The organism is Streptococcus sp. M334 (genome assembly GCF_000187745.1).
GTDB lineage: Bacteria > Bacillota > Bacilli > Lactobacillales > Streptococcaceae > Streptococcus.
This window is the reverse complement of record NZ_GL732490.1, coordinates 1-57,671: the sequence shown is the minus strand read 5'-3', so window position 1 is coordinate 57,671 and position 57,671 is coordinate 1. Positions and strand designations below refer to the sequence as shown.

General features: G+C 40.3%; 53 protein-coding genes (1 of these 53 running past the window's edge). 5 read left to right on the top strand and 48 right to left on the bottom strand.

What is annotated here, in order from left to right; genetic code table 11:
* Both HMPREF0851_RS12580 and HMPREF0851_RS12575 read right to left on the bottom strand, forming a co-directional pair.
* Positions 1 to 61: the beginning of an SIR2 family protein gene (locus HMPREF0851_RS12580; protein ID WP_000229486.1), read on the bottom strand. Its footprint begins 929 nt before the window's first position; 61 of the gene's 990 nt are visible here — the first part of the coding sequence; the start codon lies at positions 59 to 61; its stop codon lies beyond the left edge, outside the window.
* Positions 62 to 94: 33 nt separating this feature from the next.
* Positions 95 to 3,109, bottom strand: coding sequence for a type I restriction endonuclease subunit R (locus tag HMPREF0851_RS12575; protein ID WP_000616893.1), 3,015 nt, complete (start codon positions 3,107 to 3,109; stop codon positions 95 to 97).
* A gap of 147 nt (positions 3,110 to 3,256) precedes the next feature.
* Between HMPREF0851_RS12575 and HMPREF0851_RS12570 the strand changes: the two genes are divergently transcribed.
* Positions 3,257 to 3,874, top strand: coding sequence for a TVP38/TMEM64 family protein (locus HMPREF0851_RS12570; protein WP_000076166.1), 618 nt, complete (start codon positions 3,257 to 3,259; stop codon positions 3,872 to 3,874).
* 42 nt (positions 3,875 to 3,916) lie between these two features.
* Here HMPREF0851_RS12570 and scrK read toward each other — a convergent pair whose 3' ends face one another.
* Together scrK and HMPREF0851_RS12560 are read right to left on the bottom strand one after the other, a co-directional pair.
* A complete protein-coding gene (gene scrK / locus HMPREF0851_RS12565; protein WP_000164325.1) occupies positions 3,917 to 4,804 on the bottom strand; it encodes a fructokinase ScrK in 888 nt (295 codons plus the stop codon).
* 149 nt (positions 4,805 to 4,953) lie between these two features.
* Positions 4,954 to 6,840: a sucrose-specific PTS transporter subunit IIBC gene (locus HMPREF0851_RS12560; protein WP_001064572.1), complete on the bottom strand. Its 1,887-nt coding sequence runs from the start codon at positions 6,838 to 6,840 to the stop codon at positions 4,954 to 4,956.
* A gap of 379 nt (positions 6,841 to 7,219) precedes the next feature.
* Here HMPREF0851_RS12560 and HMPREF0851_RS12555 point away from each other — a divergent pair, with 379 nt between their 5' ends.
* Together HMPREF0851_RS12555 and HMPREF0851_RS12550 are read left to right on the top strand one after the other, a co-directional pair.
* Positions 7,220 to 8,674 (top strand): sucrose-6-phosphate hydrolase, encoded by a 1,455-nt coding sequence (locus HMPREF0851_RS12555; RefSeq protein WP_000455326.1) that lies wholly within the window; start codon positions 7,220 to 7,222, stop codon positions 8,672 to 8,674.
* Complete coding sequence (locus HMPREF0851_RS12550) at positions 8,655 to 9,620, top strand: LacI family DNA-binding transcriptional regulator (RefSeq protein ID WP_000225998.1); 966 nt, start codon at positions 8,655 to 8,657, stop codon at positions 9,618 to 9,620. The genes HMPREF0851_RS12555 and HMPREF0851_RS12550 overlap by 20 nt, the downstream gene beginning before the upstream one ends.
* 141 nt (positions 9,621 to 9,761) lie before the next feature.
* On the opposite strand, the gene HMPREF0851_RS12545 is transcribed toward HMPREF0851_RS12550, so the two are convergent.
* The 25 genes from HMPREF0851_RS12545 to HMPREF0851_RS12425 all read right to left on the bottom strand — a co-directional run bounded on the left by HMPREF0851_RS12545 (position 9,762) and on the right by HMPREF0851_RS12425 (position 32,332).
* Complete coding sequence (locus tag HMPREF0851_RS12545; protein WP_000704399.1) at positions 9,762 to 11,036, bottom strand: hydroxymethylglutaryl-CoA reductase, degradative; 1,275 nt, start codon at positions 11,034 to 11,036, stop codon at positions 9,762 to 9,764.
* Positions 11,036 to 12,208, bottom strand: coding sequence for a hydroxymethylglutaryl-CoA synthase (locus HMPREF0851_RS12540; protein WP_025169895.1), 1,173 nt, complete (start codon positions 12,206 to 12,208; stop codon positions 11,036 to 11,038). Before HMPREF0851_RS12540 ends, HMPREF0851_RS12545 begins: the two co-directional genes overlap by 1 nt.
* A gap of 112 nt (positions 12,209 to 12,320) precedes the next feature.
* Positions 12,321 to 12,770, bottom strand: coding sequence for a threonine/serine exporter family protein (locus HMPREF0851_RS12535; RefSeq protein ID WP_000176931.1), 450 nt, complete (start codon positions 12,768 to 12,770; stop codon positions 12,321 to 12,323).
* Position 12,771: 1 nt separating this feature from the next.
* Positions 12,772 to 13,530 carry a threonine/serine exporter family protein gene (locus tag HMPREF0851_RS12530; RefSeq protein WP_000392946.1) on the bottom strand — a complete coding sequence of 253 codons (759 nt, stop codon included), beginning with the start codon at positions 13,528 to 13,530 and terminating at the stop codon, positions 12,772 to 12,774.
* 88 nt (positions 13,531 to 13,618) lie between these two features.
* On the bottom strand, positions 13,619 to 15,517 hold the full coding sequence (pknB, locus tag HMPREF0851_RS12525; protein WP_000614512.1) for a Stk1 family PASTA domain-containing Ser/Thr kinase: 1,899 nt from the start codon (positions 15,515 to 15,517) through the stop codon (positions 13,619 to 13,621).
* Positions 15,514 to 16,254 carry a Stp1/IreP family PP2C-type Ser/Thr phosphatase gene (locus HMPREF0851_RS12520; protein ID WP_000406240.1) on the bottom strand — a complete coding sequence of 247 codons (741 nt, stop codon included), beginning with the start codon at positions 16,252 to 16,254 and terminating at the stop codon, positions 15,514 to 15,516. The genes pknB and HMPREF0851_RS12520 overlap by 4 nt, the downstream gene beginning before the upstream one ends.
* A 14-nt stretch (positions 16,255 to 16,268) precedes the next feature.
* Positions 16,269 to 17,582, bottom strand: coding sequence for a 16S rRNA (cytosine(967)-C(5))-methyltransferase RsmB (gene rsmB, locus HMPREF0851_RS12515; protein ID WP_009014388.1), 1,314 nt, complete (start codon positions 17,580 to 17,582; stop codon positions 16,269 to 16,271).
* Positions 17,575 to 18,510: a methionyl-tRNA formyltransferase gene (gene fmt / locus HMPREF0851_RS12510; RefSeq protein WP_000163679.1), complete on the bottom strand. Its 936-nt coding sequence runs from the start codon at positions 18,508 to 18,510 to the stop codon at positions 17,575 to 17,577. The genes rsmB and fmt overlap by 8 nt, the downstream gene beginning before the upstream one ends.
* Before the next feature lie 12 nt (positions 18,511 to 18,522).
* Positions 18,523 to 20,919, bottom strand: a complete 2,397-nt coding sequence (locus HMPREF0851_RS12505; protein WP_000951910.1) for a primosomal protein N' — start codon at positions 20,917 to 20,919, stop codon at positions 18,523 to 18,525.
* 65 nt (positions 20,920 to 20,984) lie between these two features.
* Positions 20,985 to 21,299 (bottom strand): DNA-directed RNA polymerase subunit omega, encoded by a 315-nt coding sequence (rpoZ, locus tag HMPREF0851_RS12500; protein ID WP_000979235.1) that lies wholly within the window; start codon positions 21,297 to 21,299, stop codon positions 20,985 to 20,987.
* A gap of 24 nt (positions 21,300 to 21,323) precedes the next feature.
* Positions 21,324 to 21,950, bottom strand: coding sequence for a guanylate kinase (gene gmk / locus HMPREF0851_RS12495; RefSeq protein WP_000775041.1), 627 nt, complete (start codon positions 21,948 to 21,950; stop codon positions 21,324 to 21,326).
* A gap of 129 nt (positions 21,951 to 22,079) precedes the next feature.
* Complete coding sequence (locus HMPREF0851_RS12490; protein WP_000404946.1) at positions 22,080 to 23,693, bottom strand: ribonuclease Y; 1,614 nt, start codon at positions 23,691 to 23,693, stop codon at positions 22,080 to 22,082.
* Between the two features lie 198 nt (positions 23,694 to 23,891).
* Complete coding sequence (locus tag HMPREF0851_RS12485) at positions 23,892 to 24,146, bottom strand: Txe/YoeB family addiction module toxin (RefSeq protein WP_000924734.1); 255 nt, start codon at positions 24,144 to 24,146, stop codon at positions 23,892 to 23,894.
* Between the two features lie 3 nt (positions 24,147 to 24,149).
* Positions 24,150 to 24,404, bottom strand: a complete 255-nt coding sequence (locus HMPREF0851_RS12480) for a type II toxin-antitoxin system Phd/YefM family antitoxin (RefSeq protein WP_000388572.1) — start codon at positions 24,402 to 24,404, stop codon at positions 24,150 to 24,152.
* 131 nt (positions 24,405 to 24,535) lie between these two features.
* Positions 24,536 to 25,633: a nucleotidyltransferase gene (locus HMPREF0851_RS12475; RefSeq protein ID WP_000156371.1), complete on the bottom strand. Its 1,098-nt coding sequence runs from the start codon at positions 25,631 to 25,633 to the stop codon at positions 24,536 to 24,538.
* Positions 25,634 to 25,642: 9 nt separating this feature from the next.
* Positions 25,643 to 26,383 carry a class I SAM-dependent DNA methyltransferase gene (locus HMPREF0851_RS12470; RefSeq protein WP_000257053.1) on the bottom strand — a complete coding sequence of 247 codons (741 nt, stop codon included), beginning with the start codon at positions 26,381 to 26,383 and terminating at the stop codon, positions 25,643 to 25,645.
* 108 nt (positions 26,384 to 26,491) lie between these two features.
* Positions 26,492 to 26,845: a ribosome silencing factor gene (gene rsfS / locus HMPREF0851_RS12465; RefSeq protein ID WP_001002996.1), complete on the bottom strand. Its 354-nt coding sequence runs from the start codon at positions 26,843 to 26,845 to the stop codon at positions 26,492 to 26,494.
* Positions 26,846 to 26,856: 11 nt separating this feature from the next.
* Entirely contained in the window at positions 26,857 to 27,357 is a 501-nt protein-coding gene (locus HMPREF0851_RS12460) for a cysteine hydrolase family protein (RefSeq protein ID WP_000844701.1), read from the bottom strand.
* Complete coding sequence (gene yqeK, locus HMPREF0851_RS12455; RefSeq protein WP_000331241.1) at positions 27,358 to 27,951, bottom strand: bis(5'-nucleosyl)-tetraphosphatase (symmetrical) YqeK; 594 nt, start codon at positions 27,949 to 27,951, stop codon at positions 27,358 to 27,360. It lies immediately after the preceding gene.
* Positions 27,951 to 28,580, bottom strand: coding sequence for a nicotinate-nucleotide adenylyltransferase (locus HMPREF0851_RS12450; RefSeq protein WP_000963702.1), 630 nt, complete (start codon positions 28,578 to 28,580; stop codon positions 27,951 to 27,953). Before HMPREF0851_RS12450 ends, yqeK begins: the two co-directional genes overlap by 1 nt.
* Before the next feature lie 49 nt (positions 28,581 to 28,629).
* Positions 28,630 to 28,941: a ribosome assembly RNA-binding protein YhbY gene (yhbY, locus tag HMPREF0851_RS12445; protein WP_000060162.1), complete on the bottom strand. Its 312-nt coding sequence runs from the start codon at positions 28,939 to 28,941 to the stop codon at positions 28,630 to 28,632.
* 213 nt (positions 28,942 to 29,154) lie between these two features.
* Positions 29,155 to 30,261 carry a ribosome biogenesis GTPase YqeH gene (gene yqeH / locus HMPREF0851_RS12440; protein ID WP_000391184.1) on the bottom strand — a complete coding sequence of 369 codons (1,107 nt, stop codon included), beginning with the start codon at positions 30,259 to 30,261 and terminating at the stop codon, positions 29,155 to 29,157.
* A gap of 2 nt (positions 30,262 to 30,263) precedes the next feature.
* On the bottom strand, positions 30,264 to 30,791 hold the full coding sequence (locus tag HMPREF0851_RS12435; protein ID WP_000963740.1) for a YqeG family HAD IIIA-type phosphatase: 528 nt from the start codon (positions 30,789 to 30,791) through the stop codon (positions 30,264 to 30,266).
* A 14-nt stretch (positions 30,792 to 30,805) separates the two neighbouring features.
* Positions 30,806 to 31,714: a magnesium transporter CorA family protein gene (locus tag HMPREF0851_RS12430; RefSeq protein ID WP_000478238.1), complete on the bottom strand. Its 909-nt coding sequence runs from the start codon at positions 31,712 to 31,714 to the stop codon at positions 30,806 to 30,808.
* 51 nt (positions 31,715 to 31,765) lie between these two features.
* Positions 31,766 to 32,332, bottom strand: a complete 567-nt coding sequence (locus tag HMPREF0851_RS12425; RefSeq protein ID WP_001154855.1) for a mechanosensitive ion channel family protein — start codon at positions 32,330 to 32,332, stop codon at positions 31,766 to 31,768.
* A gap of 151 nt (positions 32,333 to 32,483) precedes the next feature.
* Here HMPREF0851_RS12425 and sstT point away from each other — a divergent pair, with 151 nt between their 5' ends.
* Together sstT and HMPREF0851_RS12415 are read left to right on the top strand one after the other, a co-directional pair.
* Positions 32,484 to 33,689 (top strand): serine/threonine transporter SstT, encoded by a 1,206-nt coding sequence (gene sstT, locus HMPREF0851_RS12420; RefSeq protein WP_000733359.1) that lies wholly within the window; start codon positions 32,484 to 32,486, stop codon positions 33,687 to 33,689.
* A gap of 66 nt (positions 33,690 to 33,755) precedes the next feature.
* A complete protein-coding gene (locus HMPREF0851_RS12415) occupies positions 33,756 to 34,709 on the top strand; it encodes an aromatic acid exporter family protein (RefSeq protein ID WP_000028159.1) in 954 nt (317 codons plus the stop codon).
* A 49-nt stretch (positions 34,710 to 34,758) separates the two neighbouring features.
* Here HMPREF0851_RS12415 and asp5 read toward each other — a convergent pair whose 3' ends face one another.
* The 19 genes from asp5 to HMPREF0851_RS15895 all read right to left on the bottom strand — a co-directional run.
* Complete coding sequence (gene asp5, locus HMPREF0851_RS12410) at positions 34,759 to 34,983, bottom strand: accessory Sec system protein Asp5 (protein WP_000569970.1); 225 nt, start codon at positions 34,981 to 34,983, stop codon at positions 34,759 to 34,761.
* Between the two features lie 4 nt (positions 34,984 to 34,987).
* Positions 34,988 to 35,167, bottom strand: coding sequence for an accessory Sec system protein Asp4 (gene asp4 / locus HMPREF0851_RS12405; protein WP_001278708.1), 180 nt, complete (start codon positions 35,165 to 35,167; stop codon positions 34,988 to 34,990).
* Position 35,168: 1 nt separating this feature from the next.
* The gene (gene gtfB / locus HMPREF0851_RS12400; protein ID WP_000571762.1) at positions 35,169 to 36,506 is read right to left on the bottom strand and encodes an accessory Sec system glycosylation chaperone GtfB; all 1,338 of its coding nucleotides are present in this window, start codon (positions 36,504 to 36,506) and stop codon (positions 35,169 to 35,171) included.
* A complete protein-coding gene (gene gtfA / locus HMPREF0851_RS12395) occupies positions 36,499 to 38,010 on the bottom strand; it encodes an accessory Sec system glycosyltransferase GtfA (protein ID WP_000158474.1) in 1,512 nt (503 codons plus the stop codon). The genes gtfB and gtfA overlap by 8 nt, the downstream gene beginning before the upstream one ends.
* A gap of 12 nt (positions 38,011 to 38,022) precedes the next feature.
* Positions 38,023 to 40,395 (bottom strand): accessory Sec system translocase SecA2, encoded by a 2,373-nt coding sequence (gene secA2 / locus HMPREF0851_RS12390; protein ID WP_000472362.1) that lies wholly within the window; start codon positions 40,393 to 40,395, stop codon positions 38,023 to 38,025.
* Positions 40,388 to 40,828 carry an accessory Sec system protein Asp3 gene (asp3, locus tag HMPREF0851_RS12385; RefSeq protein ID WP_000584516.1) on the bottom strand — a complete coding sequence of 147 codons (441 nt, stop codon included), beginning with the start codon at positions 40,826 to 40,828 and terminating at the stop codon, positions 40,388 to 40,390. Before asp3 ends, secA2 begins: the two co-directional genes overlap by 8 nt.
* Positions 40,825 to 42,360 carry an accessory Sec system protein Asp2 gene (asp2, locus tag HMPREF0851_RS12380; protein WP_000031245.1) on the bottom strand — a complete coding sequence of 512 codons (1,536 nt, stop codon included), beginning with the start codon at positions 42,358 to 42,360 and terminating at the stop codon, positions 40,825 to 40,827. Before asp2 ends, asp3 begins: the two co-directional genes overlap by 4 nt.
* On the bottom strand, positions 42,344 to 43,924 hold the full coding sequence (gene asp1, locus HMPREF0851_RS12375) for an accessory Sec system protein Asp1 (RefSeq protein WP_000291168.1): 1,581 nt from the start codon (positions 43,922 to 43,924) through the stop codon (positions 42,344 to 42,346). The genes asp2 and asp1 overlap by 17 nt, the downstream gene beginning before the upstream one ends.
* A 9-nt stretch (positions 43,925 to 43,933) precedes the next feature.
* Entirely contained in the window at positions 43,934 to 45,151 is a 1,218-nt protein-coding gene (gene secY2, locus HMPREF0851_RS12370; RefSeq protein WP_009014387.1) for an accessory Sec system protein translocase subunit SecY2, read from the bottom strand.
* Between the two features lie 64 nt (positions 45,152 to 45,215).
* Positions 45,216 to 46,106, bottom strand: a complete 891-nt coding sequence (locus HMPREF0851_RS12365) for a glycosyltransferase family 2 protein (RefSeq protein WP_000343871.1) — start codon at positions 46,104 to 46,106, stop codon at positions 45,216 to 45,218.
* Positions 46,107 to 46,111: 5 nt separating this feature from the next.
* Positions 46,112 to 47,305: a glycosyltransferase family 8 protein gene (locus HMPREF0851_RS12360; protein WP_001232124.1), complete on the bottom strand. Its 1,194-nt coding sequence runs from the start codon at positions 47,303 to 47,305 to the stop codon at positions 46,112 to 46,114.
* An 8-nt stretch (positions 47,306 to 47,313) separates the two neighbouring features.
* Positions 47,314 to 48,534, bottom strand: coding sequence for a glycosyltransferase (locus tag HMPREF0851_RS12355; RefSeq protein ID WP_009014385.1), 1,221 nt, complete (start codon positions 48,532 to 48,534; stop codon positions 47,314 to 47,316).
* A gap of 98 nt (positions 48,535 to 48,632) precedes the next feature.
* A complete protein-coding gene (locus HMPREF0851_RS12350; protein ID WP_001044146.1) occupies positions 48,633 to 51,077 on the bottom strand; it encodes an SP_1767 family glycosyltransferase in 2,445 nt (814 codons plus the stop codon).
* 9 nt (positions 51,078 to 51,086) lie between these two features.
* Complete coding sequence (locus HMPREF0851_RS12345; RefSeq protein ID WP_000766252.1) at positions 51,087 to 52,097, bottom strand: sugar transferase; 1,011 nt, start codon at positions 52,095 to 52,097, stop codon at positions 51,087 to 51,089.
* A 27-nt stretch (positions 52,098 to 52,124) separates the two neighbouring features.
* Positions 52,125 to 52,997 carry a glycosyltransferase family 2 protein gene (locus HMPREF0851_RS12340; protein WP_000343869.1) on the bottom strand — a complete coding sequence of 291 codons (873 nt, stop codon included), beginning with the start codon at positions 52,995 to 52,997 and terminating at the stop codon, positions 52,125 to 52,127.
* A gap of 10 nt (positions 52,998 to 53,007) precedes the next feature.
* A complete protein-coding gene (locus HMPREF0851_RS12335; protein ID WP_000379909.1) occupies positions 53,008 to 54,216 on the bottom strand; it encodes a glycosyltransferase in 1,209 nt (402 codons plus the stop codon).
* Between the two features lie 9 nt (positions 54,217 to 54,225).
* The gene (locus HMPREF0851_RS12330) at positions 54,226 to 55,104 is read right to left on the bottom strand and encodes an acyltransferase (RefSeq protein ID WP_000726555.1); all 879 of its coding nucleotides are present in this window, start codon (positions 55,102 to 55,104) and stop codon (positions 54,226 to 54,228) included.
* Complete coding sequence (locus HMPREF0851_RS12325) at positions 55,101 to 57,185, bottom strand: glycosyltransferase (protein WP_000136659.1); 2,085 nt, start codon at positions 57,183 to 57,185, stop codon at positions 55,101 to 55,103. The genes HMPREF0851_RS12330 and HMPREF0851_RS12325 overlap by 4 nt, the downstream gene beginning before the upstream one ends.
* Positions 57,186 to 57,340: 155 nt before the next feature.
* Positions 57,341 to 57,671: LPXTG cell wall anchor domain-containing protein (locus HMPREF0851_RS15895; protein WP_156790869.1), on the bottom strand; the 331-nt coding region annotated here is incomplete at its 5' end.

Sequence of the window (57,671 nt, the reverse complement as noted above, 5' to 3'; positions counted from 1 at the left end):
AATTAAGCCTCTTAGTCATTGCAAAATAACGTAACTGTTTTATATCAAATTTTTCAACCATATTTGTTCCTCGAATAAAAATAAAATACTTCCTCTACATCCCAACCCTCAATGGCTCGATGACTTCCTCCACTAGTTGGGTATAGGCTTCCTTGATTTGTTTTTTATAGAGGAGAGGATTGAGGGCATCCGCTACCTCTAGCTTATAGTCCTGATAACGCTGGCTCTTAGTCAGCTGACTTTCTCCTAGTTGTTTTTTAGCTCCCTTGCGGTAGTGTTCGACATAGTAACGGAGTTCATCCTCACCGACATACCAGCGTTTGCTAAAGACTTGGATGTGTTGTTGGATGACAGCCTCAATCATCTGATCCAAGATATTTGCGATAGACTGACCACGATAGCTTTCTGGATGTTCTTGGACTTCTCTCCAAAGTTCAGTGATAATCTGGGCAAGATTTGGATTTGTCTTCTCCAGACTTTGGATATAGGTATCCACTGCTTCCCTGTCCTGTACGCTGAGACTCTTTTCCTGACTCTGCTCTTGCTCAATCAGGCTTTGGATCAAGGTCAAGATATAGGCATAGTTGATCTCGTCCACTTGGATAGACTCCAGTTCATAGTGAATATCAAGTGGTTCACCATCGTCACCGCCAGTCCCTTCTCCGCCAGTCCCTTCTTCGTCACGACCTTTTAGTTCAGCAAGGATATTTTTATAGAGACCGAGATAGGCTTCGAGCAATTCATCATCTAAGCCAGCCTCTTGGTAAATCTCAGCTTCATCATACTCCTTGTAAACTCGAATAGAAGCTAGATACTTATCAAAGACTTGGTAGGCCTTGGCGATTTTTCTCAACTGAGGAATCAACATTTGTTCCAGCGGGAAGCCTTCTAGTGGTTCATTAGCAATAAGATTTTTGAAATCACTGCAACTCCGTAAAAAGTTCCTCTTTTCCTCTTCCCAGCTTGGGGCTAGGACCTCGTTTTCACCACCATTTGAGTAGAGCCTGAGGGCATTATCCACTGCTTCCTTAAAGGCTAGAGGCTTTTGGAAGGTGATGATATGCCCATAGGTCTTACTGGAGTCAAAGATCCGATTTGTTCGGCTAAAAGCCTGAATCAAGTCCTGCGGTTGCATGGGTTTACGGTCGATAAAGAGAGTCGACAAACAAGGAGCATCAAATCCTGTTAAGAGACGATTGACCACGATGACTAAGTCCAACTGCTCCTTGCGATAGAGGTATTTATCCTGCTTTCGAGCTAGGCGGTTATTGACATCCGTATTAAAACCACGAAGATCCGCCATGGTAAAGTGGGTATCAAACTCTTGGTTATAGTCCTCTAAGACCTGCTTCATGTGGGCTTGGTTGTCTCTTGAGTCTTCTTCATTTTCTGTGACCGAGTAGGTGATCGTCGCCTTTGGAAAATCAGGAAGAACCTGCTTTACCCTTTCCGATACCTTGACCCTCGTCTCCCCAGCTTTGACCCGTTTGAGCAAGTCATAGTAGGCTTGGGCTTGAGGGATTGACTTGACGGTTAGGATGGCATTGTAGGTCTTACCCACTCCTTTTTGGAAGCCTAGCTGTTGACGGGATTTATTGATAATGGCATCCAAGACTTCCAGCATATGCTCCTCATCCTCATACACGGTATCTGGTATGTCATTTTCAGATTTATCCGTGATGAGGGTATTGCGATAATCCACCTTAAAACCTAAGACAGCTCCGTCATGGATGGCTTCCTTGACTGTATACTCATGGAGACGGTCACCGTACTGTTGTTGGGTGGTCTGAGCTAGGTCGCCGACCTGCTGGCGTTTATTTTCCTTAAAGATAGGTGTGCCTGTAAAACCGTACCATAGAGACTGTGGGAAAAAGGCCTTAATATCTTTTTGTGTTTGAGGTGTTACAGCACGGTGGCATTCATCCACCACAAAGGCCACTCGGAGTCCCTTGATTTTGTCCGCATCTCGTTGGTAAAGTCCTTGGTCAAACTTACGCATCATGGTGATGATTTTCTGGATGGTCGTTACCACCACACGCTTATCGTTACTTCCTAGTCGTTTGACCAAATCATGGGTATTATCCGTCTCATCAATATCAATGACATCATTGGTCGCATAGGAGAGGAAGGATGAAGTGGTCTGTTGATCCAAGTCCCTGCGGTCAACGACAAAAATTGTCTTTTGGATGGAAGGAATCTGAAGGAGATTCCTCGCCACCTTATAAGAAGTCAAGGTCTTTCCTGAACCTGTCGTATGCCAAACATAGCCAGACTCCTGACGACGAGAAGCTTCCTGAACAGCCTCAATAGCATGGATCTGATAGGGGCGCAGAAGGATAAGAGCCTTCTTGCTATCATCAAGGACAGAATACTGCATGACCATCTGGTGGGCACGAGGGATGGAAAGGACTTCGTGAGCAAAGCTGGTCAAGCTCGTTATGGGTTGATTATCCTTATCCACCCACTTGGTTAGAAATTGCTTGTTGAGTTTATTTTCCCTAGCTGCAGCGATATAGCGTGTATCTACTTTATTGGTCACAACAAACATCTGTAAGCTAGAGTAGATGCCACGGAACTTGCCTTCCCTATCATACTTCTTAATTTGATGAAAGGCATCTAGAAAAGCAACTCTGGGACTTTTAAGCTCGATCTGAATCATTGGAAGGCCATTGATCAAGAGGGTCACATCTAGCCTGCGGTCTTTATCCTGAGGATTTATCTTATCTCTCTCGACTTGGTTGACAACCTCATAACTAGACTTACCAGCTGCGATATTGTCTCGCCAAATGACAGATAAACGGATAGTCCCCAAACTAGCATCTTCTCTCTGAACCTCAACCTTGGCAATGCCATTTTCGCCGACCAACCACTTGGCCGCATCATAGTAGCTAACAAAGTTCAGTTGATTCTTTATCTGGCGTTTTTCCTGTTCTGTCAGGGGATGATCTGCCAATAGAGCAACATTGTTCTGGGCTAGCTTTTCAAAGAAGTTTTCCCATAATTGCTCTTCAGTTTTAAGGTCATCTCTGTAAGTCCATTGACTTTCCCCAGTCACCAGTTGGTTGATCAGTTGTTTTTCTATCTCCAGTTCTGGTTTTACCTGTATCATACTCTCTCCTTTGCTACTTGTCTGCTCCCTTTATTATAGCATGTTTAGGCTCAAAATCCATCACTCTTCTCATAGCAAAAAGACTCATTCCCCCTTTCTCCTCCAAAATATGGTATAGTAGAGTTATACTATCTATGAGGAGTTTACATGTCACAGGATAAACAAATGAAAGCTGTTTCTCCCCTTCTGCAGCAAGTTATCAACATCTCATCGATTGTCGGTGGGGTTGGAAGTTTGATTTTCTGTATTTGGGCTTATCAGGCTGGGATTTTACAGTCTAAGGAAACCCTCTCTGCCTTTATCCAACAGGCAGGCATCTGGGGGCCACCTCTCTTTATCTTTTTACAGATTTTACAGACGGTTGTCCCTATCATTCCTGGGGCCTTGACGTCGGTTGCTGGGGTCTTTATTTACGGGCACATCATCGGGACTATCTATAACTATATCGGCATCGTGATTGGCTGTGCCATTATCTTTTATCTGGTGCGCCTCTATGGAGCTGCTTTTGTCCAGTCTGTCGTCAGCAAACGTACCTATGACAAGTATATCGGCTGGTTGGATAAGGGCAATCGTTTTGACCATTTCTTTATTTTTATGATGATTTGGCCCATTAGTCCAGCTGACTTTCTCTGTATGCTGGCTGCCCTGACCAAGATGACCTTCAAGCGCTATATGATTATCATCGTTCTGACCAAGCCCTTTACCCTCGTGGTTTATACCTACGGTTTAACCTATATTATCGACTTCTTCTGGCAAATGCTTTGACACATAAAAAATCCGTTTGGTTTCCCAAGCGGATTTTGTGCTTTATTTTGAAACTTCTTTTGCAAGGACAAAGTTTCCAAGAGTAGCAGAACCATTTCCTGCGACTGCTGGAGTGACGATATAGTCACGCACATCTGGTACTGGTAGGTAACCATTGAGAAGAGCTGTAAATTTCTCACGGACACGGTCCAGCATGTGTTGTTGAGCCATGACCCCTCCACCAAAGACAATCACGTCTGGGCGGAAAGTCACTGTCGCATTAACCGCAGCTTGAGCGATATAGTAGGCTTGGACATCCCAAACAGGGTTGTTGAGTTCAATATTTTCCCCACGAACACCTGTACGAGCTTCCAAACTTGGACCAGCTGCATAGCCTTCCAGACATCCCTTATGGAAAGGACAAACACCCTTAAACTCTTTTTCAATATCCATTGGGTGTCTAGCAACATAATAATGACCCATCTCAGGGTGACCCACACCACCGATAAACTCACCACGTTGGATGACACCTGCACCGATACCTGTACCTATTGTGTAGTAAACTAAGTTTTCGATACGACCACCAGCATTGTTACGGGCAACCACTTCACCATAAGCAGAGCTGTTTACGTCTGTAGTGAAGTACATTGGCACGTTGAGGGAGCGACGAAGGGCACCAAGCAAATCCACATTTGCCCAGTGAGGTTTTGGAGTCGTTGTGATAAAGCCATAAGTTTTTGAGTTTTTATCAATATCAATCGGACCAAATGAACCGACTGCAAGACCAGCAAGATTATCGAATTTTGAGAAGAACTCGATGGTTTTATCAATTGTTTCGATTGAAGTTGTTGTTGGAAATTGTGTTTTTTCCACAACGTTAAAGTTTTCATCACCGACAGCACAGACAAACTTTGTACCGCCCGCTTCCAAGCTTCCATATAATTTTGTCATGATAAACCTCTTGTTTTTATTTTCTTTATTATAGCATATTTCGAAAATCTAAATTTCTCTATTTTTTAGATTTTCCTCTGTAAATCTTACCATTCAAGCAAAAACGAACAAACATGTCATTTGTTCGTTTTCACATTAGAGAGGATTGATTAGATTTTCACTTCAATAACAGCATCACCCTTAGCAACTGAACCTGTTGCGACTGGAGCTACTGAAGCGTAGTCAGCTGTGTTTGTAACGATAACCATTGTTGTATCATCAAGACCAGCTGCAGCGATTTTGTTTGAATCAAATGTTCCAAGAACATCTCCTGCTTTCACCTTGTCACCTTGAGTAACTTTTGCTTCAAAACCGTCACCGTTCATTGTTACAGTGTCGATACCAACGTGGATCAAAACTTCAGCACCATCAGTTGTTTTCAAACCAAAAGCGTGTCCTGTTGGAAAGGCAATTGAAACTTCAGCATCAGCAGGTGCATAGACCACGCCTTGGCTAGGTTTCACAGCGATACCTTGTCCCATAGCTCCACTTGAGAAGACTGGGTCATTGACATCAGCAAGAGCTACAACATCACCGACGATAGGAGTTACAAGTGTTTCATTTTGAAGAGCTGCTGGAATGTTACCAGTTGTTTCTTCTTGGACCAAACGTTCTGTCGCTACTTCAGTAGCAACTTCTTTTTCATCCTCATAACCAAACATATAAGTAAGAGCGAAACCAAGGGCAAATGATACGGCTACCATGAGAAGGTATTGGGCAAGTTGTCCGTTACCGATGTAAAGCATTGTACCAGGGATAATTGTGATACCATTACCAGTACCAGCAAGTCCAAGGATAGAAGCCAATCCACCACCGATTGCACCAGCAATCAATGAAAGGAAGAATGGTTTACGGAAGCGCAAGTTCACCCCGAAGATAGCAGGCTCTGTAATACCGAGGAAGGCAGAAAGAGCCGCTGGGAAAGCAAGTGTTTTCAGTTTTGGATTTTTAGTTTTAACACCAACCGCAACAGTGGCAGCACCTTGAGCTGTCATAGCAGCTGTGATGATCGCGTTGAATGGGTTAGCATGATCAGCAGCAAGCAATTGCACTTCAAGCAAGTTGAAGATGTGGTGCACACCTGACACGACGATCAACTGGTGAACCCCACCAATCAAGAAACCACCAAGACCAAATGGCATGCTTAAGATCGCTTTTGTAGCGATAAGGATGTAGTTTTCAACGACGTGGAAAACTGGTCCGATGACAAAGAGTCCAAGGATAGACATAACCAAAAGTGTCACGAATGGCGTTACCAAGAGGTCGATGACATCTGGAACAACCTTGCGGACAGCTTTTTCAAATTTAGCTCCGACAACCCCGATGATGAAGGCTGGAAGAACTGAACCTTGCAAACCAACAACAGGAATGAAACCAAAGAAGTTCATCGCTGTTACTTCACCACCTTGAGCAACTGCCCAAGCGTTTGGAAGTGAGCCAGAAACAAGCATCATACCAAGAACAATACCAACGGCAGGATTTCCACCGAATACACGGAAGGTTGACCACACAACCAAACCTGGCAAGATGATGAAGGCTGTATCGGTCAAGATTTGTGTGTAAGTTGCAAAGTCACCTGGAAGTGGCATTTCAAGAGCGTTGAAAAGACCACGCACACCCATGAAGAGACCTGTCGCTACGATAACTGGGATGATTGGAACGAAAACGTCACCGAAAGTACGGATAGCACGTTGGAACCAGTTGCCTTGTTTAGCAGCTTCTGCCTTCATGTCATCTTTAGATGATGTTGGCAAACCAAGTGCAACAACTTCATCGTACATTTTATTTACTGTACCAGTACCAAAGATGATTTGGTATTGACCTGAGTTAAAGAAAGCACCTTGAACTTTTTCCAAGTTCTCAATCACTTCTTTATTGATTTTTCCTTCATCTTTGACCATGACACGAAGACGAGTCGCACAGTGGGCAACACTGTTGACATTTTCACGTCCGCCCAAGGCATCGATGACTTTTTTTGCAATTTCCTGATTGTTCATTTGCAAAAATCTCCTTATATAAAATTTTGTTCTTGTTTGAAAGCGATTTTATTCGCCCTTACGACTATTATTTTATCATGTTTTAGAAATATGTCAAGCGTTTTGCAGAAAAATATTATTTCCACTTAGTGGACACGCTTTAGATTGATTGTTTTTGACTGTTTTATCAGGTATCCTTTGAAAAAATAAGTTTAAAATCTTTGTTATCAGGTTTTTATTTCATTATCTTTCATATTTTTGTGAAAAATTGACTGATTTCCTGCATTTATTTTATGACAATCGTTCGACAGTTTTTTCTCTTTTTTAACATAAAAGGCTTGCTTTTTTTATCGAAAACGGTTACTATTAGAAGTGATAAGATTTTTGGAGGAATGAATGAATGGAATGGACAACTGAGCGTCGTTACAGACTTTATCAAGATTGGACGCAAGAAGAAATTCAAAATATAAAGGAAAATATGGCTCAATCTCCATGGCATACTCATTACCATGTCGAGCCAAAAACAGGACTTCTCAACGATCCAAATGGCTTTTCTTACTTTGATGGGAAGTGGGTTGTTTTTTATCAAAACTTTCCTTTTGGTGCAGCCCACGGTTTGAAATCTTGGGTGCAGTTGGAAAGTGATGATTTGATTCACTTCACAGAAACTGGTGTCAAAGTTTTGCCTGATACTCCATTAGATAGTCACGGTGCCTACTCTGGTTCTGCCATGCAGTTTGGCGATAACTTGTTCCTATTCTATACAGGAAATGTCCGTGATGAAAACTGGATCCGTCACCCTTACCAGATTGGGGCTTTGATGGACAAGGATGGCAAGATTACCAAGATTGACAAGATCTTGATTGACCAGCCTGCTGACTCAACTGACCACTTCCGTGACCCACAAATTTTTAACTTCAAGGGTCAATATTATGCCATCGTCGGTGGACAGGACTTGGAGAAAAAAGGCTTCGTCCGTCTCTACAAAGCTATTGACAACGACTACACAAACTGGCAAACAATTGGCAACCTTGACTTTACTAACGACCGTACTGCCTACATGATGGAATGCCCAAATCTGGTCTTTGTAGGGGAACAACCTGTCCTTCTCTACTGTCCACAAGGATTGGATAAGAAAGTTCTAGACTACGATAATATCTATCCAAATATGTATAAGATTGGAGCTTCCTTTGACCCTGACAATGCCAAAATGGTAGATGTGTCTCAACCTCAAAACATGGACTATGGTTTCGAAGCCTATGCAACTCAGGCCTTCAACGCTCCTGATGGACGCGCTCTAGCAGTTAGCTGGCTTGGTTTGCCAGATGTTTCTTACCCATCTGACCGTTTTGACCACCAAGGAAGCTTCTCTTTGGTCAAGGAACTCACTATCAAAGACGGCAAGCTCTACCAATATCCCGTCGCAGCTATCAAGAACCTTCGTGCTACTGAAGAAGTCTTCTCAAACCGTGCTCAAACCAAGAACACTTACGAACTCGAACTCAACTTAGAAGCCAATAGCCAGAGCGAGATTGTCCTACTTGCTGATCAAGAAGGCAAGGGACTTTCCATCAACTTTGACCTTGTAAATGGTCAAGTGACAGTGGATCGTAGCCAGGCTGGTGAACAGTATGCCCAAGAATTTGGTACAACTCGCTCTTGCCCTATCGAGAATCAGGCTACTACTGCTACGATTTTCATCGATAACTCTGTCTTTGAAATTTTCATCAATAAAGGAGAAAAAGTATTTTCCGGTCGTGTCTTCCCACATGCGGACCAAAATGGTATCCTGATCAAATCTGGAAACCCAACTGGAAGATACTATGAATTAGATTATGGTCGCAAAACTAACTGATGTCGCAAAACTCGCAGGTGTCAGCCCTACTACCGTTTCTCGGGTTATCAATAAAAAAGGCTATCTCTCTGAGAAAACCATTCAAAAGGTAAATGAAGCCATGCGGGAATTGGGTTATAAACCCAATAATCTGGCTCGTAGCTTGCAAGGAAAATCAGCTAAGTTAATCGGCTTGATTTTCCCCAATATTTCTAACGTTTTCTACGCAGAATTGATTGATAAGCTGGAACACCAACTCTTCAAAAATGGCTACAAGACCATCATCTGCAACAGTGAGCACGATTCTGAAAAGGAACGGGAGTACATCGAAATGTTGGAAGCCAATCAGGTAGACGGCATCATTTCGGGTAGTCACAACTTGGGAATCGAAGACTATAATCGCGTGACCGCACCGATTATTTCCTTTGACCGAAATCTGTCTCCAGACATTCCAGTCGTTTCTTCTGACAACTACGCTGGTGGAGTTCTTGCTGCCCAGACCTTGGTTAAGACAGGTGCCCAGTCTATTATCATGATTACAGGAAATGACAATTCTAATTCACCAACTGGACTACGCCACGCTGGTTTTGCATCTGTACTACCAAAAGCTCCTATTATCAATGTTTCCAGTGACTTTTCTCCCGTCAGAAAAGAAATGGAAATCAAGAATATCTTGACCCATCAAAAACCAGATGCCATTTTTGCTTCGGATGATTTGACAGCTATTCTGGTCATTAAAATCGCTCAGGAACTGGGAATTTCTGTACCAGAAGAGCTCAAGGTCATCGGCTATGATGGGACTTACTTTATCGAGAATTACTACCCTCAACTGGCTACTATCAAGCAACCTATGGAAGAGATAGCCTGCCTCACTGTTGACCTCCTCTTGCAGAAGATTGAAGGCAAGGAAGTCGCGACAACTGGTTACTTTTTACCAGTTACTCTTTTACCAGGAAAAAGTATTTAATACTCAATGAAAATCAAAGAGCAAACTAGGAAGCTAGCCGCAGGCTGTACTTGAGTACGGTAAGGCGAAGCTGACGTGGTTTGAATTTGATTTTCGAAGAGTATAAGCACAAGAAAACTCAGACCGATCGGTCTGAGTTTTTTATGATCTTAAGTTTTCTAGATAACGCTTGGCTGTCTCTAGGTTAAATGTTTTATCTGTGATGAGGCGATCGACCAGGGGAGCTACCTCGGATTCGCTAGCACCTGCGAGGAGTGCCAAGGATTTGGCCTGCAATTTCATGTGACCTTGCTGAATGCCTGTACTGACCAAGGCTTTCAGGGCCGCAAAGTTTTGGGCAAGCCCGATGGACACGATAATCTGAGCTAATTCCTTTGCAGAAGGATTTCCCAGTAGCTCATGACTGAGAGCCACACGAGGGTTGAGGCCGATAGAACCACCCTTGGTTGCTACAGGCATAGGAAGAGTCATTTGACCGACCAATTCTTCTCTTTCAAGGTCCAGCGTCCATTGACTAAGACCTTGGTAGCGCCCGTCTCGACTGGCAAAAGCATGGGCCCCTGCTTCAATGGCACGCCAATCATTCCCAGTGGCAATCAAAATGGCATCAATACCATTAAAAATCCCTTTATTATGAGTAGCAGCTCGATAAGCATCAGCCTGCGCAAACTGGCTAGCTAACGCAATTTTCTCCGCAATTTCCCGTCCTTGATCCTTTTGGCGGCTCAAGTAGCGAAAGGCGATGCGGCAACTTGCCGTCACCAGAGAATCTGTCGCGTAGTTGGACAGGATTCCCATGAGACTCTGTCCTTGACTAAGTTCTTCTAAGACAGGCTTCAAGGCCTCCAGCATGGTGTTGAGCATATTGGCTCCCATGGCTTCCTGAGTATCGACATGAAGATAGACAACGAGAAAGTCTGTTTCACCTTTTATCTGTTCTACATGCAAATCACGCGCCCCACCTCCACGTTTAACGATAGAAGGATAGGCTTGATTGGCAAGTTCTAAGAGCTCTGCCTTCTTGCTGGCAATCTTCTCTTGCGTTTGTTCAGGATTAGCAACTTGATAAAGGACTACCTGTCCAATCATCTGGCGCTCATGCACTTGTGCAGTAAAACCGCCTGCACGCTTGATGATTTTACTGGCATAGCTGGCCGCTGCAACCACGGACGGTTCTTCTGTTACATAGGGAACGGTGTATTCCTGACCGTTAACGAGAACCTCTGGGACCAGCGAATAAGGCAGAGAAAAAGTTCCCACTACATTCTCACTCAGCTGGTCTGCCACAGTCACACTCATCTGTTCATCCTGCTCCAAACTCTCTTGTCTCTCAGGACTAAGGAGCGCCTGAGCTTTTAACAGCTCGAGGCGCTCTTGGTATGATTTTTTAGAAAATCCATTCCAACTTATCTTCATTACTTTTCAACCTTGCTATAACGTCGTTGGTGGTCAACAATTTCAACCAAGGCAAAATCTTGATTTTCATAGCCATCAAACTGGGCAGAATTTGTTTCATCTAAATCTACTTCCTCAAAGAAGACTTTTTCATAGTCTGCAACAGACAGGGCAGTTCGTTGGTTGAGCTTGTTCAAACGGTCTTTATCCAGATAGGCTTCATATCCTTCAACCAATTCACCACTGAAGAACTCAGCCACAGCACCACTTCCATAACTGTAGAGGGCAATTTTATCCCCAGCCTTTAAGCTATCTGTATTTTCTAAGAGAGACAAAAGTCCAAGGAAAAGTGAACCTGTATAGATATTCCCCACCTTTTGACTGTAGAGAATAGACTGGTCAAAATGGTTTTGCAAGAGGTCTTTTTTCTCTTGGGGCAGACTCTTATCCATGATTTTTTTCAAGCCTTTTAGCGCTAATTTAGGGTAAGGCAAGTGGAAGCACACAGCCGCAAAATCATCTAAGGTAAGCTGGTAGCGTTTTTGGTATTCAAGCCAAGTCGTTTTCAAACTATCCAAATATTGTTGGGTAGAATAAACACCATTTACATAAGGGGTTGTTGAGTAATTTGGTCGCCAGAAATCCATGATGTCACGGGTCTGAGCTACATTGTCATTATTAAAAGCCATAATGCGTGGATTTTGTGTAATCAACATAGCCACACTTCCAGCTCCCTGAGTTGGTTCTCCTGGAGTTTCAATACCATACTTGGCAATATCACTTGCAATGACCAAGACCTTGGACTCTGGAGAATTTTCCACATGCAATTTGGCATAATGGAGAGCAGCTGTCGCCCCATAGCAGGCTTCTTTAATCTCGAAACTACGAGCAAAGGGCTGGATGCCCAGCAAGCCATGCACAAAGACGGCTGCAGCTTTACTTTGGTCAATTCCTGACTCAGTAGCCACAATGACCATGTCAATTTCTTGTCTCTCTTGCTCAGTTAAAATAGAGTCACTTGCACTGGCCGCCAAGGTCACGATATCCTCAGTTAGAGGGGCAATACTCAATTCTTTGAGCAAGAGTCCTTTACTTAATTTTTCAGGGTCAATTCCCCTAGCTTCTGCTAAGTCTTGTAATTTCAAGACATATTGACTGGTCGCAAAACCAATCTTATCAATACCGATTGTCATATTTACCTCTGTTTTATCATTCATGTAAAAAATCGTTCTATACTATTTTATCACAAATGGCAGTAAAAGAGAGAAAAAAGACTTGATTCACCAAATCAAGTCTCTTATTATTCTAACCATTATACTGTTTTCGTAAGTGAGAATAAAGTCTGAGAATTACTGTTCCGCTAGCCATTCCAATAGAAATCACCAAAGCCAACATAACAACCAAGGTTGCACTAGCAATGGCATGACTGTAATCTCCCGTCACAAAAAAGGCTGTTGTTCGATAAGAAAGATAACCCGGAACCAGAGGTGCCAAGATGGCTAAGATAAAGACCACAGCAGGTGTCTTATAAAGAATACTTAAAATCTGGCTGACACAAGAACCGATAATGGCTGCAATAAAAGTAGCCACAATAACATTGGTCGGTTCCTTGAGCAAGAGATAGATTAGCCAGACAGCCATACCCAAAATCCCTCCAGGTAAGAGCATAGAGCGTTGCACATTGAGTACAATTAAAAAAGTGATAATAGCAAGAAGACTTGCTACTGCTTGTAATAAAAAGGTTGTTAGTGTCATATTAATTCATCAATACCAAGGCGACAGAAGTTCCTGCCCCTAAAGCTAGGGTAATGAGTAGAGATTCAAACATCTTACTCATACCAGAGTTTATATGGTTAGTCATAATATCACGAACCGCATTGGTCAAGGCAATACCTGGTACAAACGGCATGACCGCACCAGCTATAATCAAATCTGCAGTTGAAGGAAAACCTGTGTAGCGAGCCCAAAATTGGGCAATCATCCCAAAGACAAAGGCTCCAGCAAAGGCTGCCACAAAGGGAATTCGGATAAACTTCTCCACATAGAGAGAAAAGGCAAAACCAAATAAGGTCGCTACTCCTGCCCCAAGTGCGTCGTAGATGTTTCCACTAAACATAACTGAAAAGAAAGGGGCACTAAAGGTCGCAGCCAAAGTTACCTGCAACTTAGTATAGGGAAGGGGTTGAGCTTGCAAAGCCGTCAATTGCTTAAAGGCTGTTTCTAAATCAAGCTTTCCACCTACTAACTGACGAGAAATCTGGTTCACATCGCAGACTTTTTCAATGTTATAAGAAGAGGAAGTCACGCGCTTCATACGCGAAATATTGGTATTTTCAATCGAGAAAAAGATTGCGGCAGGCATGGCAAGAACATTGCAATCCACAATCCCCTGCGAATGCGCAATCCGAATCATGGTATCTTCTACACGATGAATCTCTGAACCACTTTTGAGGAGAATGGTTCCTGCTAGCATAATCACATCGATGACGGCATTTAATTCTCTTGATTCTTCCATGCTTTCCTCCTTTTATCAACTCCTTCTATTTTATCACAAATCTGGAGTCAAAAAAAATCTTTGCCATGAAATCATGACAAAGATTCGTTTAATCACGTGAATTTTCGTGGTTTCCTTCACTACTTGACTGAGTAGTAGGTGCATTCCCTCGTTGATTTCCTTGTTGGTTCCCCTGACTTGGTGTTGTAGTAGAACCTTGGTTTCCACGTTGGACTGGTGCTGATGATGACGTTGACGGCGGTGTTTTTTGCTTGTAAATTGAAATCTTGACACGCGTCTTCGTCAAATCAACCTTTTCACCTGCTTTTGGACTCTGTTCAACGACTGTACCTTCAGCAGTTCCAGCGGGAGCTGTCGACACTTCTACAACTTCAATATTGGCTTCTTTAATACCGACAATTTGAACGAGATTGTTTTTAGTAAATTCAAGACTAGATCCTGTATAACTTGGCATAACAATGCTGGTTACTTTTTTAGCAACTGTTAAGGTAATCGTTGATGCCTTGCTCAAATCATAGGTTGTTCCGGCAGCTGGACTTTGTCTAAGAACAGTTCCTGCTTCACTCTCACTCGATTCTTCTTCCTCAATTTTGATGAGATTTTCAGGAACCTTCTTCTGCTTGAGTTCTGCGATAACATCTGTCGATTTACGGCCGATATAGTTACTCAATTGGAAAGATTGCTTGCCTGACGAGACAACCAAATTGATTTTCGAACCTTCTTTTCGAGTCGTTCCAGCGTCAGGATCTGTACGGATAATCCGCCCTTCTTCCACCTTTTCACTAGCCTCTGTTTTCTCTTCACCGATCTCAAAATTGGCTTTCTTGAGAGTTTCCTTGGCCTCCGCAACTGTCTGACCTGCAACATCTGGAATGGCAATGGTTGCAGGAGTTCTGGATAAGATCCAAATCAGAGAAGCTGCCACCAATACAATGCTGGCCAACAAAATCATATAGCGAACTCTAAATTTCCGTTTCTTAACAGGCTTGCTTGCATAATTGTCTTCTGAAACCTGCTGACTCGGCTTCGCAGTCTGTGGCTTCGGACTCTGTGTTTGTACCTTAGGAATCGAGGTCAAGGTACTCTGAGATACTTTTGGTAGAGTCTTGGTGTCCGCCTTAGTCGCATCGTCAAAGACCAGCTTTGGTTCATTGCGACGATTATAAGACAAACTACTAGACAAGTCCACATACATTTCAGCGACTGATTTATAGCGATCTGTCAATTTCTTAGCAGTTGCCTTGATAACAACATTTTCCAAAGCCTGAGGCACAGATGGATTTTCAGCTATAACCGATGGCAATGGTTTCTGGAAATGCTGGAGGGCGATAGTCACCGCGCTATCCCCGTCATAAGGGATATGGCCTGTCAGCATCTCATAGAAGATAATCCCCATGGCATAAATATCACTCTGTACAGTCGCCTTAGAACCACGCGCCTGCTCTGGTGACAAGTAATGAACTGACCCCAACATTGAGTTTGTCTGAGTCAGACTAGTCTCAGCAAAGGCTACTGCAATCCCAAAGTCTGTGACCTTGGCAGTTCCATCTGGGGTCAAAAGGATATTTTGCGGTTTTAAATCTCTGTGAACAATTCCTCGAGTATGGGCTAAACGCATAGCCAGAAGGATTTGTCCCATGATACGGACGGCTTCTTCATTAGAGAGAGGATGGTGTTCCTTGATATAGCGTTTGAGGTCTAGCTCAGCAACATACTCCATTGCAAGATACTGTTGACCGTCTTCCTCACCAATATCTGTTATCCGAACGATATGAGGATGGTCTAGATCTGCCATAGCTCTCGCTTCACGCTGAAAACGAGCTACAGCTATCGGGTCCGTCTGGTAGTTGGTCCTCAGAACCTTCACTGCCACTTCTTCTCCGTCTAGAATTAAATCCTTGGCCAAATAGACATCTGCCATGCCTCCTCGGCCAATCTGTTTCACAATCCGATAGCGTCCGGCAAAAATCTTGCCGATTTGGATCATTCTGCATCCTCCTCGTTCATAGAAACAAGGGCAACCGTAATGTTGTCTAAACCTCCTGCATTGTTAGCAAAACGCACAAGCGTCGCTGTTTTATCTGCCAAAGGAATATCACTGGTTACAATATCACAAATCTCACTACCTGAAATCATATTTGTCAAGCCGTCACTATTAAGTAGGAGATAGTCTCCCAGCTCAAGGGTAATCATTCCAAAATCAGGCTGAATTTCATCTTTTTGACCGATAGACTGGGTAATAATATTTTTCTGTGGATGGCTAGCTGCTTCTTCTGGCGTCAATTGACCTGCCTTAAGCAATTCATTGACCAAGGAATGATCGCTCGTTAACTGGTGGTACTCTTCCCCACGAATCAAACCGATACGAGAATCTCCAATATGGGCATAGATAGCCTGATTGCCAATAATAGCAACAGCCTCAAGAGTTGTTCCCATTCCTTTATAGGCATCATCTTGTCCAAGTTGATGAATCTTTTGATTTTCAATTTCTAGGTAATTGGCGAACCATTCACGCACTTCATTGACTGTATCGATCTGGGTATCAACCCAAGCTATACCTAGGTCTGTTACCGCCATTTCACTAGCGATATTCCCTGCACGATGACCTCCCATCCCATCAGCTAAAATAATCATAGTACGCCCAGCTCTATTGACATAGTGGTTGACATAGTCTTGGTTATTTGTTCGTTTCTGACCAACATCTGTTAATAATGAAATTTCCATGTGTCAGTTCCTTCCTAATCCGATATCTTGCGAAATTGACTGATGAAGAATCCATCACTTCCATACAATTCAGGTGTAATGAGGATACAGCCGTCTTTCACGATATCCTTACATTCATGTTCTAGTTTTACCTGTTCGAACTCAGGATGACTTTCTAAAAACGCCTCAACGACTTGAAAATTCTCCTCTGAGACAATAGTACAGGTACTATAAGTTATTATACCACCTTTGCCTAGTGTTTGACAAACACTACCTAATATTTCTAGCTGAATTTCCTGCAAGGACGCGAAATCTGCCGTTTCTTTATTGTATTTGATGTCTGGTTTTCGACGCAAAAGACCGATTCCTGAACAGGGAGCATCCACCAAAATCTTGTCAAAAGAATCCTTACTAAAATACTCATGAACCTTTCTGGCATCTAATTTTTGCGTTTGAACCCGATCTGCAACTCCTAAACGTTGGGCATTTTCTTGGATTAAGTCCAACTTGTGATCGTACAAGTCCAGAGCAGTAACCTGACCTGTCGTAAGATAAGAGGCAATATGGGCTGTTTTCCCACCTGGAGCTGCACAGGCATCAAGCACTCGCTCATCTCCCTGCAAATTCAAAGTTGGCGCAACCAGCTGACTAGACTCGTCTTGGATGGTTATGGCTCCATCCGCAAACAAATCATGGCCTGCAAAATGTCCCTGTTCCTTAACCAGACCTGAAGGAGACAAGGATGAAGCACTGGCCTCCAACAAGGCTTGGATTTCCTCTTTTCGACTTAAGTCAGTCACACGAATACTGGCTTTGTTACGCACCAAGAGACTTTCAAAAATAGCCTGCGCTCGCTCTTCTCCGTATTCTTCCTTAAGTTTAGACACCAACCAAACCGGAAGGGAATAGGCAATGGAATCACGCTTGTTTTTTCGCTTAATGCTGGCAATATCTAGCCATCCTTCACGCAGGATACGGCGAAGGACCGCGTTGACCAATTTTTCACTGCCCTTTTTACGGACTTTGGCCAATTCCACTGCTTCATTGACTACAGCATGATCTGGAATCTTATCCAGATAGCGGAGTTGGTAGGCACTCATGAGAAGAAGAACATAAAGCCAGCTGTCTAACTGATCTCTATCTTCAATAAAGTGGGATAGATACCATTCCAGAGTCAGTTTGCGGGCTACTGTTCCGTAGACAATCTCTGTCACCAAACCCTTGTCTGCTGCTGAAAGTTGGCTTCCCTTGAGATGCTTATTTAAGGCGATGTTTGAGTATGCCTGATTAATAAAAACATCCTCTAATCCTGCTAGAGCTAAACTTCTAGCTGTTTCTACTTTAGTCACCAAATCGTTCTCCTACAGTCAATGTGCGCCCAACTCCGTTGAGGAAGGAAGCAATGTCCATCTTAGGTTTACCAGCTGGCTGCACTTGTTTAAGAGAAAGGGCTCCTTCTGCCGTTGCGACAAGCAATTCTTTCTTGCTGATAGAGAGAATCTCACCTGGATTTCCCTGACCTTCTACTGGTAGGGCTTCATAAATCTTAAAGCGGTCGCCCTTAAGGAAAGTATGGGCAACAGGCCACGGATTCATCCCACGAATTTGGTTGAAAAGTTGACGATTGCTTTTATTCCAGTCCAATTTTTCTTCCTCTGGCTTGATATTTGGCGAGAAGGTAACCTGACTTGGATCCTGCGGTTCAGGTTGGATTTCCCCAGCAATGTAGGCAGGCAAAGTGTCCAAAAGCAAATCACGACCAACTAGCGCCGATTTTTCAAACAAGGTACCGACATTGTCCTCATCCATAATCGGAATACTGCGACGAGAAATCATATCTCCTGCGTCCATTTCCTTGACCATTTCCATAATGGTCACACCAGCTTCCTCATCCCCTTGAATCAAGGCATAATGGATCGGCGCACCACCACGGTGTTTAGGAAGGAGGGAAGCGTGAACGTTAACCGCAAAATTCATGCTATCAAGGAGTTTACTTGGAAGAAACTGCCCAAAAGCAGCAGTCACAATTCCATCCGCTCCTAGCTGCATAATAGCTTCCATCTCTGGACTTCCAGATAATTTTTCAGGTTGGTAGATAGGAAGACCTGCTTCCTTGGCAGCCTGCTTGACTGGTGTTTCTTGGATAACTTTTTTACGTCCGACAGCACGGTCTGGCTGGGTCACAACGGCTAGAATTTCGTAACGGTCATCTGTCAAAAGCCCTTTTAAAACTGTTGCTGAAAAGTCAGGGGTCCCCATAAAGATTAATTTTGTCATATCTTCTCCTTCTTATAAAAATTGCTGTGGCTCATGGTCAATGCTGAGACGGAGCTCACTATTTTCCCGTTCTTGAGTCAGGGCCAAAACCTGGTTGAGGGTCGGCCCCAGCTCATCTTCTAAACGGTATTTAATTAAAATCTGGTAATGATAGAGGTTGTGGGTACGGGCAATAGGTTTAGGCGTCGGTCCAAGGATGTTACTAGTTTCAGACAAACCTGATCGCAAAATGTTCATGACTTCATAGGCACGTTTGACAACCTCTTCTTCTTTCTTATGAGAAAGGGTAATGCCAATGGTGAAATAGTAAGGTGGATAACCTAGTTGTCGTCGAATCCCCATTTCATAGGCGTAAAAGCCTTCGTAGTCCTGGTCTTTTGCAAATCGAATAGCGTAGTGTTGTGGATTATAGGACTGAATCAAAACCTGACCAGCTTTTTCAGCCCGGCCTGCACGGCCTGCCACCTGAGTCAAAAGTTGGAAAGTTCTCTCAGAAGAACGGAAATCAGGCAGATTCAAGGCCGTATCCGCATTTAGAACTCCGACCAAAGTCACATTGGGAAAATCCAATCCCTTGGCAATCATCTGAGTACCTAGCAAGATATCCGCCTCCCCTCGTCCAAACTGGTCAAGTAGAACTTGGTGACTACCTTTCTTGCGGGTCGTATCCACATCCATACGCAGAATTCGGGCCTGGGGAAAGAGTTCTGCCAGCTCATCATAAGCCTTTTGAGTCCCTGTTCCATAGTAACGAATACTGCGACTCTTACAGTTGGGGCAAACATGAGGAATGGCCTTTGAAAAACCACAATAATGGCAATTCATGGTCTTGGTATCCATGTGCAGAGTCAGAGAAATATCGCAGTTGGGACACGTATCCACCGTCCCACACTCCCGACACATAACAAAACTAGAATAACCACGACGATTGAGCATGAGAACCACCTGCTCTTTTTTAGCCAGACGGTCTTGGATAGCCTCTAGCAAAGGAGGCGTAAAGTTTGACGTCTCATTTTGTCCGATATAGTCCCGAAAATCAATCACTTGAACCTCAGGAATGGTGGCTAAAGGATTGGCTCGCTGGTTCAGACGTAAGTGTTGATAGACGCCTTTGCCAGCACGCGCCCGGCTTTCCAGACTAGGAGTTGCTGAACCAAGCACCAGAGCTGCTTTATTATACTGAGCCCGTAAAATGGCCACCTCTCTGGCATGGTAACGGGGATTACTGTCTTGCTTATAAGTCGCTTCGTGCTCCTCATCGATAATCATGACCCCAAGATTTTTCAGCGGAGCAAAGATGGCCGATCTAGCACCAACCACAACTTGGGCATCGCCGCGTTCCACCTTGCGCCATTCATCATACTTTTCACCATTGGATAGGCCTGAGTGAAGAATGGCCACCTTATCTCCAAAACGTGCTATAAAACGCTCCGTCATTTGCGGCGTCAGGGAAATCTCAGGTACTAGCAAAATAGCTGTTTTACCCTTGTCCAAGGCTCCTTGGATAATCTGCAAGTAAACCTCCGTCTTCCCACTTCCTGTAATCCCTTGAAGGAGGAAGGGGGGCTGATGACTGCCAATAGCATTGACAACTGCATCACGCGCCTGTCTTTGCTCTGGATTCAACTCCAAAGGCTGACTTGCTTCAATCCCTTCAAAATAAGCAGCCGAGCGTTGAACTTCCTTTTGGACTATGGTCACAGCACCTTGTTCCACAAAGAAGTTGACCTGCTCTCGCGAGTAGGACTCTAACAAACTAGCCAAGGAATCACTCTCAGGATGAGAAAGCAAATAGTCTCTCAGTTCTAACTTTTTCTTGGCGCGTGTAGAAATCTCTACACTTTCTAATTGAGCAAGATTCACCTCATACCAAGACTGGGTCTTGACCTTCTTTTGATCAATTGCCTGATATTCCAGACCAAGCAGACCTTTCCTAGTCAAACGCATCATTTCAGCTTGCTTACCTAAATCTAGAGAAGAAAAGGCAAGTGAATCTTCTGAACCAAACAAGCGCTCTCGGTCTTCCTGACTCAGACCTTCCAGAGGATAGAGAATCTTGTCATAGCTGGAATTCAGAAATCCCGGTAACATGGCCTTTAGGATGGAGATTTTGTAGGAGAAGACAGACTTGCGGAGCTCCTCAGCCAGCCAGAGTTGTTCTTGCGTGAGAACAGGAGAAAAATCCAGTACCTCTGCAATATCTTTTAAATCTTGCTCCATCTCTTCTTCATCTGGTTGGGACTCCAAACCAAGAACAATCCCTTGAATCAGGCGATTGCCCTTACCAAAAGGCACATGAACCCGCATCCCAACTTCCAGCATTCCCTCAAACTCCTCAGGAATCCTGTAACTATAGGGCTGGTCCGTCTGCATCAAGGGCACATCTACAATAATCTTGGCTATGGCCATCTTCTCACCTCCTCCTTGTCAGTACATTCTTGCAATAGAAAAAATAAGATTGAGTCCCCCCAACCTTAAATTTTTTCACCATCTTCTTTTTCTTTAGCGATTTGCTCTTTGATTTTCTTTTCTTCTTCTTCTTTGCGACGTTTTTCTTCTTCGATACGGCGACGCACTGCTTCACGTTTTCCTTCTGGATCTGGGTGAATTGTAACGTTTCCTGATTCGATTTCTTCTAAAGCGCGAAGAGTTGATTTTTCAGATTTGAAACCTTGAGTTGCTGGCGCACCTGCTTCCAATTCGTGGGCACGTTTTGCTTCCAAGATTACGAGTGAATATTTTGACGGAACCTTGTCAAGCAAGGTATCAATAGAGGGTTTTAACATCATTTGCTTGTACCTATTTTCTAAATTTTATCGGGTAGTTGGAGATTTTGGTAACATCTCCTGATAGTGACCAATGACACGATCCACACGGAAGTGCTCTGCTTCGATCACACGTTTGACACGTTCAGCAGCTAGGGGCACCTGATCGTTGACAATCGCATAATCATACTCACGCATGAGGGCAATTTCTTCCTTGGCCTTTTCGATTCGTTGGGCAATCACTTCTGCACTGTCTGTTCCACGACCTACCAAACGATCTTGCAATTCATCCAAATCTGGTGGTGTCAGGAAGATAAAGACAGCATCCGGAACCTTTTTCTTGACCTGAAGAGCACCTTGAACCTCAATTTCAAGGAAAACATCGATCCCCTTGTCCAAGGTTTCATTGACATAGGTCAGAGGAGTTCCATAGTAGTTGCCGACATATTCTGCGTATTCCAACATCTGTCCTTGACGAATCAGCTCTTCAAACTCTTCACGAGTACGGAAGAAATAGTCAACACCGTCCACTTCTCCTGGACGTTGTGCGCGTGTCGTCATCGATACAGAGTATTGAAATTGGTTTTCAGAACTCTCAAAAATCTCTCTTCTAACCGTTCCTTTGCCAACCCCTGAAGGACCAGAAAAAACGATTAGTAAGCCTCGGTCTGCCATTGTGTCTCCTTTTAGTCAGTCTGTGAAATAACATTTCTCTAGAATAATAGCAAAAAGCCAGATTATCCTTTACAGTCTTTCCATCTAGTGTAACAAAAAAGCAGTAATTTTTCAACTGCTCTTTCTTATTTATTTAGCATAATCTACTGCACGAAGCTCGCGAATCACGGTTACCTTGATATTTCCTGGGTAATCGAGATTATTTTCAATTTTCTCACGAACTTTGTGAGCCAAGATTGTGACTTTGTCGTCCTTGATTTGTCCTGGATTGACCATGATACGAATTTCACGTCCTGCTTGAAGGGCAAAACTAGTTTGTACTCCTTCAAAGCCATTCGCAATTTCTTCCAAATCATGAAGACGCTTGATGTAGCTTTCAAGAGACTCACTACGAGCACCTGGACGGGCTGCGCTCAAGGCATCTGCTGCAGCAACAATCACTGCAACGACGCTCTCAGCTTCAACATCGCCGTGGTGGCTAGCAATCGTATTGACCACAACTGGGTGTTCCTTGTACTTACGTGCCAATTCCATACCGATTTCAACGTGGCTACCTTCAACCTCACGGTCAATAGCTTTACCAATGTCGTGAAGGAATCCAGCACGACGGGCAAGAGCTGCATTTTCACCAAGTTCACTGGCCATAATACCAGCCAATTTAGCAACCTCAATCGAATGACGCAAGACATTTTGTCCATAAGAGGTACGGAACTGCAAACGTCCCATAATCTTCATCAAGTCTGGATGGAGGTTCGGCGCACCGATCTCATAGGCAGCGGCCTCACCGTATTCACGGATCTTATTGTCAATCTCTTGACGGTTTTTCTCAACCAGCTCTTCGATACGAGCTGGGTGGATACGACCATCTTTGAGCAACATTTCCATAGTCATACGGGCAATCTCACGACGAATCGGATCAAAACCTGACAAGGTCACCACTTCTGGCGTATCGTCGATAATCACATCGACCCCTGTCAAACTTTCAAAGGTACGAATGTTACGACCTTCACGACCAATAATGCGTCCCTTCATAGTATCGTCTGGCAGATGAACTGTTGAGTTTGTTGACTCTGCTACATATTCACCAGCGATACGTTGCATAGCTTGAACCAGAATGTCCTTAGCCATTTTGTCAGAACGTTCCTTGACCTCTTGCTCAGCTTCGCGAATACGGCTGGCTATCTCCTTGGTCAAGTTCTCCTCTGTCTGTGTCAAGATAATATCTCGTGCTTCTGTCTGAGACAGAGCACCAATACGTTCTAGTTCAGCTTCTTTTTGTCTTTCGACTTCCTCTAATTGCTCTTCACGCGCATCAAGGTTTTTCGCTCTATCAGAAATACTTTGTTCTTTTTGTTCAAGTGTTTGTTCTTTACTCGTCAAATTGTCGTCCTTACGGTCGAGGCTAGTAGCTCTCTCTGTCAAACGACTTTCGATTTGTTTGAGTTCTTGACGTTCTGATTTGAATTCAGCGTCCACTTCTTCACGGTATTTTCTGGCTTCTTCTTTGGCCTCCAATAGTGCTTCTTTTTTAAGAGACTTGCTTTCACGTTTGGCTTCATTAACAAGTAAATCCGCTTCACGCTCAGCTTGTCCACGTAAATTAGTTGCTTCTTGTTCAGCATTTAAAAGCATCAACTCCGCAGCTTCCTGAGATGATTTCATCTTAGCTGAGATGCTGACATATCCAATGACTAAACCAATGATGACGGCAAAAACAGCAATCGCAAGCGACATGATTTCCATGTTTTTACCTCATTTTATTGTTATTCCGAATGACATACATTCTTTTACATTCTACCATAAAAAAGTGATTTTCACAAACCTAAAATAGAATATGTTTTGAGGAAATTAGGTTATAATCACTAAATAAAATTGTTAAATCCTTGTTGATTTGAAACAGTTGTTTCGCAGAGATTAAAAAAAGCCCACCTTTCAGTAGACTCAGTAGTAATCTTTGAAAGACAAGCAAGCCACGCTATCTCCATCCATCATATAAATCAAGCGATTTTCTGCGTCGATACGACGTGACCAGGATCCTTGGTAGTCATACTTGAGTGGTTCTGGTTTTCCTATTCCTGTAAATGAATCACGTTGAATATCCTTGATTATCTTGTTGATTCTTTTTAGTGTTTTCTTATCCTGAGTTTGCCAGTAGCAATAATTTGCCCACGCATCTTCTGTAAACTTGAGTAGCATTTCTTACTCCTCAATAACATGGACCTGAGTACTTCCAGCACGAACTTGAGCCATTCCTCGCAAAACCTTGTCTGATAACTCCTTATTTTGGGCGATTCTCAGAGTTTCTTGAATACTATCCCACTCGCTCTTTGAAAGGACTACAATGTCCTCGTCTGGATTTTTATTGACCACCGTCAAAGGCTCAAATTCATCATTTACCTTTTTCATGTAGTCTTTTAAATGATTTCGGAATGTTGAGTAAAGAACTGCTTCCATAACCATACCTCGTTTTACCTCTTTTCCACTATTATACACAAAAAGAAAAAAATTGTCAGGAACTTGTACAAGATTTTCTTTTCTATCTATTTATTCGTAAAAAATCTCAAAAAGCCTACTTTTCAGTAGACTTAGTTTGTCTCTATTCTAATCGGCACTCTTCCAAAATTCTGCTCTGCTAAACTTGGATTTCCTAGTTGGTAAATCTGATCTACCTTTTGGGTCATAGCATCCCAAGGTTCTTTGCCAATTCGGCTGACTAGATGGACCTGTCCTTTCAGAGACTTAAGGTGTTGTCTGCCTTTTTCGGTAAAGCCAAGAACATGAATGGCTTCTGGCAAGTCATTTTCTCTAGCCTGCACCAAAATATAAGTCAAAAGGCGTCTGACACGCGCCTTGGTATAACGCTTGGTCGCAACCGCCTCAACCAATTCTTCCACAGACTGGGCTGTTTTAATAGCTTCCTTAATGCGCGCAGCCATTTCTTGATTGACCTGATAGATAGTGGTTAGGTCGGAATTTGACAAGATTTGATAGCGCAGCAGAGAAAAATAGTCTTCCCAGCTCACCTTACTGGTCTGCTCAAAGAGGGTAACAGAAGGCATAAAGCGTTCTAAGAAATTTTGGTCTGACTGATGCTGACGGAGAGCTGTCGCCGAGGCAAAGTCCACATTCTTATCCACAGAATGGTAACCAGCCCCCTGACGTTGAATTGGATGCAGTTTGATATTTCGCCCTGCTACCGCTTTGGCATAGGCAAGAGCAAGGACATGGTTGGGTGTATTTCCTGAAAAATCAAGACCTGCAAATTCCTTCCACATGGCTTGGGTTTTCTGGGGATAAGAGAGGGAATCAGGCAGATTTTCCACAAATTTCTCCATCTCAGCACCTTTCTCTGTGTATAAGTCAGCAATTTTCTGGTAGTCCAGAACTTCCTCTGTCCCAAAAGCTAGAGTATCAATCCCCAAACGCGCCAAGATATCCACAGCTCCTTGGCCGAAGAAATCCGCCGCCTGAACACTGACTAAAAAGGGCAATTCCACTACCAGATCCGCTCCGTTTTCCAGTGCCATCTGGGCCCGTGTCCACTTATCTACAATAGCAGGCTCACCACGTTGCATGAAATTCCCAGACATAGCCACGATTTTCAGCCCCTCAGCCTGCTCCAGCAGGTATTTGTGCCCATTATGAAACGGATTGAACTCCGCGATAATACCTGTGATGGTCATGGTAATCTCCTACTTCTGCACGACAAAAAACCAACGGGTGCTAGTTTCTGTTGGCTCCTTGTCCTCAAAGTCCGCATAGAGTTTGAAGGACTTGAAACCAGCCTGTTCCAGCAAAATATCATAGGTCAAAACCTCATAAGTCCGCTCCTCATGTACTTCATCGTGGCGACTAAAGGAACCATCCGCCTCCTTTATAAAGAAGGTCAGTTCATGCACGATAGAGTGAGGTGCCGCATCCTCATAAGTATCCCAGAGCATGGCGAAATCTTCCGCATTTTCATGGTAAGAATAGCCTGGAAAAACTTCGTCTGTCTGGTAGGTCGAATGCACATCAAAGATAAAGACCCCGTTTTCGTTAAGGGCATTATACACTTCCTTAAAAACGTCCCCTACTTCCACCTCATCCTGCATGTAGCAGATTGAGTCAGAATAACAAGTGACAAAATCATATTGACCTGCCTTGGACAAATCCAGCATATTACCTTCAATAAAATCAATCTTTTGCTTGGCTGAAGCCGCTCTCTTTTCGGCAATTTTCAACATATCTGCACTCAAGTCCAGTCCAGTCACATCAAAACCAGCCTGAGAGAAGCGCACTGATTGAATTCCTGTCCCACAAGCCAGTTCCAAGAGTTTCTTTCTCTCCTTGTTCTTAGGCAAATGACGGAGGGAAAAGTCCGTCCATTTATCGTATAAACTATCATCCATGACCGCATCATAGACCGCCGCAAAGGTTTCATAAGTTGCCATAAAACATGATACTAAGAGCTCCATGGTAAACACCACTCGCTCTTTACCTTTCCATCAATTTTCTAAAATAAGCAAAGAAACCCAGTTGACTGCAACTGAGTTCATCTTCTATGCTAAGGCTTCTGAAATATCTACTGAATCCGCCTCATGCCATAGTTTTTCCAGGTTATAGTGGGCACGCATTTCCTCTGAAAAGACATGCACAACGACAGCACCGAGATCCAGCAAGACCCAGCCTCCAGCTGCATCGCCTTCGATATGGCTGCCTTTAAAGCCTGCTTGAGCTACTTTTTCACGGATATTATCAGCGATAGCGTCCAACTGACGGCTATTCATTGAACTAGTAATAACAAAGTAATCCGTCACGCTAGTCAAATCTTGTACGTCAAGTGCGAGGATATCCTCCGCACGTTTCTCATCAGCCGCTTTCACGACTAGGTCTAGTAATTCTTTTTCGTTCATTTAGTCCTCTTTTAAAAAATATTTTTATAATCTAGGACATCTGCAAAGCGATTCTCCAAAATGTCCTCATAAAATTCATTTATCGTTTCTGCTGGAATGTCATCCCCATCAAAGGTTGTGACAGCACCTTCTGGAATAATCAGCTGATAGCCATATTCAAAGGCAACCTTAACAGAGGTATCCACACAATATTCTGTCTGCATACCACATAAAACTAATTTTTCAATCCCCTGTTTATCCAAGTATTCTTTTAAGCCAGTTTCTTTGAAAATACTATTATACTTCTTCTGAAAGACCTTTTCATCAGGTTTTCGATTTAAAAGCGCAGATAACTGCCAATCTTCTGATGTTTGAGCTTCAGAGTTCTCAATATGTTGAACATAGATAATTTCAATATTCTTGCTTCTAGCCTGGTTTTGTAAATAAGAAATTTTTTCCAATAGACTATTTGTCTGAAAACCTGTTTCCACTAAAATATTTTGTACATCAATAATAATAAAAGCCGTCTTCATTTAGTCCTCTTTCAAATAGTGCACAAAGGCGTTATAGGTTTCAAGGGTTTGGGGATAGATGGGGAATCCCTGATGGGCTAGATGCTCCACGGTACGAGCTGTTTCATAGGCCACTGCCTTATTGAGCGATAGACTCGCAATCTCACGTGCCTGGTCCACTCCAGGAAAGGCTCGATTATGTTCGATATAGTCTGCTACATAGATAACCTTATCTAAGTCTGTCATCTGAGCCGCCCCGACTGTATGGATTTCAATGGCTCGCAGGATTTCAAAATCTTGCAAATCCAAATCTTCCTGAATCTTGTAGATGCCAACCATACCATGCCAGACATTATTGCCCCAGTTTTTGAGGTCAGGGTCTAGCTGATAACGGTTAATCAAGTCTAAAAATTCCTGATCTGACAGCTTCTTAGCATAATCATGGAGAAGACCTGCAAGACCTGCTTTCTCAGTATCGACCCCAAATCGCTGAGCCAGTTCTATGGCTGCACGCTCCACTCCCAAGCAATGAGTTAAGCGTTTTTCAGGCAGAAGCTCTGCCATTTTTTCCAACAAAACCTCACGGGAGCAGTTGATATAGTCTTGATAGGCCATCAGTAGAGCCCCTCCTTCTCGATGTAGTCTAGCACAGGCTGAGGTAGAAGAAAGTTAGGTTTCCGACCTTGGGCAAGGAAGTCACGCACCATGCTAGACGAGATATCCATGAGAGGCACATCCACCCAGATAACTGGGTAAGAAGTCCCTGCCTTGTAGCGTGGACGCTGAACCCCCACAAACTGAACCATGTCAACCAGCTCATCAATTCTATACCACTTAGGTAGGTAGTCCACCATGTCGGCCCCGATGATAAAGTAATAATCTGTATCTGGATGTTGCTCTGTCAAAATCTTCATGGTGTCGTAGGTGTAAGAAACGCCTTTGCGCTCCAATTCAATTGTTTCAATAGCTAGGCCGTCAATCCCCTCAATCGCCAACTCAAGCATCTTGAGGCGATGGTGCTCAGGGATGGTTTCCTTTTTATCTACATGAGGAGGTTGGTATTCAGGCATAAGCAGAACTTGATCTAGTCCCAACTGCTGGCGTACTTGATCTGCAACAATCAGATGGGCATTGTGAACAGGATTAAAATTCCCCCCTAAAATCCCGACTTGTTTGCGTTTTTTCTCCTTGATTTCTGGCTCCAACTCTACCTTGGTAAAGGGAGTCAATAGTTCGATTGCCATAGGCTAGTCTCCTTTATTTCTCTGTAAAACAGTTATTTGGAGTAGGTTTTTAGATTTCTTTGACTTTTTTAGAAATCTTGCGATTTTCTTTCTTACTGGATTGTTTAAACAAAATCAAGATGCGTCCGATTTTTTGGACTGTGTCCACACCGATTTCTTCTTCTAAAATTTCAGCGACTTCGTGGATATTTTCATCTGTGTTTTGCAAAAGCGTTACTTTGATTAATTCACGTGCGTCAAGAGCCTGACGAATGCTGGTTTTGATTTGGTCGTTAAGTCCATTTTTCCCGATTTGGATGATGGGTTTGAGGGTGTGTGCCTGACCGTTGAGGAAGGCACGTTGTTTTGATGTTAATGACATAATTTCTTTAAAAGAGTTTCTTTTTATACTTTTCTGAAGTGGTGACGGACGTCAGCAAAGTCCTTCGGACTTTCATGACTAAAATTTGAGCCTAAGGTCTCAAATTTTCCGCAGTTGGTACAATCACTTGTACCAACTGACACCACAGCGAAAAATATTCGCTGTGGGCTCGCAGGGCTCACACGAATTTAGACAACCCTTTCCTTTCTGTGTTTAAATGATTGCTTTTCGTGTGACGACGGCGACGCCTTCTGGTGCCCAGACGGCGACTTTGGCGATGCCTGTTACACGGATCCAGCCTAGTCCTGAAATCACTAGGTCGGTCTTGTCCTTGATGGTAAATACATGTTGGACTAGTTTTGGAAAATCTTCTTTTTCCTTGCTATTTGGTGGTGTCAAGAGGGTTCCGAGGTGCTTATCGTAAAAGGCACTTGCTCCTTCGAGCTTGGTTCGGTGGAGTTTTAGTTCATTGTCAAAGAAAGCTGTAAATCCTTGCTTTTCACCTGCAATGAAGTCAAAGCGTCCGAGACCACCTAGAAATAGGGTTTGCTCAGGGTTAAGCTGATAGGTTTTAGGCTTAATTTCCTTTTTGGGGCTGACATACTTGAGGTTTTTTGCAGTCAAGTAATGGGCCATCTGGTGACGGTGGATAATCCCAGGCGTATCATAGATATAAGATCCGTCGTCAAGCGGAATCTCAATCTTGTCCAAGGTTGTCCCTGGGAAGCGTGAAGTCGTGATGACATTCTGATCACCCGTGATTTCTTGGATAATAGCATTGATAAGGGTTGACTTTCCAACATTGGTCACGCCGACCACGTAGACATCACGGCCCTTACGGTAGTGTTCAATCTTGTCAATGACTTCCTTTATGGCATGCTTATTTTGTGCCGAAGTTAGGACGACATCGACTGGACGAAGCCCTTCTTCGTGGGCACGCTCCATGAGCCACTGGCTAATCTTACCAGGCTTAACTGACTTAGGCAGAATATCCTTTTTATTTCCAACTAAGAGGACATCATTGCCTGATACAAAACGTGGCAAGCCTGGGATAACAGAGCCATTAAAATCAAAGATATCAATGACATTGACCACTAAGGCATCACTGTCTCCCACCTCGTGCAAGAGCTTGAGGAAATCATCGTCTGTCAACTGGACATCCGTGATTTCATTGTAGTGGCGGAGACGGAAACAGCGTTGACAATAGACTTCGCCAGTCTCCAAACCTTTTTCAAGTGCCGACTGGGGAGTAAAACCAAGACCAGCCTTGTCTGTCGTCTGAATGGTTGCTCCACAACCAATACAGAGAATTTCTTCCATAGTTAAATTCCTTTTTTATATGTAATCGGTCCGTACTTTTCAGTGATTTTTTGCATCACACGGCGCTCACGAGCTCGGTTAATCTGCGTTTTGATCGAGTCATGTTGGACCAAGGGCTTGACTAAAATCGAGCGAATGCCTGCACGGTGAGCTGCTCGTATATCGGTCATGAGCTGGTCGCCGACCATGACCACTTCACTTTTCTCATAGTGGAATTCCTTCATGGCACGATCAATCCCAAATGTGAAGGGCTTCAGAGCCCAATAAATGTAGTCAATTCCAAATTTCTCAACTGCGCGTTGGACCCGTTTTTTGGTGTTATTTGACACCACGATAATGCGAATACCCGCGTCCCGAAGATCATGTAGCCATTGCTTCATCTCTGGCGTCCCATCAGGGTTGTTCCAAGCAATGAGGGTATTGTCCAAATCGACCAAAACAGCCTTGATTCCCTGCGCCTGCAGGCTTGGGACTGTCAGATCATAAACTGCTTCCACAGCAAAATCTGGCATGTAATTTTCAATCGCCATTCTGGCTCCTTTTCTTAACTTTTTTTCGCAATTTTCCTTAGCAATAATGACAGGATAATCCACAAAGCTACACTGGCCAAGCTGATGTAGAGCCAAGCATGGGGTTCATCTGTTAAAGGTAGGGGAACATTCATTCCGAAAAAGCCTGTCACGACTGCCAAAACAGCTAGCAGGACTGAAATGATGGTCAAGGTTGTCAAATTATCATTCAGATTGTTGTTTAGGATATTGTTGTAAGATGCTGATAGTTGTTGAAGAACTTGAGAAATCAAGTCTGTCATGGACACCAGCTGATGAGCCTCAATCATGGCATCATCAAACTGCTCTCTCTCAATCTCGTTAAAACTGCGATAGAGGGCATGCCCTTGGATATGCTCCAACAACATGCGATTTTGCTTGGCAGCCGCAGTGAGGTAAACCATACCGGTTTCCAAGTCGGAAAGTGCAAAGAGGTTTTTCTTAGTCGTCCGCTGGCGCAAGAGGCCATTGACCTCATCCTTACTCTTGTCCATCTGCTCGATGACAGGATAGTAGGCATTGCTGATGATTTCCAGACTGGCAAAGAGAAACTTGTAAATCGAAAGCGTGTCATGACTGTTCAGATAACGGGTCATCTGTTCAATGACATAGGCGTTCTTGGTATTACTAATGGTAATCAGGCGACGATGTTCCACGATAAAGGTCATGGGAAAGGCTTCATAGTATGCCTTATCCTTTTTCAAGTTCAAGACATTGTAGATAAAGGTCACAGTCCCATTTTCACGGTGATAATCCATATGGGCGCGCTCATTTCTATCCAGTGCGTATTCGATCGTTTCCTTATCCAAACCGTAGATTTCAGAAAGGTCCTCTAGTTTTTTCAACTTGTCCAAATCTAGATTAATCCAGGCGCAACCATTGCCCAACTGTTTTTCTAAAAACATCTTTTCTCCTTTACCAAACTCTTTCTATTGTACCATAAATCTGCTAACATTTCAGGCCTGGTCTGTACGAGAGAAATTGCTGACAACGGTGATATTTCGATTGGGAACGAAGTGCAGAACCTGATCTTCTCCTCTGAGTTGAGTCGTCCGAATGCCGACGCTCACGACCTTACCCGATACAGTAATAGGGCCATTTGTCAAAACGACCTCATCTCCCACATCCAGTTGATGTTCAAAGAGGATGAAAAAGCCATTGATGACATCAGACAGAAATCCTTGGGCTCCCATACCAATGGCCACCCCAGCAATTCCAGCACCTGCCAGCAAACTAGAAACTGGCAAACCTAAAATCGACAAGATACAGTAAAGTAAAAAGAAATAAAGGGTATAATTAAACACATTTTCTAACAGGCGTGAGATGGTTTTCTGACGTCCGACATCATGACGAGACATTTTTAGAGAAGGTTTAACAATTCTCTGCACCATGGTATGGAGCAATTTCTTAGCTATATAGAAGAGTAAAAATAAGAATAAAAGAGAAAGTACCTTGGTCAAGATATTCTCGATAATCGCTGTAACATCAAGCTTATTGAGATAGGTTTGAATAAATTCTTGCATAGAAAACTCCTTTCATTTATTATACCATACTTTCATAAAGTGTCATTCTCCATAAATATTCAAAAATAATTTCAAAAATAGACAGAAAATTCTTGATTTTAGTTCATATTTATACTATAATCATAAACATTACACAACAAAGGAGATTGTTATGAAAAAACTCATTCATGCTTGGAATAAGGCAAGCCTAATCAAACGTATTTTGATTGGCATGCTTGTTGGAGGAATCCTTGGACTGACATTTCCTACTGTTTCAGGAATTGGCCTACTCGGAGATCTCTTTGTTGGTGGCCTCAAAGCCATCGCACCCATTCTGGTCTTTGCCCTCGTTGCTAACGCCCTTTCCCAACATCAAAAGGGACAAGATAGCAATATGAAAACGGTTATCTTCCTTTATTTGGTGGGAACCTTTGCCGCTGCCCTTATCGCTGTACTAGCAAGTTTCATCGTCCCTGTTGAAATTACCCTAAATAGTGCCAATACCAATATTGCTCCACCAGATGGGATTGGGCAAGTCCTCAGCAACCTCTTGCTCAAACTGGTTGACAATCCAGTCAATGCCCTTGTCACAGCCAACTACATCGGTATCCTATCTTGGGCAGTTGTTTTCGGGATTGCTATGAGAGAAGCCAGCAAAAATAGTAAAGAATTGCTGAAAACCATGGCTGATGTGACTTCTAAAATTGTCGAATGGATCATCAACCTAGCTCCGTTTGGAATCCTTGGCCTTGTCTTCAAAACGATCTCTGATAAGGGAATCGGCAGTCTAGCCAACTATGGAATCTTGCTTGCCCTCTTGGTGACAACCATGTTCTTTGTTGCCTTAGTAATCAATCCACTGATTGCCTTCCTCTTTATGAAGAGAAATCCTTATCCTCTCGTTTGGAAATGTTTGCGTGTCAGCGGTGTGACAGCCTTCTTCACTCGTAGTTCTGCAGCTAACATCCCTGTCAATATGAAACTTTGCCACGACCTTGGACTAGATCCAGATACCTATTCAGTTTCTATCCCACTTGGTTCTACTATCAACATGGCAGGAGCCGCTATTACCATCAACGTTTTAACCCTTGCTGCAGTAAATACTCTTGGAATCCCTGTTGACTTTGCTACAGCCTTTGTCCTCAGTGTAGTAGCAGCTATCTCTGCCTGTGGTGCTTCTGGTATTGCGGGCGGTTCCCTCCTTCTTATCCCAGTTGCTTGTAGCCTTTTTGGTATTTCTAACGATATTGCCATGCAAGTTGTTGGTGTTGGATTTGTGATTGGAGTTATCCAAGACTCATGTGAGACAGCCCTCAACTCTTCTACAGACGTCCTCTTTACCGCCGTTGCCGAATACGCAGCAGCCCGTAAAAAATAACTCATAAAGGCAAGCCTCTCGGGTCTTGTCTTTTACGCTTTTATTCTAACTTATTAGGAAATTCTTATGTCTATTAGCCAACGTACTGCCAAGCTCATCTTAGCTACCTGTCTTGCCTGCCTTCTTGCTTATTTTCTCAATCTTTCGTCAGCAGTTTCGGCCGGAATTATCGCTCTCTTGAGCCTATCTGATACGCGTAGAAGTACCTTAAAACTGGCCCGCAATCGGCTCTTTTCCATGCTTCTGGCTCTGGTTATCGGGGTTTTGGTTTTTCACTTGAGCGGATTTCATATCTGGATCCTTGGCCTCTATCTGGCCCTCTATGTGCCTCTAGCCTACAAGATGGGCTGGGAAATTGGCATCACACCAAGCACGGTTTTGGTTAGCCATCTCTTGGTGCAAGAATCAACCTCACCAGACCTTCTAGTCAATGAATTCCTTCTCTTTGCTATCGGTACAGGATTTGCCTTACTGGTCAATCTCTACATGCCTTCACGAGAAGAGGAAATCCAGCACTACCACACATTGGTAGAAGAAAAATTAAAAGATATCCTCCAGCGCTTTAAATATTATTTATCCAGAGGGGATGGACGTAACCGAGCACAGTTAATTGAAGAATTAGACACTCTTTTGGAAGAAGCCCTCAAACTGGTCTATCTAGATCACTCAGACCACCTCTTTCACCAGACCGACTACCATATCCACTATTTTGAAATGAGACAGCGACAAAGTCGTATCCTGCGAAATATGGCCCAGCAAATCAACACCTGTCACCTAGCTGCCAGTGAAAGTCTGATTTTGGCCCAACTTTTTTCAAAAATTGGCGGTCAACTAAGCCAGACCAATCCTGCTTCTGATTTGCTAGATGAAATTGAACGCTATCTGGAAATCTTCCGTAACCGCAGTCTACCCAAGACAAGAGAAGAATTTGAAACCCGTGCCACCCTTCTTCAACTCCTACGCGAAGCCAAAACCTTCATCCAAGTAAAAGTAGATTTTTACCAAAAATATGGACAGTAAAAAGAAAACTTCAGAACAATCACAAAAGGTGAATATCTGAAGTTTTCTTTTATTTGTAAGTTATCACCATAAAGGTTAATAGTAAAACGAATAAGGCCAAACTTACCAATAAAGTGAGCACCTTGACCAAGGTGTTGCTCTGCCAGTAACTTGGTTTACCAATATTACTAGTGGCATCCATGGAAAATAGTTGATTTTGACGGGGTTGTATAGTTACCAATACAATCAAAGCAAGAGATAGGATAATAGCTAAAACAATCAGTATTTCAATCATAGACCTACCTCAAAATTCCCAACAAAGTAAAGAGCAAACCAATCAGAATCATTAAACCCAAGAGGAGTGAAAAAGTCTTACTAATCTTTTCCCCTCGGGTTTCTTTTTCCTTCTTGATAGGTTTTTGTTTCAACTCTTCCATGCGACCTTCAACGTCTTTGTAAAATAAATCTTCGTCTGACATGTTAGCCTCCTAAAACAGTTTGCATGGTTTCCTGATAACGCACTAAGTCAACATAATTTGCATGTTGACCTTGTTTACCAAGTGCCTGACGCATTTGTTCAACATCTGAAAGAGCCAGTTTAATGGTCTCAACCAAAGCAGAAACTTCACTACTTTCAAATAGATGATCAGGAGCGATATAGAGTCTATTGTGCACTGTCTGATTAAATCCAAGAATCAAGAGATTGTGCTCAAAGGCCTGACGTACTGCCTGCAATAACTCATTGCTATGGTTTATATCCAAATAAATATCCGACAGTTGATAGAGCTCCTGAATCTTCTGTGGACTAGCGTTCTGGTAAAGGACCACATTAGGATAGCGAAGCATGTCTAAGAGCTTAGAAGACATCTCTGTTAACGCTGCGATACGGAAGGTGACATCAGGCAGGGCTTCTACGATTGCTTCCACTTGCTCAATCTGATCTGAATTAGTCAAGATTAAGGCATCTCTTCGAAGGAAATTATCTCGTTTAAACTGATAATGGTAACCCAAATGCACAAACTGAGTATGGTATTTCTCGTCAGTCAACTCTAAAGCACGTTCATAAGTTGCCTTGTTTGGAATGATAATCTTCTTAGTGCGCACATCATCACTCTCTAAAATCAACTGCATATTGCCTGGAATGGCATCATAGAGAGGTTCCTGCCAAACCAAAACATCTGAGCCAGATTTATCTGGATGATGGAAGGAAACCAAGAAAGGAGTCGCTAGAGTATTAAAGATAAGCTGACTGGTATCTATTTCCAAATCTTGCAAAAAGAAGATGATAAATTCAACCTTATTTGCAAAGTAATGCATAGGTTGACCTGGTAAGGTCAATAAGATATCACCTGTCACATGGTTTTCCAGTAAAACTTCCTGACCATTGACATCTTGGTAAACCGTCATGATCGGCTCACTATCAGCACTATAGGTCGTTGTAGCAAAACAAGTTCCAAAGCGATTATAATGGTCAACCTGACGTACTCGACCTTCCAAGTCTTTCCAATCTACCTGTTTAACCAAGCGAGCCTGCATTCCATCAGCATAATGAATAAGAGCTCTCTCCTCTGTCCTATCTTCAATACGAGAAGACTGATTATTTCCTGAAATTTCCCAAAAAGCTGGAACAGGAACTTGGTTAAAATAAAGAGGTTTTCCCTTTTCATAGCCTAGATAATAAGTAAAAGGAGATACTAGACCATCAGGCAGAAAACCATCTGCATCAATGACTACTCCAAGTTGAGAAAGACCAGTAGCGACTAGACTTTCATGTAAATCTCGACTTTCCTGACTATAACGATCATAAAGTTCAATCATGGAGCACCTCCTCTACTGTTTTCTTCCACTTTTCTAAAATTTCTTCGGTTAAGAAGCCTTCTGCAATTTGATAAGAATGAGCACGCATAGCTTCCAAACGATTTTCTTGATACAATTGACAAATCTTAGTTGCATAAGCTTGCTTGATTTGGTCTTCTACATGGTCAGATGAACTTGGAATCAAATAACCATTTTGACCATCTTCTATAAAGGTCTGATTACCATAAGGCACATCAAAACCGATTAGAGGAAGGCCTGAGCCAATAGCTTCCATCAAGGTCAAACCAAATCCTTCGCTGGTAGAAGCAGTCAAATAGACCTCATACTGACTATAAATCTGCGAAAGTTCCGCATGTCCCTTGAGTTGGATATAGTCCTCAGCCTGATGAGTTGCAATAATGTCTCTAAGGAGAGAATCTTCTCCACCACTACCATAAATATCAAAGGTTAATTCAGGTATTTCCTTACGAGCCTCAATGACCGCCTTGACCAACCAGTCAATGTGTTTTTCTTTGGCAAGACGTGAAGCAGTAATCAATGAAAATGGCTTACGTCCTTGACTTGACTCAGTCAAGGAATCAATACTTCCTACAGGAATGGTAACAACCTTTGGTTGGTGCTGCGTGTACTTGGCAAATTGCTCTTGTAGAACTTCATTTTGTCTATCAGTTGATACAATAAAGAAGTCAACCTTATCTGCATTGGTAAACTGATAGTCATAATAGTTGTTCCAAAGGATATAGTCCTCATTTGTAGCATTTTCACTATAATGCTCCGCATGAACAACTACCGCTAAATGCGCTGCCTGTGCTTCCTCAAAAACAACCTGTCCAATACCTGTCTCCCTATCCAGAATGACTAAATCAGACTTGTTCAAATTCAAGGATTTCATAAAGGCACGCATAAAGGCTTGCTTTCCATAGAAAATCTTATCCTTGAAACGATAAACTTCTTCCTTCCCTTGATTCATCAAGATATCATAGGCCGGAGTCCCGTCTTCATTGTAAAAAGTTCGTTGGTATAGGACTGCAACATTGTCCTTGGGAGCAAAGTATTCGCTACAATAACGAGTGTAAGAAAAGTAATCCTTACGAATCAATTTTCCTTTAAAGACATACTCGGCATGTTGAATCAAGTCCTTGTTCTCATCCACCAAATAACAGGTGACAAACTTATCTTGATCAGAAAAGAAAACACGCAAAACCTTGCCATTTTTTTCTCTGTGACTTTCTTCACCACCGAAATAAGCCAAAACATCATCCACTGTCACGCTAGTCGGTGCAATCTTAATGTCTGTAAAGTGGTTATAAAGCCAGATCACTTGTTCATCATCAAAACCAATATTGGCTGTTAAGTGCTGAATGTTATCGGCTAAAATCATATCTGTAAAGATAAACTTAGAAGGAAAATTTAATTTCCGAAAAACACCAGCACGATAGGCTTGGGCGTATTCAACACCGCTACTAGCCCATCCAAGTCCTAAATTTATATTGTATATTGTCATATTTTCCTCTTTTTATGGGAAATGAGTCATAATCTCACCCTTAGGAGTGACTTCAACTAAGCCCATCAGGAGATTACGCACCATATCCGCACGGATTTGTTCTTTCATGGTTTCAAAGCCTGCATAGGCCTCTTGATAGTACTCTACAATTGGATTTTTCTGACTAGCAGACTGGCCACCGATAGCCATTGTTAATTGCTGAAGATAATCTACCTGCTCAACCCAATTGTCATCAATGGCTTTAAGTAGTGAGAGGCGTAAAAACTGTTCATACAAGCCATGTTGCTCAAGCAATTCTTTCTTTTCAGAAAGTTCTTTATCAATCACCTGCTTCATAAAGCTACGAACTGCAGTCTTGTCAGTCACATCTATATGATCTGGAACCTCTTTAATGTGAAAACTAATATTGGTCACAAGAAAATGGAAGAGTAACTCTCGGCTTTCATAATTTGAAGAGGTCACTTGATCTATATAACTAGCAATGATTTCCTCTACAACATCCTCTAAGTCACGAGAACCATCTATTAGACGATTACGCTCCTTGTAAATCATATCCCGTTGAATATTCATACTTTCAGCATATTCTAGAGTCTGACGACGCGCCGAACGTCCAGCACTATCACTGGCATGTTGAGCCTTTTCGACTAGCCTTCGGTATTTACGACCTTTCAGTACTTCTGGTTGAGTCATATCTTGAACCTGATAGTCTTTGTACTTTTTATGAACCCAAGATGGACCAAATTTCTTGATAACATCGTCCTCCAAGGATACAAAAAACTTACTCATCCCGGGATCTCCTTGGCGACCAGAACGACCACGAATTTGCAGGTCAATTCGTTGACTTTCCATCCGCTCCGTTCCAATAACAATCAAGCCACCAAGTTCTTCAACTCCCTTACCTAGCTTAATATCCGTACCACGCCCTGCCATAGAGGTAGCCACTGTCACAGCCCCCATCTGACCTGACTCGGAGATAATCTGGGCCTCACGCGCCGCATTATTAGCATTTAAAACATTATGAGCAATTCCCTCTCGGAGCAAGAGTGACGAATAAAGCTGAGACATTTCAACCGAGCCAACAAAAACGAGTAAGGGATTCCCCTTGGCATGATATTCTTTGATGTACTCCAAGGACGCATACACTTTTTCAGGTAAAGTGACGTAGAGATTATCTGGATAGTCAATCCGTTGTCTAGGACGATTGGTTGGAATGCGCACTACCGACATATTGTAGGTTTCAATAAACTCTTTTTCTGCGACCTTACCTGTCCCTGTCATACCAGATATCTTATTGAACATTTTAAAAAGACTCTGATAGGTGACAGAAGCCATGGCCCTCGTTTCTGGAGATAATTTGACATGTTCCTTGGCTTCAATAGCCTGATGGAGACCTCCCTGTAGTTTAGTCATCTCCATTAGACGACCTGTTCCCTTATCTACCAGTACCATTTCATCCCCACGAATGACATAGTCTTTATCTTTGGTAAAGAGTTTATGGGCTCGAATCGCATACACTAAATGGCGAGCAAAAACCGCATGTTCTTCCTTGTAAAAATGATCTATTCCTAGGAAGCTTTCAGCAGCTTTAGCCCCCTTGGTAGTGAGCCAAATCTCATCCTTCTCCTCCTTAAAGATATAGTCCTCCCCTTCTACCAAAGTCGTTACCAACGTATCAATAATACCATAATGATTAGACTGAACCCGCGGGGCTCCTGCAATGATAAGAGGTGTCTGAGCGCTATCCAACAAGATATCATCAATCTCATCAATAATGACATAATCAAAAGGACGCAAAAATTTTCCTTCCTCATTTGAGGCCAGATTATCATTTAAATAATCAAAACCTAAATTGCTATTAGTTGTATAGATGATGTCTGATGCATAAATTCTTTTTTTCTCTTCTGACGTCAATTCCTCTTTTGGATCATCTGTAAAAGGTATCCCAATTGTCAAGCCTAAGAAACGGTAAACTTGTCCCATCTCCTCGGCATCGCGTTTAGCTAGATAGTCATTGGTGGTAATCAGCATGGTTCCTTTTCCTGTCAAGGCATTGAGATAAATAGGCATAGTAGCTGTCAAGGTTTTTCCCTCACCTGTATTCATCTCAGCGACATTTCCCTGATGGATAACAATCCCACCCATAACTTGGACATCATAGGGGAACATACCCAATACGCGTTTATCCACTTCACGAACAACTGCAAAAGCTTCCACTAGAAGATCATCTACCGTCTCTCCTTTAGCAAGACGTTGGCGAAACTCCACTGTTTTTGCCGCTAATTCTTGGTCTGATAGAGAGGACATCTTTCCTTTAAGAGCATTAATCTTTTTTAAAATTCTCTTAACTTTCCGAAGTTGGATTTTTTGATAAAAACCTTTAAACACGATTTAACTCCTTAATTGAAAAAGAATAGAAATCTAAGGATTCAAAACCAGCACTTAGAAGAGAGACTTGGTAGGTATAGCTACCATCAGGATAGGTAAAATCAAAGATTTTCATTTTTTCAATTTTCTCTTCAATCACATCCCCATATCTATCAAAAAAGGCAATCTTTGTATAGACTCCATTGGTAGGATGACATTCATAATTCATACATAATTGATAATCCTGTTTTTTCTTCAGCAAAGGGAGACTGGGCTGAGTTCTAAAAGCTTGATAATTCACACTGGAAAACCATGTTTTTAAGATTTCTCCTGATGGCACCAAGGGATTATATAGACTAATATGTTTATCTTCGTGATAGGTCACCTTACTACCATGCATAAATGTCTCCCCAACTTCTCCCCACTCTATTCCTTGTCTTTGTTTGATAATCATTCATCACCTCTCCCAAAATCTGCTTCTAAGACCATACGATAAAAGTGCAAAAACCAAACCACATTGGTATTTGTATCATCATTATGTCGTCCCGCTGTTCCTTTGGAAAGTATTTTCGCTCCTGTATGACATAAGTGATCAACTAGTTGTTCATAAGCATGACTATCCATATCTTCATCCTTCATATAGGAAAGACCAAAAGTTGTCTGTGTAAAATCTGCCTTTTTAAAAGCATTCCAAAAACGTTGATCCAAATCTTCCATATGTTGGAAACTAACTCCACCAGTCTGATGTCTCAGAACATCAAATCCTGTATTAAATACTCCTGGTGCCTCTAAACGCCCTCGTCTTGCAATAGTCCCGATATTAGCTAATGGCTTACCGACAATAACTGCGCGTGGCTCAAAAGTGGCTCCGTAGTAGAGCGATGGAAATGTTCCCATTGATAAGCCTGATAAAATCAAATCTTTAGATGTCAAACCAAGATAATCTAAATAATATTGAATGGTTTCCTTAACCTTATTCTCTAATTCTTCGCTCCCCAGGTAAAAGGCACCACCTTCAATACGAGGATCCGAGAATAGAAGAAAAGGACATCCTAAATTTTTCATCATCCAATATCCCTCGAATCCCTCGGCAGGACGAAAACCTGCAAAATAAACAGCTAAAGGGGGCTTGAAATCACCCGGATGGAAAAAGTAGTTAATTTCATCATGCTTACTATCATGTAGGATATTCCCACCTAAAACAAACTTCCCGAACTGTTTACGACTCCAGCGCTGATGAAGAGTACCAATCTTTAAAATTCCCTGACCTCGTGCTTCTACAGATATGGCGAGATAGCAATCTCCCTCTTTATTTTCCATAATGAGTGCTTGCTCTAGGTCATTTTCAGTCACTAGGATTTCTTCAAAAATTTCATCAACAGACCCACTCCATATCTTATGAATGACCAATCGTAACTCACAATTACCTTGTTTTTCATACTCCAACCATAGTTCTATGGGTAAGTTTTTATTGACCGTAAAATTATAAGACCAGTATGCTAGTTGTTGAAAATCATTCCCAAAATTTCCTTCTAATCTCACATATTCGAATCCTTGATAGGAAATAGCTCCTTCAAAGGAAGGATTAACTTGGATACTATATGGGAATAACTTATCACCATATCCCCCACCAAAGAGAGATGTTGATAAATCATTGATTAATTGCTGGGGATCGGAGAAATCTACAGCCTGAGCACAACGCTTTTTTAAGCAATCAAGAATACCCAAATCTGTCGTTTTAAACTCTTGATTATAAAACAAAGTATAAGGTTCAATATGGTGAATAAAGGGTAATAAATCTCTTATATACTGACCATCCTCAATCAAAATTGCATGAAAATTTATGATGCTATCCATTTCCATCATTTTACGAAGGGCTAGCGGTGAGTTGGGACAAAAATAATACCAATCCATATTTTCAGGAATTTCATAATGATGAGCCCAATTATCAATCCCTATCTGTAGGATTTTATAGTCCTTTGACATCAGTAACCTCCTCAATCCAGTGATGCAACTTATCTAAGAATCGTTGTCCAGTATGTTCTTTGATTTTATCAATAGAGTATACTAGAGCTTGATTCCACTCTTTTAGTCTATCTGTATAGTAATGTGCAGCCTTAGAAAATTCTGTCACGTCTGAAATCAAATAACCATTTTTCAAATGTTCCACATAGACGGTTTCAACCTGATTAATCTGAGGAATTCCCGCACTAATACCTGCGATTTGAGTATAGAGGTGTGGTTGTTTATTCAAATCCACAATCAAACGAACAAACTCTAGCGTCTTAATCAAATCCAACTCATCATTCATGTTGACAAATTGAAAACGTAGTTCCTGCTCTTGATTTTCTTCTAAAGGATTTTCTGCCCCACCGTAGTCTACTCCTTTTTCTAAACTATCCGTATGGATTTGTTTCTGAATGATTTCATTGACAAGTGATTCCACTTCCTCCATTTGTTCCTGACTAGCAGAAAAAGCTCCAAAAATGACTTCTGTATTTTTTGTTTCAGCAATAAATGATAAAACCTGAAATAGGGCTTGTCTATCAATTCCTTGAGAAAAATCTAATTGATAGTAAAGTATTGATTCTTTTCGAGTCTGACTTCTCCCTAATCGCAAACGCGTATCAAAAGGAGAGAGATGATAAAACTTATCTGATAGTTTAGGATATAGTTCCTGCAAAAGTTGTAAACTATCCTCTCTATCCACCAACACTAAACTAGATCGATCAACCGATACTGATAACTCTCTAAAGGTGTTCTGTGAATTACGATTGATAAAAAGACTCAAAATTTTAGGATTAGCACTTGGAATGTGATCAAAGATAAACTGATTATGATGAGGATGAGAAGGGATGATGAAAATATCCTGTTTTTTCTGTTGCTTTTGCAGATATTTATCAAAATATTCTGCGATTAGTTGACTCATATCAGTGTAGTGAAGCTGTTTAAAACGGTAACCAAATATTGGATTTACCTCTACTCGTCCTCCCTCGTTTAGATGTTCTCTAAATCTCCAAATTCCTTTAGGATCCAAATAGTCTTGATAGGTAGGCTGTCCTTTATCAAAATAAATAACACTCGATACAAAGCCACGATCATCCATGATATAATTCTTGCTTATTTGTCCATCGAGATCAAAATATTGAATCTCACTGATAAACCCTTCTACTCCATGCTCCACTTTAGCATATTTTTCACCATTTTTTTGTACTACTATTGTAAAAGGACTATAAATAAATTGACAATCACTATCCCACTCTATATCTCTCAAATTAAGAACCTGGGTGTGTATATCTTGCAAGTCTTGCATGTCATCAAAGATAGAATAGACTTCTGTCTCTAAGACACCATGTCTATGTAAAAAATAACGCAAATGTGGCTGATAGGCTAATACGAGTAGTCGAGATGGTATACCTTGCCTTTGAAACAGCCTAATTTGATTAAAAGTATCATCAAATTCAAATCTAAAATAAGAATGATACCATGGAATCAAATCAGCATGCCATTGACGGGTTGAACCATACCAAGCTGGAATAAAATAATACATAAAATCCTCCTAAATCAAGGGTTTATAGGTTTCATTTAGTCTCAAAGCCTTCATTTCATCTTTGATTGTAAAAATCATACCTCCAAACATCATAAATAAACCTGGAATCATAGCAATCCTCAATAAATTTTCATCAGATAAAACAAATAACATTGGAGTACCTGCCATCAAAACATTAAAGATTCCTCCTATGATCGAAAATCGAAATACTAATCGATTAATAAAACGACTTGTTTCCTCACCTGGATAAACTCCATATATATACTCCCCAGATTTCTTCATACGATCAGATATTTGGTCTCCACTCATATTGACAAAAGCAAAAGCAATACTAAATAAAAAAATCATGGCAATGTATGAGTAAATCCATAATGGTTTTCCGACTCCATATTGAGCTGATAGTTCAGAGAAGACTGATGACTTTGGAAAAAGAGTCTGTAACAATAAAAAAATATAGGTAGGCAAACTTAAAAAGCTCATCACATACATAAAAGGCATACCACCAGCAGGATTTAACATGATTTCAAAATAAGAATAACGTTTAAAACGACTACGTAAGCCAATTTTATGAACTGGTAGACGATAGCGCGCTCTATACATGAGCACCATCATATAGGTCAATACAATACTACTCAATGCAATCAATATCATTATTCCCATAGAAATTCGAACAAGCTGAAATGTACTTAAAATATCTTGTGGAATATTTAAAACAATACTAGACAGTAAAATGATCACCGAGCCACCTACTCCAAGTTGCGCGTTTAAATCGGATAACCATACTAGGAAGAAGGCTCCTGCTATTAATAACATGGTATTTAATACAGTTACCAAGAGTGATGAATAAAGATGCTGGATTGGTAGATTCAACGAGAGCGCTAAAGATTGAATCAAAGCAATAACCAGTGTTAAATACATCTTCCTTCTATCTTGAACTTCTACGGCACCCGAAGAAATATTCAATTTCTTAGAAAAGGAAAGTAATTGCCATAAAATCATAGCTGACATCCAAGGGGATAATCCAACAGAAAAAATTGATAAACTTCTCAGATTTCCTCCTAGAAGGGCGGTTGAAAACGCCAAATATGCCGTTGACCCACCTAGAAAGTCTCTACTATTCAAATCAACAAAAGGAAGGGTAATACGACTTCCCAATACATAAATAAACAGCAGAAATAAGGTTGTTAATCCTTTTTTTACTGCCATTGATGAGTAAATTTTTTTCACAAAATAATCCTTCTCTCTTACTGTTAATCTAATCTTTTGTAATAAAAATAGTGATGTTACAACTTTAGTTTTGTTCTACTTCAAAAAAGAGCTTCAATCTAAAACAAATATCTTTATATTCCTCAGTATCTGTTAATTGATGGTATTCTAAAGTTTGCTTGTAATCCTTTAAAAGGTTGACAAATCGAATGCGCATAACTGAAACGTCTAATCCAGCTAAAACAAGATCTGATATTTTCTTGGAAAATACTTCAACTAAATCTCTTGACCAAGAAAGATCAAAATCAGTCCCCATAATACTACCTGAACGTCTTCTATAAAGGTAAAGATTATCGTTAATAAACACCGTTTTTTTACTTCTTAAAAAAATTCTATGGGTAGAAGCTTCGTCATCAAACCTTCTACCATGAGTAAACGAAACATCTTTGAACAAATCTTTTTTATACAATTTCGCAACTGTTACTATAAAAGCTGAACTATTCCATTGCCATGCTCCTGCCTGTCTGTCTATTAATTCTTGTGGAGATAACACTTCTACACAATAATTATCGTCCGTGATGTAATAATAAAAATTACCATCACTTTCGTCATAAATGTAATAGTTTCCTACAGCTATATCGGCATCTTTTTCCTTTATTTGAGTATACAGAACCTCAATCATTCTATCAACTGCAACATCATCGGAATCTACAATCACAACATATTGACCATTAGACTGTTGAATGCCAAAATTTCTTGCAACTGCCACACCTTCGTTCTTTTTATGAAATACTTTAACCCGAGAATCTTTTTCTGCTAATTCATCACAGATTTCAATAGAAGCATCTGTTGATCCATCGTCTACTAATATAATCTCAATATTAGAATATGTTTGTTTTCTAAGACTCTCAACACACTCTACTAAATACTTTTCCGTATTGTATATAGGAACTATCACACTAATTAATTCGTCCATTATCACTATCCCTCTAACTTTTTAATTGCATTAACTAAAGCTTCTGGTTCTTCCACACAAAAGACACCGTCATAGATTCCATCATCCATACTTTTACGCGTTTTGTCAAAAGCCAAGATTTTCTTGCCTCTTTCTTGTGCCCTTGTAACTACATTAAAGACCTCTTCACCTGTATTAATATCTAAATAAACGCTAGAATCATCCAATAACCAGTCAATTCTTTGATGAAGTATAGACTGATACAGAGTCATGTTGGTATAAGTAGATAACTTAGTCAGAGAATCAATACAGAAAACAGGAGCTGCAACATGAAAATGCCAATCAGGTAACTGTTGTAACAAATACTCTAAATGTTTGACATCTGCACTCCATGTCACAACCATAGCCTGTTTTTGAGATTGATTACTTCGTTCAAAGTAATTCAAACTAGAACGCCTAAAAGCAATCTCTGACCAATCCAAATCTCTATAAGTCCACCATAATTCACGCAATCTAGATATACTATACGTATTCCACGGTTTATCATGACTAGCGTAGTGAACAACTACAGGTGGATTATCATCCAAACGTTCACATTCTTGGCCAAGATGATAAATATCTACACCTACCATATAATTATATATTTCATCTAACGTTAGCCAATTTTCCTCAAAATAAATATTTAAAATACTCTGATCCCCAAGATGAACAGCTTGATTCTGTTCTGCTGCTAATTCTAATAAACTATTGACAATAGAATGCTCTTTCCACTTTGCAACATCCATCAACAAAACTCCAGAATTAAAGCCAGATTTCCGCCCCTCATAAGCATAAACATCATCAACAGCTCCAATATAATATCCCTTAAAATCTATTTTAAAGAGAGAACTTAGATCCCCTGTTACAATGATATCTGAATCCAGATACAATACCCTATCAGCATCAACTACTTCCGTCGCAAAAAATCTAAAATAAGAAGCATAATTTAAATGTGGTCCTGTTTTATAACCTTCAAAAAGTTCTTTATTCAAGTGTACATTGTGAATGGTAGAATTCACAACTTCCATTTTCCTTCCCAATAGTTTAAACCATTCGGGAGCTATATCACTATTCAAAATATAAAAATCAACATCCCTATTGTGATACAATACAGACTTTATAGTCGTCTCCAAAGGAATAAGATAGGCATTATCTGCCGCTAATGCTATTGATTTTCTCATACTGTTCTCTACCTCATATAAGATTTGATTGCGTCTACTAAATCTTCTGGTTTTTTAGTTGAATAGAGTCCTGCATAACAATCATCAGTTAGTTCTTCATATCTACTGCTTTCAAAACTAAACATGGGTTTATTATATTTCTTCACCAAATCATAGATATATACTAGTTTATGGTCTAAATTCAAATCTAAATAAATATCTGAACTCTGTAGAAGTTTTTCTACCAAAATAGGAAAAGAATTAGGATAAAGGGTCACATTTTGATACTTAGATAATCTCTTTAATTCATCCGACATAAAAGTATGAGCAGCAATATAAAAATGTACTTCCGGCAATTGTTCAACTAGATAATCAATTTTTTCTACACACCAAGAATTAGTTAAATTCATACAAGTTAATTTGGGTTCATAAATATCTGCAGAATACCATACTCCCTTTTCTTTCCAAGTAGATACGATATAACTCCATTCCATAAAAGAATATTTCCACCACTCTTCTCTCAAACGTCCAACCGAAAACTGCTTCCACGGTTTATCAGGAGAAATATAGTGCAAAATTTTTGGAAGGGGTGTTAGTGAAATTTCAAAAACAAAAGCATGATTTTTTTCAGCTGCACCAGCATCAAAACCTATTTGAAAATTATAGGTATCCTCTAGCTGGTAACAACTATTTTGAAAAAGAATATTGAGAATAGATTGATCTCCTTCTCCTACATTTTCATGTTCTTTCTCAGTTAATTCAACTAACTGCTGACGAATATTATTTGATTTCCATTTTTTGTTGTTAATCAACAGAACCCCAGCATTGAAGCCAACTCCAGCTCCAAAGCAAGAACGAGCTGCTGCCAGATAATTTTCACCCAATTCAAATTCAAATAAAGGTGTTAAATCACCTGTTACAACTAAATCACTATCAAGATAGAGCACTTTATCTTCTTTAACAAAGTCTGGAATAAAATAACGTGCAAAGGTCATGTGATTGATATGCGGTAGTTTATTTGACCAGTTCATTTGAAACTGTTGCCCTATTAACTTGCAATCAATCAAATCGCCCCCAATATCTTGTACATACATCCTTAATCTATTGAACCATTCTTGGGGAATGTCTTGATTCAATACATAAATTTTCACATGACTATTATGCCTACAGAGTGACTTCATCGCCGTTTCGATTTGTCGAATATAAGCATAATCTCCTGCGAATACTACAGTGCGATTGGTATTTCTCATTTCAAATCCTTATCATCTATTTTTAATAGTCTAGTATATCCTTAGACACAAATGTACATATATAGCTACTTGTATCAATGCTAGGATGTATTCATACTCTAGTTTAATATTCTTGCAACAATCTGATTATTATACGTGTCATCCTCAATGAATTCAATATCTTGATCAAAATTGTATTCTGCTGTATGTTTGTGCGCAAATTTAACCTTTGTCTTGGCACCCATCTTCATCCACTCATACTCGGAGTCGATATGACCAATATCTAATACTTGGTATCCCTTTTGACTCAAATGATAAGCTAAAACTTTTGCTGTAGGGCCAAGCATACATAAAATCAAGCGACCAGCCGCATGCTTTTCTATTTCTTGTTCAATTTCATAAACACTTGAAAAAGCATTATGAGAAGGACAAACAATCCGCTTAATAGAATTTGCCTCATCGAACAAATCATTCCCTACACCTGAACGAGAAGTCTCACCTTCGACTATCAGTAGATCACGGTTTTTCCAGATACTTTTCAATTTTTCAAATTGAGCTTTAGCTTGACTCTTATCTTCAAAATCAATATAAGGACGAGATACAAAGGTGGAACCATACCATGAATCGCTACATAGTTCTCTGTAAAAATCCATATAATGATCCATGTGATTTTTCCAAAATGGAATCGCCCACGATGTAAATCTGAAACGATCTGTAAAGGCATCAGGAAGGCACACGACTAAATCTTCTCGACTTTCTTGGACAATAATATCTCTCATGGTTGAAACCAACTCTTCATCATAATCCTGGTAGGGAATCGAATGTCCTGCAAGCACATTAATTTCTCCATCCCCAAAACGGACTAAAGAAGAGTTGTGTTCAATAATATAATCCAAGGTTTCATCTATCCCTTTGACCTGTATTGGAACAAGCTGTTCTTCTAGACTATCTTTATTTATCAATTTTTGCAAATCAGCTAACATTCGTTCAGGATGTTCACTAGAATACAATCTTTGACCATTATTCCCATTTTGAGATTTATAAAAAGCTAATATAGGTTTAGATAGATGAGTCATTTCTGCAACCATATCTGCTGTTGAAGTCAGTAAGTTGATATCTAAATAAACATCCATCTTTTCCTTCAACTCTTCTAGCTTATCTCTTGAAATTGCTGGATAAAGTTGAATATTAGGATAACGATTAGATAAATCATATAATTTTGGCCCCATATCTGTCCATGCTGCTACTTGAAAAACAACATTGGGTAAGTGTTCAGCCAAATAGTCTAGCTGTTCAATATCCTGAGAAGCCGTAAACGTTAAACAAGTCAAACTTGGAAGTTGTCGAAAACAGGTAAGATGTCCTTTTTTCTTAAAATCTTTAATGGCATCAATCATAAAGGAAACTTTCCCATTTTCGAAAACGATTTGTCCTAAATTTCCATGCTGAGTCGATTGAAAAGCTAATAGCGTTTTTTCTTGTTCTTTCAAAGATTTTAAAAAGTTCTCATCTGCATTACCATGATTGATATCCAAATAAAGATTTGTTAACTTTTTCAACTTATCTAACACAGGAGGAACGATCTGTGGATGCAATCTCACATTATCATGTACAGCTAATTTTGTTAGCTTATCACCCATATCCGTCCAAGCCGCGATATGAAATACCACATATGGTAGAGCTGTGACTAACTCTTCTATTCCTTCTAAATCTTGGGAATTAGTCAAAGTTAAACAAGAAAATTCCTTATCTAGAGGCGATAGTAGTTCAAACTCTCCTATATGATGTTGTAAAATTTGAGTCCACTCCAAATCATGGAATTCCCACCATAAATCACGGTAACGATTGGCTATCAAAGTAGTCCAAGGTTTTCTGTAGGTCGTAAAATGAATCACCACTGGTTTGTCATTAAAAGCTAAATGAGCTTGCCAATTATTATACAAAGCTACAATATCATGTCCCACTTGTAAATTATAAGTTCTATCTAACTCTAACCAATCATCTTGTAAGACCTGATTAAAAATTGTTTGATCACCATTAAAGTGTTCAAAACGGCCTTCTTCAACCTCCCTAATTGTTACAATAGACTGTTCAATTAGCCGCTCTTTTAATTTTTCTTGACGACACTTCTGATTATCGAGTAGTAAAACACCAGTGTTAAATGTTATTCCATCTGTATCTTTAACTGCTGCGAGTAATTTATTCTCTAAATCAATACTAAATAATTTCTCCAAAGAAGTATTCACAATCAAGTCACTGTCTAAATATAAAACCTTAGCTTCCGGAATATAATCTGGGATAAAATATCTAGCATATGCAATACTGCTAATATGATCTTGCTTGGTCCAATTCTGAAACACAGTTTGTTCAGGTAGTTTAATATCAATAACCTCACTACCTAACATTCGAGCAATCTTGCGTGGCTTACGAAACCAATCTGGCATGATATCTTGATTTAAAATATAAATTTTAACATCCCGATTGTGGTATAGAATAGACTTTATGGTTGTTTCTAACTGCCTGGTGTAATTACGATCCCCAGCTAATACAATTGTTTTGTTCATCTCATTCCCTTAATCAATTCCCAAATGATAGATTGCATCTACCAATAACTTTTTAGTGAAATAACCTTCTTTTAACAGATAGCTAAAGGTTTTTATCCGATTTATCATTTCTTGATATTCTTGTGCATTCATTTTATCAACTATCTCATGAGCTTCTTCCAGACTATTCACCACAAAGCCCAAGCCTTGATCTACTATAAATTTAGCAGTTGATAAGCTACTCGGTACAATGACTGGGAGACCAGCTGTTAGATAGGTACTAACCTTATGAGATATATTCAGAGTGTAATATTGGTTACTTTCTACATCATTTTGATGAGTTCCCCAGACAAGACCAAATCCACCTTTTGATAATTCTAGCAATAGTTCCTCATCTTTTTTCCATCCTTCAATGCTAAGATTTCTAGCACTAGAACTAGCCTCCCCTTTATTTGAAAATACTCTTAAAGGCGTATCTTGAGACCAATTTTGTAAGTCTGGGAAACGCTCTAAACTTCCAGCAAAAAAGAGTTCTTTTTTTAACTCTGGGGTATATAAGGACAAATCATGAGGATGATCCCACATACCTTGAACAAGGATTTTCTTAGTTGTCAAGCCTTCTTCCATCAGGCGTTCTTTCATCTGTTCAGATGGAACAATCAAAACGTCCGATAGATTATACATGTACATATACTCTTTCATGAGATAATAGTTACTATCAAACATGAGAGGAACAACATCATGGATAAAGCAAATAATTTTCACCTGCATATCCTTTAGTTTGTCAAAAAAGAGACGATCAAACTCAAAGCCATTCCAAGTTGGAGACTGAAAAACTAATATATCTCCAATGGAAATACTGGCCATGATGCCGTCCAGACGCTTATTCATTTCAGAAGGACTGTCTGAAGCAATATTGTAAAAATAAATACCAACCTCTCTAAATCCCAGTTGACTTGCTATTTTTTGTACAGCATTTTGAGCTAGAATAACAGTGCTATCACCAGCCATACCGTATAAGTTTGTTAAATGTAGTTTCATATTGTATTTCTCATTATTTATCAATATCTACGGAAGTAAAGATAATTTTTCCATCATTCTTCTATAAATCTCTGTAAATTGCATATTTTGTTCTTCTAATTTTGCTATTGCTCTTTGTAATCTATTTTTATAAATCAAAATATGATTGGTCAAATCATAATTCAAACTTGCTAAAATAGCGAGTTTTTCTTCCCTGGCTTCAATTTCATCATATATACGCTTTTCACTCCATATATTCGATAAAGTACCAGTCAGACCAACACGGTACCAATAAATATAACTATTTAAATAGACAACCCGTGAAGCCTTTAGAAGTACTTTCCATGTCCAGTAAGTATCTTCCGCAATTTTTCCTAAAGGAAATGGCAAATTTTCTAATAGCTCTCTCTTGAATAATTTCAAATAAGCTACAGTCCAATTCCCATTTCTCATTTCTTCGAGACCTTCTCTATTGATGATTTCTTTTCCTTCTATCACTTCAAGAGAATCATCTGGATTAGAATCATAAAATAAATATTGGCAGCGCGAATTATCATAACAATTAAAACGTCCGATACTAATATCCGCATTTCCCTTTCTCAAAGCACCATATAATCGGTCTAAAGCATCATGTTCCAACCAATCATCAGAGTCTACAAAAGTAAGATAGGACCCTTTTGATTGTCTTATTCCATAATTACGTGCGTCTGATAGGCCTCCATTTTCTTTTTCAAAATATTTGAAACGAGAATCTTTCTCAACATACTCTCTACAAATGTCTGCTGAATTATCCGGTGAACCATCATTTATCAACAAACACTCGAAATTTTGATATGTTTGAGCAGCAATACTATCCAAACACTGTCTCAAATAGTTTTCAACATTGTAAATTCGAACTATAATACTAATTAATTCATCCATAAGCTTGCAATTATTCTCCTAAAAACTGTTTAATAACTTTTACCATTTCCTTTGGCTCTTTTGAAGACAATATCTGACTTCGATTATTTGTATCATGACTCGTATTCTCAAAAGCAAATATTGGTTTCGATAAGTGGTGAACTTTTGAAATAATATTATCTATTTCCTGATTATGATTGATATCTAAATAAAAATCTAACTTACTCAGTATTTCTTGAGATTGATACGGTGTGTAATTGGGATAAAGAGATACATTTTTAAAACAGTTCAACGCTTGTACTCTCGGTCCAAAATAACTATGGGCAAAAATGTGAAAGTGAACATTAGAGAGGTTTTCTACTAGATATTCTATGTGTTCCAAATCTTGTGTATCTGTAAAAATCGCTGTATGAAATAAACTAACTGTTGCAATTTCACTAAACGATGTCGGTTTTGAATCCTTTTCTAACAAAATAGTTTGCCAATCCAAACCATTATAAAACCACCACAATTCTCTATATCTTGTTTTTAATGAATCATTCCACGGTTTATCTTTACCTTCAAAATGAATAATAGCAGGTTTATAGTTTTCATCCCAACTATTTAAAAACCACTCTGGCTTTTGAGCCCAATAACCCAATGTATCAAATCCAACCATGAAATTATAATGGGGAGATACTTTCTTCCACTTATTTTCAAACAATAGATTTAAGACTCCCTGATCACCATAGACTTCTTGATGTTTTTCTGCAGTCAACTCTAAAAGATTTTGACAAATATTATCAGTTTTCCACTTATGAACATTTACCATCATCATTCCTGCATTAAAAATATTTTTATACCAACCATCTGGAACGGCGATTATATAATTTTCTTCAAAATCTTTCTGAAATAACGAATCTATGTTCCTATGAACAATCATATCACAGTCCAAATACAAGGCTCTATCTTCTTTCACAAATTCTGCAATAAAATAGCGAAAATAAGTCATATACTTGATGTGTTCATCAGGAGTAGAAAAATGCTTTACTTTTTCTGCATCAATTTCTATATTCAAAATCTCACAATTAAGTTTTTCTAATCTCTTCTCCATCAGATAAAACCACTCTTTGGGGATATCTTCATTAAAAATATAAAATTTCAAATCTCTATTATGGTAACAAATAGATTTAATAGTTGTTTCCATTTTGTCACGATAATTATTATCTGCCCCTAAAACGATTGCTTTTTTTGTATCCATAGCTCCAAATTATCTTCTTTCTTTTACAACAAGATTCCCATCATTATAAACCACACTGTTTGCCGGAATGTCATTGCGTATGAGACAGCCTGCTCCGATAATGGTATTGTCCCCAATCGTCACTCCTTTTAAAATCGTGACATTACTTCCTATCCAGCAATCTCTTCCAACTCTAATTGGTGCTGTGGTCCACTGGCATTTTTCTATCTTTTCAGCAGTATAAACATGGTCGTGGTCGTAAAAACGAACACCCTCTCCCATCATGGTACCTGAACCAATTTCAATTCTTTCCATACAGTTAAAACTACAAGAGTTGTTGACAAAGACACCATCATGCAGTATTAACTTGCCAGAAGAAACATGAAAATTTTCAAAATTTCTACAAATGACATTGCTTCCGACAATTAAATCCGCTTTATTATTAATTTGAAATACATTCCAAGTCCCATCTTGAATGATTTTCTCTTGAAGATTGATGCCTACTCTAACTTCATTCAGATACTCTCTCACTCTAGAAACCAATTTATCTGGTGTACTTGATAGAAAAACTTCTTGTCCCTGATTTCCATGTGCAGTATTATCAAAAGCAAAGACAGGTTTCTCTTCCTGTACAAACCTCGATACAATAGCATCTACTTCTTGAAAGTGATTGATATCTAGTAAAAAGTCACACGTATTGACTAGAAAGTTTAGCCGTTCTTCATTTGTAATCGTTAGAAGACGGACATTATGGTTCGTTTCTAAACGACGGATTTTATCCGAAAACTGGACAGGTGCTGCAATATGAAAACAGATGTTCGGCAAGTTTTCAAGGAGATGATCCAACTCTTCAATCTGATCACTGACAGTCAAAATCAAGGCATCACCTAATAGATGTTTTTTCTTCATTGGCTTATTTCTCTTAATTTTTCAATCATTGTTTGAACCTGGTCAACAGCATATACCTCCTGACCTACTTCATAAGATTTGGTATTTTCAAATGCTAAGATAGGCTTGCCAAGTTTAGCAAATCGATTGAGAATTTCCTCTGTCTTTTCACCATGATTAATATCTAAAAGTACCTGACTGGTTTCTACCAATTCATTATCGACATCAAGTAAATAATGGATACCATTAAAAATAGTCACATTTGGATAAACCGTCATCTGAGCTAATCGATCACTGACCATCACTCTAGCTGCAATTTTAAACTGAATATCAGGCAAGGATTGAATCAATGTTTCAATTTGTTCAATGCGGTCTGAAGCTGTATAGATTAGACAAGTGAACGATTCTTTTACAGGATAAATATGAGATTTTTGTAATGGATGTAAATGATGATTTTGGCTCAATTCTGTCCATTCAAGGCCATGATAGTACCACCATACATCACGATAGGTTTGAGCTGCCAAATCTTTCCACGGTTTCCTATGAGAAAGGTAGTGAATAATAGCAGGATAATCCTGACCTTCTGGCAATTGATAATCAGTGAACTGCTTATGAATGACAATATGATTATAATCAAAGTCCAATTCCAGCCATTTATGTTCAAAAAGCATATTCAAAATACTCTGATCAGCCTGTTCCACCTTATCATGCCATTCATTGCTTAAATCAATTAATTTTTGGGTCATATTCTCTTTTTTCCAAAAAGCATTGTTGACCAATAGAACACCGGCATTAAAGATTTCTTGACCGAAATAAGCTCTGCCTCCAAAATCTCTAACAGAGGCCAAAGGATAATCTTGTAGGTCTGTGGCAAACAAGTCATCAAGATTTTTCGTTACAAGTAAATCACAGTCTAAGTAGAGAGCCTTGTCTTCTTGCACAAAATCAGCTATGAAATAGCGTAAAAACACTGTATAACTAATATCCGTTTTATAACGTGAAATTTGCTCAGAGGTCACCCGACAATTGATAATTTCTGAATCAAACTTCTCTAATCGCTTATTTAATTGTTTGATCCATTCATTTGGAAAATCGCTATTAATCAGATAAAAACGAATCAATCGATTATGGTAACAAATAGACTTGATAGTCGTTAAAACTTGGTCTACATAGGCATAATTTGCCGCTAGGACAATGGCTTTCTTTTCACTTGATTCTTGTACCGTTAACTGATTTAAAAGTCTTTTTTTTATTTCAAATTCTTTATATGTTGCTGTGTTAGATAAACCACTAGCTTGAGCGTTGGCGAGACTGACTTCCAACATCTGACGATAAACTGCCAGGTGTTTCTCTAGAGGATACCCCATATTAGCCAGCAGAGTAATACGCTCAGACATAGCATCAACTAAGGCGTGCATCCACTTTTCTGTCCAAGTTTTTGTAATACTCCCACTTCTCTGGCGATATGCGTACAGACCTTGATTTATATAGATTACTTTTTGAACCAATAAATATAGTTTTTGATTCATATACCCATCTTCACCAAGTTTACCTTTATCAAATCGAATATAATCGAACAAACTCGCTTTATAGAGTTTACCCCAAGCAGATATTAAAGCAAAACTCTTCATTTCTTGAGACTCATACAAGTTTTCAAATATAGACACATTATCAAATACTTTCTCATAATAGGAGTCACCATTTATATGAAAATAATACATCCCCTCATCTTCATTGTATGAATAGTAATTCCCGACTGAAACATCTGCTTGATACTCAGTTAATTTATTGTATAAAACTTCTACATAATCTTGCTCAATCCAATCATCCGAATCAACAAAAGTTACGTAGGAGCCAGTCATGCGTTCTAAACCTGCATTTCGTGCATCAGATAGACCACCATTTTCTTGTTCTACATAGGTAATTCGATTATCTTTTTGTGCATACTCTTGACAAATTTCACCCGAATTATCTGTAGAACCATCATTGACAACAATAATTTCGATATTTTTATATGTTTGTTTTATTACACTATCCAAACATTTATCTAGGTAATCTTCAACATTATAAACTGGCACAATTACCGTAATTTTTTCAGTCATGAAACTTCTCTCCTTTTCTAATATTATAACATTTTTTACTTTATTTTTCAGCTTCTATTCACTTTTAATATCAAAAAATCCCCTGGATGTTTTTTTCATCCAAGGGATTCTTCATAAATCGAAATAATAATACTTTCTATGTATTTTTAATCCAATTACTCTTCATCATCACGTTTCCGACGCTTAGCAACAAGACCTAGACCAGTCACAGCTGCCAAAGCACCAAGGAGTACAGATGATTTGGAAGCTTCTGTACCTGTATTTGGCAATTGCTGTCTTGACTTACCTGCTGATTCTGATGGCGTTTCAGAAGATGATGCGTCAGCTGATGCTGATGTGCTTGCTGATTGGCTTGCACTTGTTGATGCTGATTGGCTAGCTGACGTGCTTGCTGATTGGCTCGCACTTGTTGATGCTGATTCAGATGCACTTGTGCTTGCTGATTGGCTGGCACTTGTTGAAGCCGATTGACTTGCTGATGTGCTT

Excerpts from the sequence above, each read along its gene's own strand:
- asp3 (WP_000584516.1), bottom strand. The coding sequence starts at position 40,828 with ATGATTATCAAACAAAGACAAGGAATAGAGTGGGGAGAAGTTGGGGAG.
- HMPREF0851_RS12360 (WP_001232124.1), bottom strand. The coding sequence starts at position 47,305 with ATGAGAAAATCAATAGCATTAGCGGCAGATAATGCCTATCTTATTCCT.
- HMPREF0851_RS12335 (WP_000379909.1), bottom strand. The coding sequence starts at position 54,216 with ATGGATACAAAAAAAGCAATCGTTTTAGGGGCAGATAATAATTATCGT.
- HMPREF0851_RS12480 (WP_000388572.1), bottom strand. The coding sequence starts at position 24,404 with ATGGAAGCAGTTCTTTACTCAACATTCCGAAATCATTTAAAAGACTAC.
- yqeH (WP_000391184.1), bottom strand. The coding sequence starts at position 30,261 with ATGGAAGAAATTCTCTGTATTGGTTGTGGAGCAACCATTCAGACGACA.
- HMPREF0851_RS12425 (WP_001154855.1), bottom strand. The coding sequence starts at position 32,332 with ATGCAAGAATTTATTCAAACCTATCTCAATAAGCTTGATGTTACAGCG.
- HMPREF0851_RS12460 (WP_000844701.1), bottom strand. The coding sequence starts at position 27,357 with ATGAAGACGGCTTTTATTATTATTGATGTACAAAATATTTTAGTGGAA.
- HMPREF0851_RS12540 (WP_025169895.1), bottom strand. The coding sequence starts at position 12,208 with ATGACAATCGGTATTGATAAGATTGGTTTTGCGACCAGTCAATATGTC.
- HMPREF0851_RS12530 (WP_000392946.1), bottom strand. The coding sequence starts at position 13,530 with ATGGAAGAATCAAGAGAATTAAATGCCGTCATCGATGTGATTATGCTA.
- HMPREF0851_RS12570 (WP_000076166.1), top strand. The coding sequence starts at position 3,257 with ATGTCACAGGATAAACAAATGAAAGCTGTTTCTCCCCTTCTGCAGCAA.
- HMPREF0851_RS12355 (WP_009014385.1), bottom strand. The coding sequence starts at position 48,534 with ATGAGAAATACCAATCGCACTGTAGTATTCGCAGGAGATTATGCTTAT.
- HMPREF0851_RS12490 (WP_000404946.1), bottom strand. The coding sequence starts at position 23,693 with ATGGAAATCATGTCGCTTGCGATTGCTGTTTTTGCCGTCATCATTGGT.
- HMPREF0851_RS12555 (WP_000455326.1), top strand. The coding sequence starts at position 7,220 with ATGGAATGGACAACTGAGCGTCGTTACAGACTTTATCAAGATTGGACG.
- asp1 (WP_000291168.1), bottom strand. The coding sequence starts at position 43,924 with ATGTATTATTTTATTCCAGCTTGGTATGGTTCAACCCGTCAATGGCAT.
- HMPREF0851_RS12535 (WP_000176931.1), bottom strand. The coding sequence starts at position 12,770 with ATGACACTAACAACCTTTTTATTACAAGCAGTAGCAAGTCTTCTTGCT.
- asp4 (WP_001278708.1), bottom strand. The coding sequence starts at position 35,167 with ATGTCAGACGAAGATTTATTTTACAAAGACGTTGAAGGTCGCATGGAA.
- HMPREF0851_RS12430 (WP_000478238.1), bottom strand. The coding sequence starts at position 31,714 with ATGTTTTTAGAAAAACAGTTGGGCAATGGTTGCGCCTGGATTAATCTA.
- HMPREF0851_RS12475 (WP_000156371.1), bottom strand. The coding sequence starts at position 25,633 with ATGACCATCACAGGTATTATCGCGGAGTTCAATCCGTTTCATAATGGG.
- asp2 (WP_000031245.1), bottom strand. The coding sequence starts at position 42,360 with ATGTCAAAGGACTATAAAATCCTACAGATAGGGATTGATAATTGGGCT.
- scrK (WP_000164325.1), bottom strand. The coding sequence starts at position 4,804 with ATGACAAAATTATATGGAAGCTTGGAAGCGGGCGGTACAAAGTTTGTC.
- HMPREF0851_RS12560 (WP_001064572.1), bottom strand. The coding sequence starts at position 6,840 with ATGAACAATCAGGAAATTGCAAAAAAAGTCATCGATGCCTTGGGCGGA.
- fmt (WP_000163679.1), bottom strand. The coding sequence starts at position 18,510 with ATGACAAAATTAATCTTTATGGGGACCCCTGACTTTTCAGCAACAGTT.
- yqeK (WP_000331241.1), bottom strand. The coding sequence starts at position 27,951 with ATGGCCTATCAAGACTATATCAACTGCTCCCGTGAGGTTTTGTTGGAA.
- HMPREF0851_RS12545 (WP_000704399.1), bottom strand. The coding sequence starts at position 11,036 with ATGAAGATAAGTTGGAATGGATTTTCTAAAAAATCATACCAAGAGCGC.
- HMPREF0851_RS12550 (WP_000225998.1), top strand. The coding sequence starts at position 8,655 with ATGGTCGCAAAACTAACTGATGTCGCAAAACTCGCAGGTGTCAGCCCT.
- rsfS (WP_001002996.1), bottom strand. The coding sequence starts at position 26,845 with ATGAACGAAAAAGAATTACTAGACCTAGTCGTGAAAGCGGCTGATGAG.
- HMPREF0851_RS12330 (WP_000726555.1), bottom strand. The coding sequence starts at position 55,104 with ATGAAGAAAAAACATCTATTAGGTGATGCCTTGATTTTGACTGTCAGT.
- HMPREF0851_RS12325 (WP_000136659.1), bottom strand. The coding sequence starts at position 57,185 with ATGACTGAAAAAATTACGGTAATTGTGCCAGTTTATAATGTTGAAGAT.
- gmk (WP_000775041.1), bottom strand. The coding sequence starts at position 21,950 with ATGGCAGACCGAGGCTTACTAATCGTTTTTTCTGGTCCTTCAGGGGTT.
- asp5 (WP_000569970.1), bottom strand. The coding sequence starts at position 34,983 with ATGATTGAAATACTGATTGTTTTAGCTATTATCCTATCTCTTGCTTTG.
- HMPREF0851_RS12415 (WP_000028159.1), top strand. The coding sequence starts at position 33,756 with ATGTCTATTAGCCAACGTACTGCCAAGCTCATCTTAGCTACCTGTCTT.
- yhbY (WP_000060162.1), bottom strand. The coding sequence starts at position 28,941 with ATGTCATTAACATCAAAACAACGTGCCTTCCTCAACGGTCAGGCACAC.
- HMPREF0851_RS12520 (WP_000406240.1), bottom strand. The coding sequence starts at position 16,254 with ATGGAAATTTCATTATTAACAGATGTTGGTCAGAAACGAACAAATAAC.
- pknB (WP_000614512.1), bottom strand. The coding sequence starts at position 15,517 with ATGATCCAAATCGGCAAGATTTTTGCCGGACGCTATCGGATTGTGAAA.
- HMPREF0851_RS12345 (WP_000766252.1), bottom strand. The coding sequence starts at position 52,097 with ATGAAACTACATTTAACAAACTTATACGGTATGGCTGGTGATAGCACT.
- gtfB (WP_000571762.1), bottom strand. The coding sequence starts at position 36,506 with ATGATTGAACTTTATGATCGTTATAGTCAGGAAAGTCGAGATTTACAT.
- HMPREF0851_RS12450 (WP_000963702.1), bottom strand. The coding sequence starts at position 28,580 with ATGGCAATCGAACTATTGACTCCCTTTACCAAGGTAGAGTTGGAGCCA.
- rpoZ (WP_000979235.1), bottom strand. The coding sequence starts at position 21,299 with ATGATGTTAAAACCCTCTATTGATACCTTGCTTGACAAGGTTCCGTCA.
- HMPREF0851_RS12505 (WP_000951910.1), bottom strand. The coding sequence starts at position 20,919 with ATGGCCATAGCCAAGATTATTGTAGATGTGCCCTTGATGCAGACGGAC.
- HMPREF0851_RS12350 (WP_001044146.1), bottom strand. The coding sequence starts at position 51,077 with ATGAACAAAACAATTGTATTAGCTGGGGATCGTAATTACACCAGGCAG.
- HMPREF0851_RS12435 (WP_000963740.1), bottom strand. The coding sequence starts at position 30,791 with ATGGCGATTGAAAATTACATGCCAGATTTTGCTGTGGAAGCAGTTTAT.
- HMPREF0851_RS12340 (WP_000343869.1), bottom strand. The coding sequence starts at position 52,997 with ATGGATGAATTAATTAGTATTATAGTTCGAATTTACAATGTTGAAAAC.
- HMPREF0851_RS12485 (WP_000924734.1), bottom strand. The coding sequence starts at position 24,146 with ATGCTACTCAAGTTTACAGAAGATGCGTGGGCAAATTATTGCTACTGG.
- HMPREF0851_RS12575 (WP_000616893.1), bottom strand. The coding sequence starts at position 3,109 with ATGATACAGGTAAAACCAGAACTGGAGATAGAAAAACAACTGATCAAC.
- HMPREF0851_RS12365 (WP_000343871.1), bottom strand. The coding sequence starts at position 46,106 with ATGGACGAATTAATTAGTGTGATAGTTCCTATATACAATACGGAAAAG.
- HMPREF0851_RS12470 (WP_000257053.1), bottom strand. The coding sequence starts at position 26,383 with ATGGCAACTTATGAAACCTTTGCGGCGGTCTATGATGCGGTCATGGAT.
- gtfA (WP_000158474.1), bottom strand. The coding sequence starts at position 38,010 with ATGACAATATACAATATAAATTTAGGACTTGGATGGGCTAGTAGCGGT.
- sstT (WP_000733359.1), top strand. The coding sequence starts at position 32,484 with ATGAAAAAACTCATTCATGCTTGGAATAAGGCAAGCCTAATCAAACGT.